59 protein-coding genes and 2 tRNA genes (2 of these 61 running past the window's edge) are annotated in these 57,671 nt (G+C 34.6%); 42 read left to right on the top strand and 19 right to left on the bottom strand.

All coding sequences use genetic code 11. The features are described 5' to 3' along the window. The 12 genes from ABWU48_RS05745 to rnc all read left to right on the top strand — a co-directional run. Nucleotides 1-425: the final stretch of a lipoprotein-releasing ABC transporter permease subunit gene (locus ABWU48_RS05745; RefSeq protein ID WP_070357005.1), read on the top strand. The gene continues 805 nt to the left of window position 1, outside the view; only the last 425 of its 1,230 coding nucleotides appear in the window; the start codon falls outside the window, past its left edge; the stop codon is at nt 423-425. Next, on the top strand, nt 418-1,149 hold the full coding sequence (locus ABWU48_RS05740) for a hypothetical protein (RefSeq protein WP_038250643.1): 732 nt from the start codon (nt 418-420) through the stop codon (nt 1,147-1,149). The genes ABWU48_RS05745 and ABWU48_RS05740 overlap by 8 nt, the downstream gene beginning before the upstream one ends. Continuing rightward, nucleotides 1,146-2,366, top strand: coding sequence for a hypothetical protein (locus tag ABWU48_RS05735; protein ID WP_007548692.1), 1,221 nt, complete (start codon nt 1,146-1,148; stop codon nt 2,364-2,366). The genes ABWU48_RS05740 and ABWU48_RS05735 overlap by 4 nt, the downstream gene beginning before the upstream one ends. A 198-nt stretch (nt 2,367-2,564) precedes the next feature. Further along, nucleotides 2,565-3,437 (top strand): ATP synthase F1 subunit gamma, encoded by an 873-nt coding sequence (atpG, locus tag ABWU48_RS05730; RefSeq protein WP_010081973.1) that lies wholly within the window; start codon nt 2,565-2,567, stop codon nt 3,435-3,437. A gap of 18 nt (nt 3,438-3,455) precedes the next feature. Further along, nucleotides 3,456-4,790: a TldD/PmbA family protein gene (locus tag ABWU48_RS05725; protein WP_010081974.1), complete on the top strand. Its 1,335-nt coding sequence runs from the start codon at nt 3,456-3,458 to the stop codon at nt 4,788-4,790. 174 nt (nt 4,791-4,964) lie between these two features. Further along, nucleotides 4,965-5,216, top strand: coding sequence for a cold-shock protein (locus tag ABWU48_RS05720; RefSeq protein WP_006279919.1), 252 nt, complete (start codon nt 4,965-4,967; stop codon nt 5,214-5,216). 53 nt (nt 5,217-5,269) lie between these two features. Further along, entirely contained in the window at nt 5,270-6,478 is a 1,209-nt protein-coding gene (locus ABWU48_RS05715) for a DEAD/DEAH box helicase (RefSeq protein WP_353288346.1), read from the top strand. Nucleotides 6,479-6,681: 203 nt separating this feature from the next. Further along, nucleotides 6,682-8,988: an AAA family ATPase gene (locus ABWU48_RS05710; RefSeq protein ID WP_353288345.1), complete on the top strand. Its 2,307-nt coding sequence runs from the start codon at nt 6,682-6,684 to the stop codon at nt 8,986-8,988. A gap of 64 nt (nt 8,989-9,052) precedes the next feature. Then, nucleotides 9,053-9,949: a class I fructose-bisphosphate aldolase gene (locus tag ABWU48_RS05705; RefSeq protein WP_353288521.1), complete on the top strand. Its 897-nt coding sequence runs from the start codon at nt 9,053-9,055 to the stop codon at nt 9,947-9,949. A gap of 5 nt (nt 9,950-9,954) precedes the next feature. After that, a tRNA-Cys gene (locus ABWU48_RS05700) sits at nt 9,955-10,026 on the top strand. A gap of 121 nt (nt 10,027-10,147) precedes the next feature. Further along, nucleotides 10,148-11,215 carry a quinone-dependent dihydroorotate dehydrogenase gene (locus ABWU48_RS05695; protein WP_007548704.1) on the top strand — a complete coding sequence of 356 codons (1,068 nt, stop codon included), beginning with the start codon at nt 10,148-10,150 and terminating at the stop codon, nt 11,213-11,215. A 90-nt stretch (nt 11,216-11,305) separates the two neighbouring features. Then, a complete protein-coding gene (gene rnc, locus ABWU48_RS05690) occupies nt 11,306-12,004 on the top strand; it encodes a ribonuclease III (protein ID WP_006279914.1) in 699 nt (232 codons plus the stop codon). Nucleotides 12,005-12,342: 338 nt separating this feature from the next. Here rnc and ABWU48_RS05680 read toward each other — a convergent pair whose 3' ends face one another. Together ABWU48_RS05680 and ABWU48_RS05675 are read right to left on the bottom strand one after the other, a co-directional pair. Further along, nucleotides 12,343-12,885, bottom strand: a complete 543-nt coding sequence (locus tag ABWU48_RS05680; RefSeq protein ID WP_209473313.1) for a hypothetical protein — start codon at nt 12,883-12,885, stop codon at nt 12,343-12,345. A 109-nt stretch (nt 12,886-12,994) separates the two neighbouring features. Next, a complete protein-coding gene (locus tag ABWU48_RS05675; RefSeq protein ID WP_010963125.1) occupies nt 12,995-13,525 on the bottom strand; it encodes a phospholipase D family protein in 531 nt (176 codons plus the stop codon). Nucleotides 13,526-14,189: 664 nt separating this feature from the next. On the opposite strand from ABWU48_RS05675, the gene ABWU48_RS05670 reads away from it, so the two are divergent. Further along, a complete protein-coding gene (locus tag ABWU48_RS05670; RefSeq protein ID WP_153296786.1) occupies nt 14,190-14,330 on the top strand; it encodes a hypothetical protein in 141 nt (46 codons plus the stop codon). A gap of 185 nt (nt 14,331-14,515) precedes the next feature. Here ABWU48_RS05670 and ABWU48_RS05665 read toward each other — a convergent pair whose 3' ends face one another. Further along, nucleotides 14,516-15,340, bottom strand: a complete 825-nt coding sequence (locus tag ABWU48_RS05665; protein ID WP_353288344.1) for a hypothetical protein — start codon at nt 15,338-15,340, stop codon at nt 14,516-14,518. Nucleotides 15,341-15,507: 167 nt separating this feature from the next. Here ABWU48_RS05665 and ABWU48_RS05660 point away from each other — a divergent pair, with 167 nt between their 5' ends. From ABWU48_RS05660 to ABWU48_RS05645, 4 genes are read left to right on the top strand one after another with little or no spacing between them, the layout of a single operon-like run. Then, nucleotides 15,508-16,146: an HAD family hydrolase gene (locus tag ABWU48_RS05660; protein ID WP_010081930.1), complete on the top strand. Its 639-nt coding sequence runs from the start codon at nt 15,508-15,510 to the stop codon at nt 16,144-16,146. Further along, nucleotides 16,146-16,643, top strand: coding sequence for an RDD family protein (locus ABWU48_RS05655; protein WP_010081931.1), 498 nt, complete (start codon nt 16,146-16,148; stop codon nt 16,641-16,643). Before ABWU48_RS05660 ends, ABWU48_RS05655 begins: the two co-directional genes overlap by 1 nt. A gap of 59 nt (nt 16,644-16,702) precedes the next feature. After that, the gene (gene bfr, locus ABWU48_RS05650; RefSeq protein WP_353288343.1) at nt 16,703-17,179 is read left to right on the top strand and encodes a bacterioferritin; all 477 of its coding nucleotides are present in this window, start codon (nt 16,703-16,705) and stop codon (nt 17,177-17,179) included. A 1-nt stretch (nt 17,180) separates the two neighbouring features. After that, nucleotides 17,181-17,798 carry an SURF1 family protein gene (locus ABWU48_RS05645; RefSeq protein ID WP_070357010.1) on the top strand — a complete coding sequence of 206 codons (618 nt, stop codon included), beginning with the start codon at nt 17,181-17,183 and terminating at the stop codon, nt 17,796-17,798. 30 nt (nt 17,799-17,828) lie between these two features. Here the strand turns inward: ABWU48_RS05645 and ABWU48_RS05640 are convergent, their stop codons facing one another. Continuing rightward, nucleotides 17,829-19,547: a monovalent cation:proton antiporter-2 (CPA2) family protein gene (locus ABWU48_RS05640; protein WP_010963130.1), complete on the bottom strand. Its 1,719-nt coding sequence runs from the start codon at nt 19,545-19,547 to the stop codon at nt 17,829-17,831. Between the two features lie 5 nt (nt 19,548-19,552). Further along, nucleotides 19,553-20,125, bottom strand: coding sequence for a thioredoxin family protein (locus ABWU48_RS05635; RefSeq protein WP_010081997.1), 573 nt, complete (start codon nt 20,123-20,125; stop codon nt 19,553-19,555). Nucleotides 20,126-20,233: 108 nt separating this feature from the next. On the opposite strand from ABWU48_RS05635, the gene tmk reads away from it, so the two are divergent. Next, nucleotides 20,234-20,824, top strand: coding sequence for a dTMP kinase (gene tmk / locus ABWU48_RS05630; RefSeq protein ID WP_010081998.1), 591 nt, complete (start codon nt 20,234-20,236; stop codon nt 20,822-20,824). Here the strand turns inward: tmk and ABWU48_RS05625 are convergent. From ABWU48_RS05625 to ABWU48_RS05610, 4 genes are all read right to left on the bottom strand, one after another. Further along, nucleotides 20,817-21,485 carry a hypothetical protein gene (locus ABWU48_RS05625; protein WP_010081999.1) on the bottom strand — a complete coding sequence of 223 codons (669 nt, stop codon included), beginning with the start codon at nt 21,483-21,485 and terminating at the stop codon, nt 20,817-20,819. The two genes, tmk and ABWU48_RS05625, sit on opposite strands and share 8 nt — an antisense overlap. 154 nt (nt 21,486-21,639) lie before the next feature. Then, complete coding sequence (gene ftsH, locus ABWU48_RS05620) at nt 21,640-23,481, bottom strand: ATP-dependent zinc metalloprotease FtsH (RefSeq protein WP_209473305.1); 1,842 nt, start codon at nt 23,479-23,481, stop codon at nt 21,640-21,642. Between the two features lie 12 nt (nt 23,482-23,493). Continuing rightward, complete coding sequence (gene tilS / locus ABWU48_RS05615) at nt 23,494-24,789, bottom strand: tRNA lysidine(34) synthetase TilS (RefSeq protein WP_208571594.1); 1,296 nt, start codon at nt 24,787-24,789, stop codon at nt 23,494-23,496. A gap of 184 nt (nt 24,790-24,973) precedes the next feature. Further along, nucleotides 24,974-25,453, bottom strand: coding sequence for an OmpA family protein (locus tag ABWU48_RS05610; protein ID WP_353279214.1), 480 nt, complete (start codon nt 25,451-25,453; stop codon nt 24,974-24,976). Nucleotides 25,454-25,728: 275 nt separating this feature from the next. On the opposite strand from ABWU48_RS05610, the gene ABWU48_RS05605 reads away from it, so the two are divergent. From ABWU48_RS05605 to ABWU48_RS05560, 10 genes are all read left to right on the top strand, one after another. After that, nucleotides 25,729-27,156: a carboxypeptidase gene (locus ABWU48_RS05605; protein ID WP_353288342.1), complete on the top strand. Its 1,428-nt coding sequence runs from the start codon at nt 25,729-25,731 to the stop codon at nt 27,154-27,156. Between the two features lie 23 nt (nt 27,157-27,179). Further along, nucleotides 27,180-28,256: a rod shape-determining protein gene (locus ABWU48_RS05600; protein ID WP_209473299.1), complete on the top strand. Its 1,077-nt coding sequence runs from the start codon at nt 27,180-27,182 to the stop codon at nt 28,254-28,256. Nucleotides 28,257-28,458: 202 nt separating this feature from the next. Next, nucleotides 28,459-29,571: a tRNA 2-thiouridine(34) synthase MnmA gene (gene mnmA, locus ABWU48_RS05595; protein WP_209473297.1), complete on the top strand. Its 1,113-nt coding sequence runs from the start codon at nt 28,459-28,461 to the stop codon at nt 29,569-29,571. Between the two features lie 1,210 nt (nt 29,572-30,781). Beyond that, a complete protein-coding gene (locus ABWU48_RS05590; protein WP_353288341.1) occupies nt 30,782-31,849 on the top strand; it encodes a hypothetical protein in 1,068 nt (355 codons plus the stop codon). A 69-nt stretch (nt 31,850-31,918) separates the two neighbouring features. Further along, nucleotides 31,919-32,434: an inorganic diphosphatase gene (ppa, locus tag ABWU48_RS05585; RefSeq protein WP_209473293.1), complete on the top strand. Its 516-nt coding sequence runs from the start codon at nt 31,919-31,921 to the stop codon at nt 32,432-32,434. A 35-nt stretch (nt 32,435-32,469) separates the two neighbouring features. Beyond that, nucleotides 32,470-32,631, top strand: coding sequence for a hypothetical protein (locus ABWU48_RS05580; protein WP_010963140.1), 162 nt, complete (start codon nt 32,470-32,472; stop codon nt 32,629-32,631). A 92-nt stretch (nt 32,632-32,723) separates the two neighbouring features. Next, nucleotides 32,724-32,814, top strand: a tRNA-Ser gene (locus ABWU48_RS05575). 159 nt (nt 32,815-32,973) lie between these two features. Beyond that, nucleotides 32,974-34,119 (top strand): SurA N-terminal domain-containing protein, encoded by a 1,146-nt coding sequence (locus ABWU48_RS05570; protein WP_155968436.1) that lies wholly within the window; start codon nt 32,974-32,976, stop codon nt 34,117-34,119. Nucleotides 34,120-34,222: 103 nt separating this feature from the next. Next, the gene (locus ABWU48_RS05565; RefSeq protein WP_209473291.1) at nt 34,223-34,843 is read left to right on the top strand and encodes an oxidoreductase; all 621 of its coding nucleotides are present in this window, start codon (nt 34,223-34,225) and stop codon (nt 34,841-34,843) included. Then, a complete protein-coding gene (locus ABWU48_RS05560) occupies nt 34,827-35,378 on the top strand; it encodes a 5-formyltetrahydrofolate cyclo-ligase (RefSeq protein ID WP_010963143.1) in 552 nt (183 codons plus the stop codon). Before ABWU48_RS05565 ends, ABWU48_RS05560 begins: the two co-directional genes overlap by 17 nt. Nucleotides 35,379-35,414: 36 nt before the next feature. Here the strand turns inward: ABWU48_RS05560 and ABWU48_RS05555 are convergent, their stop codons facing one another. After that, nucleotides 35,415-36,035 carry a hypothetical protein gene (locus ABWU48_RS05555; RefSeq protein WP_274999516.1) on the bottom strand — a complete coding sequence of 207 codons (621 nt, stop codon included), beginning with the start codon at nt 36,033-36,035 and terminating at the stop codon, nt 35,415-35,417. Between the two features lie 216 nt (nt 36,036-36,251). After that, a complete protein-coding gene (locus ABWU48_RS05550) occupies nt 36,252-36,449 on the bottom strand; it encodes a hypothetical protein (RefSeq protein WP_353288340.1) in 198 nt (65 codons plus the stop codon). A 136-nt stretch (nt 36,450-36,585) separates the two neighbouring features. On the opposite strand from ABWU48_RS05550, the gene elbB reads away from it, so the two are divergent. Both elbB and ABWU48_RS05540 read left to right on the top strand, forming a co-directional pair. After that, on the top strand, nt 36,586-37,293 hold the full coding sequence (gene elbB / locus ABWU48_RS05545; RefSeq protein ID WP_209473289.1) for an isoprenoid biosynthesis glyoxalase ElbB: 708 nt from the start codon (nt 36,586-36,588) through the stop codon (nt 37,291-37,293). A gap of 175 nt (nt 37,294-37,468) precedes the next feature. Beyond that, the gene (locus tag ABWU48_RS05540; protein ID WP_010081942.1) at nt 37,469-37,777 is read left to right on the top strand and encodes a hypothetical protein; all 309 of its coding nucleotides are present in this window, start codon (nt 37,469-37,471) and stop codon (nt 37,775-37,777) included. A gap of 2 nt (nt 37,778-37,779) precedes the next feature. On the opposite strand, the gene ABWU48_RS05535 is transcribed toward ABWU48_RS05540, so the two are convergent. Continuing rightward, nucleotides 37,780-39,327: a peptidoglycan D,D-transpeptidase FtsI family protein gene (locus ABWU48_RS05535; protein ID WP_353288339.1), complete on the bottom strand. Its 1,548-nt coding sequence runs from the start codon at nt 39,325-39,327 to the stop codon at nt 37,780-37,782. Nucleotides 39,328-39,347: 20 nt separating this feature from the next. Here ABWU48_RS05535 and ispH point away from each other — a divergent pair, with 20 nt between their 5' ends. The 7 genes from ispH (at nt 39,348) to hemA (ending at nt 47,785) form a co-directional block, all read left to right on the top strand. Beyond that, nucleotides 39,348-40,277, top strand: coding sequence for a 4-hydroxy-3-methylbut-2-enyl diphosphate reductase (ispH, locus tag ABWU48_RS05530; protein WP_209473359.1), 930 nt, complete (start codon nt 39,348-39,350; stop codon nt 40,275-40,277). Nucleotides 40,278-40,938: 661 nt separating this feature from the next. After that, nucleotides 40,939-41,208 carry a hypothetical protein gene (locus ABWU48_RS06310; protein ID WP_244663114.1) on the top strand — a complete coding sequence of 90 codons (270 nt, stop codon included), beginning with the start codon at nt 40,939-40,941 and terminating at the stop codon, nt 41,206-41,208. A 608-nt stretch (nt 41,209-41,816) separates the two neighbouring features. Beyond that, nucleotides 41,817-43,712, top strand: coding sequence for a molecular chaperone HtpG (gene htpG / locus ABWU48_RS05520; RefSeq protein ID WP_264706182.1), 1,896 nt, complete (start codon nt 41,817-41,819; stop codon nt 43,710-43,712). 38 nt (nt 43,713-43,750) lie between these two features. Further along, nucleotides 43,751-45,220, top strand: a complete 1,470-nt coding sequence (locus tag ABWU48_RS05515; RefSeq protein WP_353288338.1) for a hypothetical protein — start codon at nt 43,751-43,753, stop codon at nt 45,218-45,220. A gap of 173 nt (nt 45,221-45,393) precedes the next feature. Then, complete coding sequence (locus ABWU48_RS05510; protein WP_353288337.1) at nt 45,394-45,744, top strand: hypothetical protein; 351 nt, start codon at nt 45,394-45,396, stop codon at nt 45,742-45,744. 294 nt (nt 45,745-46,038) lie between these two features. Further along, a complete protein-coding gene (locus ABWU48_RS05505) occupies nt 46,039-46,512 on the top strand; it encodes a hypothetical protein (protein WP_353288336.1) in 474 nt (157 codons plus the stop codon). Between the two features lie 64 nt (nt 46,513-46,576). Next, nucleotides 46,577-47,785, top strand: a complete 1,209-nt coding sequence (gene hemA, locus ABWU48_RS05500) for a 5-aminolevulinate synthase (RefSeq protein ID WP_209473281.1) — start codon at nt 46,577-46,579, stop codon at nt 47,783-47,785. A gap of 118 nt (nt 47,786-47,903) precedes the next feature. Here hemA and ABWU48_RS05495 read toward each other — a convergent pair whose 3' ends face one another. From ABWU48_RS05495 to ABWU48_RS05480, 4 genes are all read right to left on the bottom strand, one after another. Further along, a complete protein-coding gene (locus ABWU48_RS05495; protein WP_353288335.1) occupies nt 47,904-48,599 on the bottom strand; it encodes an inositol monophosphatase family protein in 696 nt (231 codons plus the stop codon). An 8-nt stretch (nt 48,600-48,607) separates the two neighbouring features. Then, entirely contained in the window at nt 48,608-49,174 is a 567-nt protein-coding gene (efp, locus tag ABWU48_RS05490; RefSeq protein ID WP_006279719.1) for an elongation factor P, read from the bottom strand. 62 nt (nt 49,175-49,236) lie between these two features. Continuing rightward, nucleotides 49,237-49,743: a ribosome maturation factor RimM gene (rimM, locus tag ABWU48_RS05485; RefSeq protein ID WP_006279718.1), complete on the bottom strand. Its 507-nt coding sequence runs from the start codon at nt 49,741-49,743 to the stop codon at nt 49,237-49,239. Nucleotides 49,744-49,757: 14 nt separating this feature from the next. Beyond that, on the bottom strand, nt 49,758-50,933 hold the full coding sequence (locus tag ABWU48_RS05480) for an aspartate aminotransferase family protein (RefSeq protein WP_065094478.1): 1,176 nt from the start codon (nt 50,931-50,933) through the stop codon (nt 49,758-49,760). Between the two features lie 65 nt (nt 50,934-50,998). On the opposite strand from ABWU48_RS05480, the gene ABWU48_RS05475 reads away from it, so the two are divergent. The 3 genes from ABWU48_RS05475 to recF all read left to right on the top strand — a co-directional run bounded on the left by ABWU48_RS05475 (nt 50,999) and on the right by recF (nt 54,197). Continuing rightward, nucleotides 50,999-52,426, top strand: coding sequence for a sensor histidine kinase (locus ABWU48_RS05475; RefSeq protein WP_353288334.1), 1,428 nt, complete (start codon nt 50,999-51,001; stop codon nt 52,424-52,426). Between the two features lie 189 nt (nt 52,427-52,615). Next, a complete protein-coding gene (bcp, locus tag ABWU48_RS05470; RefSeq protein WP_209473278.1) occupies nt 52,616-53,083 on the top strand; it encodes a thioredoxin-dependent thiol peroxidase in 468 nt (155 codons plus the stop codon). A 16-nt stretch (nt 53,084-53,099) separates the two neighbouring features. Next, nucleotides 53,100-54,197, top strand: coding sequence for a DNA replication/repair protein RecF (gene recF / locus ABWU48_RS05465; protein WP_264329605.1), 1,098 nt, complete (start codon nt 53,100-53,102; stop codon nt 54,195-54,197). Between the two features lie 667 nt (nt 54,198-54,864). Here recF and ABWU48_RS05460 read toward each other — a convergent pair. The 3 genes from ABWU48_RS05460 to ABWU48_RS05450 form a co-directional block, all read right to left on the bottom strand. Next, nucleotides 54,865-55,164 (bottom strand): TrbC/VirB2 family protein, encoded by a 300-nt coding sequence (locus ABWU48_RS05460; protein WP_353288333.1) that lies wholly within the window; start codon nt 55,162-55,164, stop codon nt 54,865-54,867. Between the two features lie 114 nt (nt 55,165-55,278). Then, the gene (locus tag ABWU48_RS05455; protein ID WP_209473270.1) at nt 55,279-55,608 is read right to left on the bottom strand and encodes a TrbC/VirB2 family protein; all 330 of its coding nucleotides are present in this window, start codon (nt 55,606-55,608) and stop codon (nt 55,279-55,281) included. 188 nt (nt 55,609-55,796) lie between these two features. After that, nucleotides 55,797-56,048: a TrbC/VirB2 family protein gene (locus tag ABWU48_RS05450; RefSeq protein WP_353288332.1), complete on the bottom strand. Its 252-nt coding sequence runs from the start codon at nt 56,046-56,048 to the stop codon at nt 55,797-55,799. Between the two features lie 134 nt (nt 56,049-56,182). Here ABWU48_RS05450 and ABWU48_RS05445 point away from each other — a divergent pair, with 134 nt between their 5' ends. Both ABWU48_RS05445 and ABWU48_RS05440 read left to right on the top strand, forming a co-directional pair. Next, entirely contained in the window at nt 56,183-56,998 is an 816-nt protein-coding gene (locus ABWU48_RS05445; RefSeq protein WP_264705821.1) for a YihY/virulence factor BrkB family protein, read from the top strand. Continuing rightward, nucleotides 56,985-57,671 carry the 5' portion of an SDR family oxidoreductase gene (locus ABWU48_RS05440; RefSeq protein ID WP_012673418.1) on the top strand. Its footprint extends 69 nt past the window's final position, so the window shows 687 of its 756 coding nt (coding positions 1-687); it begins with the start codon at nt 56,985-56,987; the stop codon falls past the right edge of the window. Before ABWU48_RS05445 ends, ABWU48_RS05440 begins: the two co-directional genes overlap by 14 nt.

Genomic DNA, 57,671 nt, shown 5'->3' with positions numbered 1-57,671 from the left:
TAATTCTCACTTTGATTATAGTTGTAGCAGCGTTTAATATTATCTCAAATTTAATGATGATAGTGCAAGAAAAGAAATCCGCGATTGCAATTATGCGTACATTTGGTGCAACAAGTGGAAGCATTATGCGTATATTTTGCGCTTGTGGTCTATTAATCGGTTTTACGGGAACTTGTCTTGGCTGTATTATAGGTGTCGTTTTTTCTCTCAATATCGAAAGCATTAGAGTGTTTTTAGAAAACATTACTAACGTCAAGCTGTTTGATCCTATGATATACTTTTTTTCAAGTTTGCCAGTGATATTAGTACCCCAAGACGTAGTAAATATTTCTGCACTTGCGTTACTCTTATCATTTTTAGCGACAATTGCTCCTGCGTTGCAGGCAGCTGCACAAGATCCTGCGGAGATACTACGTTATGAATGATACTCAGCAAAAGTACATAGGTTGGTTCTTAATTGTATTGTTATTTACCGGTTACATCACAATAAATAACATAATCTTTTTAAAAATAAATCAGCAAGAGAGTGAAAACAATGTGAAAGCTTTAACGGAAAACATGGATGAATTTAGAATGTTGCTTGAAGTTAATCAATCTAGAATAGAAAAAAAGATATTTGACCTCAAGAGAAGTCAGCATACTCAATGTGAGCAAGGTGATAATAACTCAAGATGTAAGAACCTTGCAAAATTGCTATTACTTGTGGTTAAAATGAAGAATTCGTTATTGCGAGAAGCAAAATTTGATAACCATATAAATTCAATAAAGCCTTTGATATCAGAGCTTGACGATCCAGAGATAGAAAATGCAGTAGATGAATTAGAAAATTTGAAAGAGATAAATACCTTACACGAATTGAAGTTATCTTTTGAAAAAACTATTGATACTATCGATTACAACAAAAGTACATTGTCTAAAAAAATCATTTCAAACTGGATAAAGGTAGACGACCGAAATGATCCATTAAGAGTAAAATTCGCAGAAATTGAGGAGTCAATAAATGATAATGATTGGCAAAATATAACTGTTACAGTAAGCAATTTAACGCATTCAGAATTCAAGCCATGGCTGAATAAATTGAATGGTTTTATTGTAGCTTCTAAGAATATTTCAACAATATATCATCACTTATTACAATATATCTCATGATTTATTTTATAATTTTCGCTTTTTCGTTTTTATTTGGTATATGGGTCAAGGTAAGTGGTGAAGTAATAAAATTGGAATTAGGCAATTACACTATAAGTATTGATCTATATTTCATTATTTTTACTTGTGTAGTTTTATTATTTTTATTAATTACACTTGTACGCTTTTTTTCCTCCATTTCATCAACATTTGCCAACATAAGAAATAGAAGAAGGGATAGGGAAGAATTGCTTCTCTTTGAAGCTTTCTTTAGCATAGACTTAGACAATATAGAGAATGCCCAAAAGCTAGTTAAAAGTCTGAGTGAGGAGAGCGATAGGTTGTCTTTAATAAAGCTCTTTAACTCAGGTAAGACGGGAAATTACAGCTTTTTCAGTAACGGTTTAACAAATATTGCAAATAAAAATCGTAACTTAGCTCTACTTCTAGCCAATAAGCTGATTGTCCACCTCAAACAAGAAAAAGTAGTCTTTCAAAAATTTATAGAATATTGCTCTAGTTCAATTAACGATAAAATGCTATCTATTCCCTTTCAAATAGAGCATTGCATATTGAAAGAAGATTGGATTAATGCAATTTTGAGGTTGAAGGAAGCAGTTAAGTCCAATATTTTTCTCCCCTTTGATCATAAAGAAATGTTTGCAGTGTTTTATTGCGCTTTAGCAAAGCAATATGAAAGTAAAGGAAATTTTAAGGAGGCTATAAAGTCTTTATTTAGAGCACAACGTTATAGTGCAATTTTTCAGCCCATCAATTATTTAAAGGCAGAATTATATATTAAACTTGGAAAAATCAGAAAAGCTTCTGCAGTGCTAGAGGCAGAGTATACAGTAAATCCTACTCCTCAGTCAGCTAAAATGTACATCAATTTAAATAGTAAAGGTGCTGAAAGACTATACAACTTACGCCCTGATTATTATTTTAGTTACTGTTTACTTGCTTTGTCCTCAATGAGTTCAGGTAAATATGATCTTGCAAGTCAATATTTAGACACTGCTATGAAAAAAGCTAATTACATGTCAATCTACTTTATTGTAATACAACTCAAGGTTACATTGCAAGAACACGACAAGGTAATTTATTGGCTAAACAAGATGGGCTCAGAAGCTTTGCCTGATCCAGGCTGGAAATGTAAAAATTGTAACAGGGAACTAGAACAATGGGATCATAAGTGTTCAAGTTGTAATAGTTTTAATTGTGTTTATTATATATTATAAAATTCCACAAAGTGTAGAAATTACCATTAGGCTACTTTCACATTGATATTGCTGAAGTTAGAGCACTTTCTTAATATAATCCTTATCTCCAAACAATAAACCTGCAAGTTTCTTAGCTAGACTTGGTTTTAATGTCAAAAAAACTTGCTTTTAGACACTAACAGTTATATATTTTAATAAATCAGGGTTGTATACAAAATGAAGAGCTTAAAGGAATTATCCTTAAGAATTAAGAATATTAGGTCTGTACAGAAAACCACGAAAATAATGCAAATGGTTTCTGCAGCAAAGTTGTTACAAAGCCAAAAGAAGTTATTAAATTCAAAATTATATGTATCTAAGCTGCATAACATTATTTTTTCATTAATGCTATCAGTTGATCAAGAATTACTGGCAAAAATTCTAAATGTCAGTAACGACGGTTCTTACCTAGTATTCATTATTGCGTCTGATCGTGGCTTGTGCGGCAACTTTAACTCTTCTATTGTCAAATTTAGTCAAGAGCGTGTAAATAAGTCAATCGCAAATGGCAAAAAAGTAGATATTGTATTTCTTGGTAAAAAAGCTTTTGATGTAGGTAAAAATAGATTTGACTCTAAAAGTATCTTAAAAATTGAAAATAGTAAGGGAATCACGTTAAAGCACGTAGAAGCTTTGGTTGATGGTATAGATTTAAGTAAATACGATAAAGTTAAAGTTTTTTATAGTAAATTCTATAATACCTTCACGCAAAAACCAATGTTGGAAACAATAAAACCATGGAGTAAAGACTCATCCTTGATTGATAGCTCTCTGGCTGGTCCAACAACAGATTACGGCTATGAGTATGAACCACAAAATATTGAATTTATTTTAAAATCTTTGGTTCAAGATTACGTTGTAATTGCTCTTTACTCTGCTTTACTTGAAAGTGCAACGAGTGAGAATAGTGCTAGAATGGTTGCTATGGAATCAGCAAACAGAAACACTAAAGAGATACTGAACAAATTAGCATTGCTTTATAATCGTTCTCGTCAAGCAGCGATTACGACTGATTTAATTGAAGTTATAGGTGGTGCAGAATCTTTATAGAAATCTAAGGAATAGAAAATGAATATATTAAATATTGCAGCAGATATTACTAAACTAATAAAAAAGCAAAATCAAGATGCGGAAGTTACAATATATGAAACTAATAAGACTTCAGTTTCTCAGCGTCTATCAAAAATTGAGCAAATATCACAATCTAAAAATTGCACTGTAGGAATCAGAGCTATAGCAGGTAAAAACAAAGCTGCGTATATTTCTACAAACGATTTGAATAATCTGAGTGATACAGTAAGCCAAGTGGTAGAAATGGCAAAGAATGCGCCAGAAGATCCTTGCATTAATTTTGCTGTAAATGGTAGTAATTATATCTCTTCTGCAGATTTAAGTATCTCAGATAATAATGTTGTAACCGTTGATAACCTAAAAGAAATTGCTGAAGCTGCAGAAAATTCAGCCCTTGCACATAAGAGTATCACTAATTCTGAAGGAGCCTCTTCTTCATACGCTTTAGTGAATACAGTATTATCGACTGTTTCTGGTTTTATTGGCTCGTTTAGTAAATCAACCTTTGCTAATCAGGTCTCTGTTGTTGCTGGAAGAGAAAGTGAAATGAAGGTTGGTTACGATTATGATATAGCATGTAATTTTAGTGATTTAAAGTTGCCAGAGTTAATGGGAAAAGAAGCAGCAAAAAGAGCAGTTGATCAATTGAATTCACGTACAATGAAAACTGGTAAATTTCCAGTTATTTTTGAAAAAAGAGCAGCAAAAGGGCTAGTAAAAAGTTTTGCTTCTGCTATAAATGGGAGCAGTATTATAAGCAACAGTTCTTTCTTGAGGGGTAGTTTAAACGCTCAGATTTTCAACGATAGAATTAATATTATCGATGATCCATTGTTGCCAAGAGGCATAGCATCGAGACCATTTGATGGAGAAGGGATAACTAGCAAGAAAAATATATTTGTAAAAAACGGAATATTACAAAATTGGATTTTAGACTTATACTCGGCTAGAAAATTAGACTCAGAAACAACCGGAAGTGCAACTCGTGCAAGTAATGCTGCAGTTATTCCTGCAGCTAGTAACCTCTACATTGAGAATGGTGATGTATCGTTTGAAGAATTAATTCAGGAAGTGAAAGAGGGAATATATGTAACTGATTTATTTGGTTTTGGTGTCAATTTAATCAATGGCGATTACAGCCAAGGCGCTTCCGGATTTTTTATAGAAAATGGAAAAATAACGTATCCAATACATGAGATTACCATTGCTAGCAATTTGAAGGATATGTTTAGCAATTTAGTCGTTGCAGATGATCTAACTTTTTGTGGGCAATTTAATTCACCAACGATTAAAGTTAGCGAAATGACGGTTGCAGGTTCGCTTAACGATTAAAAAATTTATTTGCATCAAGTACAACAATTGTGTATTATTGTCATGTAATGTTAAGAATAGACTATGGAGTATAAAGGTTTAGTTTCAATAGCTAAGCTTAAAGCATTCTCAATCGTAATTTCAAAGTTTTTCATCACATTAGTAATGTTAGTTAATAATTTAGGAGTTGTTTAAATGGAATTTGGTAATGTAAAATGGTTTAATGCCGAAAAAGGCTATGGTTTCATCAAGCCAGAAGGTAAAGGGGGTGACGTTTTTGTACATATTAGCACATTGGAACGTTCGGGAATAAGACCTGAGGCACTTAAAGGAGAGAATAAAGAGAAGGGAATAAAAGGAGAAAGGGTGAGTTATGAGGTTAAAGAGGAGCGCGGTAGAAACGGAGAAGATAAAAAATCTGCAATAAATTTAAGATTGGAAGATTAATCTATTATGAAGTCTTTTAACAGGATTAACGTATTGTGAATAATTTTCATGAGATGGGTCTCCCAGCTTCGCTTAGACAAGCTCTAGATAAAAATAATCTTTTCGTCCCAACTCCGATTCAAATACAAGCGATTCCCTTAGCGCTACAAGGTAAAGATATTCTCGGATCTGCTCAAACGGGGACTGGAAAAACTTTAGCATTTGCTATTCCGTTGGTTGCTAAGTTGCTGAATGAGCCTAACACTGGTTCAGCTTTAGTCATCGTGCCAACCAGAGAGCTTGCGCATCAGGTAACAAATGAGATAAGAAAACTCTTATCTCAAAATTCTGCACTAAGGGTCGCTTTGTTGATTGGTGGTGAGCCTATTTTTAGGCAGCTAAATCAGCTTCAGAAAAAACCACAAATTGTAATAGGTACTCCTGGTCGTATTATAGACCATATTGAGCGTAAAACTTTGATTACTCGCAATGTTAGCGTTCTTGTGCTTGATGAAACGGATCGTATGTTTGATATGGGCTTTGGAGTTCAGATTGAAGAAATTATGAAGCATTTGCCTAAAATAAGGCAAACTCTTATGTTTTCTGCAACTCTTCCTGGAGATATAGTAAAACTTGCTGAGAAGTACCTTAATCGACCAGAACGTATTTCTGTTGATTGTGAGGTTACAACTTCTGTAAAAATTAAGCAAGAAATTGTTTATGCATCAGAATTAGAAAAATATGAAAAGCTTGTTACACAACTATGTCAGCGCGAAGGATCAATCATTATCTTTGTCAAAACAAAGCGAGGAGCGGATCAGCTAGCTAACAGATTGCACAAAGATGACTATAGCGCTTTAGCAATTCATGGTGATTTAAGGCAGCACAAGCGCGAAAGGGTCATTAATTCTTTTCGTCGTGGCCGTAATCAAATCATGGTTGCAACAGATGTTGCTTCTCGCGGCCTTGATATTCCCCACATTCAACATGTTATCAATTATGATGCACCACAATCGCAAGCTGACTATATTCATCGTATAGGTAGAACTGCACGCGCTGGAGCTGAAGGGTATGCGCTATCTTTTGTTACACCTCAAGATAAGAGAAGACTGCCTGCACTGGCAGACAAAGAAGGAGAGCTAAATTTTGATTGTAGTGTGCAATTTAAAAAACGTAACAGCAAAAAGGTCTTTAAAAGGCCAAGTACGTTAAAGACTAAATACGGTAGAAAAAAGATCAATGCATTTAAGAAGAAAAGCAGAGTACTAGAAAAAGCGTATTAAATAGGATTTACCTACAATTTGATAAGCGTAAAACTCGTCATTCCGCTACTCATTAGCGGAATCTATGCTGAGATATTGCGGTGCTATGACGTAGATCCAGAGTGGGATTCAAATTGGCTACAGCGAACTGCTGGATTTCAATTTTTTTAATAATTGTGTGCTATTCATTATATATGAGTTCCCACTTTTAAAGAGAATAGGAGATGATTTCCAAAAACTTAGAGGCAAGTTTGAATAGAGCACTATTCATTGCTTCTAATTTTAATCTTAAATATGCGAAAGTAGAACATTTATTGCTGGCGTTAACTAAAGACGTGGATGTAAATTACGTTTTATCAAGATGTAATATCAGAGCCGATGAAATCATCAGTATGGATAACATTCTATCAAGATGCAATATTAAGGCTAATGATTATAATAATAATATAAAAGGGTTTTTACAAAGCAGTTCTGAATTGATTATCAGTGGAGTTAAACCTAGCTCAATGTTTCAATGCATAATACACAGAGCAATAATACGGGCTCATAGCTTGGGGAAAAAAGAAATAAATGGAGCAAGTGTTCTAGTAGAAATTTTGTCTGGGCAAGATTTATACGTTGAAGATCTATTGCAGAAACAAAGTGCGAAAGATTCCAATTTGATTTACCACATATCTAACATGAAATACTCTAACGATATAGATGAATACACCACTAATCATAAAGTAAAACTTGATAAAAATAATGATGCTCCTACTACAGTAAATAAAGGTGAGCTACTAAAAGATGAGGAAATTCTACAAAGTTATTGTAAAAATTTAAATGACTATGCAAGAAGCAAAAAAATAGATTATGTTATTGGTCGTGATTATGAATTAAATCGCACTATAGAAATATTATTGAGGCGTAGAAAAAACAACCCTTTATATGTTGGAGATCCAGGTGTTGGCAAAACCACAATAGTTGAGGGTTTGGTACTCAAAATCATTGAAAACAGTGTTCCAAGTGCGCTCAGGTCCAGTATAATTTATGCTTTGGATTTAGGGTCACTCCTTGCAGGGACACGCTATAGAGGTGATTTTGAAGAGAGAATAAAATCTATAATAAAAGCGATTGAGGCAAAACCAGGTGCTATCCTTTTTATTGACGAAATACACACTATCATTGGAGCAGGTTCTACAAGTGGTAGCTTTCTTGATGCAGGTAACCTACTCAAACCTGCGCTTGCAAGAGGTACACTGCGTTGTATAGGTGCAACTACATATAGAGAATACAGCAATAGTTTTGAAAAAGATAAAGCATTAGCGAGGAGGTTTCAAAAAATTAATGTTAAGGAATCTTCTGTTAACGAAACGATAAAGATACTAGATGGTATAAAGCACTACTATGAAGGGTATCATGGAGTATATTATACAAAGAATGCCATTAGGTCTGCGGCTGAACTTTCGCATAAGTATATTACTGGGCGAATATTACCTGATAAAGCGGTTGATGTTATTGATGAGGCAGGGGCATATTGTAAATTGCTAAGAAACAGGGGTAAAATTGTAAATAGTAGAGATATTAAGAATACCATTACTAGAATTACAAATGTGCCTTGCGGATCTGAATCTGATGATTTGCAGAAAGTAAAGTCTTTAAAAGCTAATCTAGAGAAGGTGATTGTTGGCCAAGAGCAGGCAATAGAATCTCTTGTTAATTCTATTAAAATTGCTAAATCTGGGTTGAGAAATTACAATAAGCCTTTAGCAAATTATCTTTTTGCAGGGCCAACCGGTGTTGGTAAAACCGAGCTAGCAAAACAATTAGCAGAAAGCATGGGCATGAATCTTATACGCTTTGATATGTCCGAATATATTGAGTCTCATACGATATCAAGGATGATTGGTTCTCCTCCTGGATATGTAGGTTATGATCAGGGTGGATTACTCACAGAGTCTGTATCTAATAATCAATATAGTGTTGTGCTGCTTGATGAAATTGAAAAGGCTCATAGCGATATCTATAATATATTGCTACAAATTATGGATTATGGTTGCGTTACAGACACTTACGGACGTAAAGTTAACTTTTCCAATATAATCTTAATTATGACAACTAATGCAGGAGCAGCTGAACGCAGCAAAAGTTTTGTTGGCTTTGGGCATAAAAAATTTAACACTGGTGATAGTGAAAAAGCGATAGAACAGGTTTTTAGCCCTGAATTTCGTAATCGTCTTGATGCGATTATTTCTTTTTCTGACTTAAATGCGGATATAATTCTGCATATTGTAGATAAATTTATTCAGGAACTGAAAAAGCAGCTGACGCAAAAAGGCATAAACTGCTTGGTAGAAGATGAAGTGAAATCTTATCTTGCACAAACAGGTTATAGTAAGGAAATGGGAGCACGTCCGATAGAGAGACTTATTGAAAAAGAGATAAAAAGTTACTTAGCGGAAGAAATACTGAATCGTAAATTAATAAAAGGAAAGAAATTAATAATCTATATGAATAAAGTAGAAAATAAAATTGCTTTTGATATAGTTTAAAATCCTTGTATTGAACTTCATCTTTGTTACAATCTATAACTTAAATTCAATTTGAATTATAGTGATAAGTGATAAAGTAAAACAAGTCCTAAGCTACTACGAAAGTGAAAACCCTGGGGTAAAAGCAAATCTTACTCGTATTCTCATGCATGGAAAGCTTGGCGGCACTGGCAAGTTAGTGATTCTGCCAGTAGATCAAGGATTTGAGCATGGTCCAATTAAAAGTTTTGAAGTTAACCCTGATGCTTATGACCCACATTATCATTTTCAGCTTGCGGTTGATTCGGGAGTAAGTGCATATGCTGCTCCACTTGGTATGATTGAAGCTGGTGCTGCAACTTATGCTGGAATGCTCCCACTTATTTTGAAACTTAATAGTTCCAACTCTTTACATTTAAAGGATCTAACCTCTGATCAGGCAATAACCTCTTCTGTGAAAGATGCGCTGCGTTTGGGCTGCTTAGCTGTCGGATTTACTATATATCCTGGTTCTGCTAAGTGTTTCGATATGATGGAGGAAGCCCGTGGAATCATAGCTGAAGCCAAATCTTACGGGCTTGCAGTAGTGCTATGGTCTTATCCACGCGGTGAAGGGATTTCCAAAGAAGGTGAAACAGCAGTTGATGTTATTGCCTATGCTGCACACATAGCAGCTTTGCTTGGCGCTAATATAATAAAAGTAAAACTTCCAACTAAATATTTGGAAAGGGAGAAAATAGAAACAGAAAATATTGAATCATTATCTAAAAGAATTGAATATGTTAAAAGGTCTTGTTTTGCAGGGAAAAGAATAGTAGTTTTTTCTGGTGGTGAATCGAAGGAAGTAGATAACATATACAATGAAGCGAAAGAAATTAAGCAGGGTGGCGGTAATGGTTCAATCATTGGACGTAACACTTTTCAACGCAAAAGGGAGGAGGCTTTATCTATGCTAAAAGATATAATGGATATCTACACATAAAAAACGGCTGGGTGGCAGAATGGCTTATGCGGAGGACTGCAAATCCTTTTATACCGGTTCAATTCCGGTCCCGGCCTCTTTCATTCTCTATATCTTGTAAAAGTTAACAGTAGCTTTAAGTGTGTAACCTATAGAGAAAGCTTGTCCATAGTAAAATCAATTTCTTTTCAAGTTATGGTTATACTCTTATAGCGTTTCATGGTAAAAAATAAACTAAAAATAAGCAAAGTGTTTTACAAACGTAATTTACTATTTTTACTACCGCCCGAAGTTGCTCACTCTTTGGCAATTATGGCATTAAAGAAAATGCCTTATAAGAATCCTATAGAGCTACCAGAATCTTTGAGTGTGAATTTTTTTGGTAATAAGCTCAGAAGCCCCATAGGTCTGGCTGCAGGTTTTGACAAGAATGCAGAAGTTATAAGGCCTATGCTCTCATTTGGTTTTGGGTTTATTGAAACTGGTACTGTAACTCGTAATCCACAATATGGAAACAAAAAGCCAAGAATTTTTCGGTTAATTAAAGATCAAGGGGTAATTAACAGATTGGGATTTAACAATAAAGGAATAGACTATTTTCTTAAACAAATAGGTGAAACCAAGCTTGATGACTGCATTTTTGGCATCAACATAGGAAAAAACAGTACATCAAAGGACCAAATCAGCGATTATGTTGACTTAATAAAGATAGTATATGGAAAGAGCAATTATATAGTGCTGAACATCTCATCCCCAAACACGCCTAATTTACGCAATCTGCACAATAAGCAAGAATTATCGGAATTGTTGAAATCCGTAACTCTAACCCGAAAATCAATTGATAATTCTAAATCCATACCAATAATATTAAAAATCTCACCAGATGTAGATCAGCAAACGAAAGAAAATATCGCTGAGCTTGCGTTGGAATATAAGATTGACGGATTAACAGTAAGCAACACTACGGTAAGTAGAGATAATCTGCATTCTCACCATAATGAGAGTGGTGGGTTGAGTGGCAAACCGCTGTTTAAACTTTCAACCGAGTTATTGGGCGATATGTACAAATTTACTAAGGGCAAAATATTATTGATAGGGTGCGGAGGAATCTCAAGTGGTGCTGATGCATATAAAAAAATAAAGGCAGGAGCTTCTTTGGTGCAGTTGTACACTGCTCTCATATACCACGGACCTCAAGTTGTAAACAAAATTAATCTAGAACTTGCAGAACTAATAAGGAGAGATGGATTTAGTAACATTAGTGAGGTGGTGGGTTGTATACATTAATTTTGGAAGTTGGTGGTATTATTTTAATAAAATAAAACTAATTCTCTGGTATAAAGGTGGTAGAAAGTGCTTTTCTTTTAAATAATTGGTATGAAGAGTTTGAATGATGCAATATCTAAGATCATTGATTATAAATTTACAAATTATGCAATATTAGAAGAGGCACTAACTCACCCAAGCGTAAATAAAAGGAATAGCAAAAACCAGATTGTAAGCTACGAAAGACTAGAGTTTTTGGGCGATAGTGTTTTGAATATGGTTGTATCTGCCACACTGTTTAAACTATTTCCTGAAGAAAAAGAAGGAGCATTGGCAAAAAGAAAGACGGATTTAGTTTGTGGCAACACCATTGCTAATGTTGCTAAAGAAATAAAATTAGGCAGCTTTATCATCATGAATAATAGTGAACGCTGCAATGGAGGGAGATGTAACTTAAAAAATTTAGAAAACTCGCTTGAAGCACTAATAGGTGCAATTTATATTGATGGCGGGCTTGAAAATGTTGAAAAATTTATTATCCAATATTGGGAAAAGCTAGCTAAAGGCATGCTTGACCCCCCTCAAGATCCTAAAACCTCACTGCAAGAGTGGACTCAGAAAAACAAATTGCCTTTACCAGAGTATGAGCTTGTAAAACAAACTGGACCAGCGCACAATCCTGAATTTACTATATCAGTTTGCATAGAAGATTATGGTAAAGTTTCTGCATGCGCTTCTAGTAAAAAGATTGCTGAACAAAAAGCTGCTGAGTTGATGCTAGAAAAAATTGGAAAAGACGCTTCAGTTTAGGCAAAATAGGCATTAATGTAAATTTTAAGGAAGCTAATAGCGTTTAGGGTAAATGGTCAATTTAAGGAGAAGCATAGTATTATTCATAAAAAAGTTGATTTACCAAAAATCAAGCCTTATGTAGTGGAATATCAATGGCTGTTGTCGGAGATGCGGAAAAAAAGAAGTAGCAAGTTACCAAAAGGTGTTATGCCAGATACATTTGGTCCAAGAGTTGTTTTGTGAAGTTGACAGAGTCAAGGAGAATGAAAGTTTTAAAAAATAGCATATTTTTTAATTATAAAAATTTGATATTAACTGTTGTTGGTTGATTGAGTAAAAACCAGTGAATGGTCACGTTAAAACATATTTTTAAATTTCTGCCAAAATCCTGGTTTATTATCATTAACCTTTGTAAATGTTATATTTAAACTGTATTTCGGATCATTTGGCACGTCGTATTTTATGCTAAATGTTGAAACTTTATCGTTATTGTAAATATGTACATCATCATATGATAGCTTTGTTGTGTAACACTTTACATACTTTTGCTTATCATGCACTAAATCACCTGACTCCCTTTCTAGTTCCACAAATTTCGTTTTTTTCTGACATTCCTTCATTTTTATTAAATCCTTATCTAGTGATATTGAAACTGGCAACGTATTTCCAGCATATTCTTTAGCTAAAAGTTCACTTTGAGGATACATTTTTATTTCCCTGCCAAAATGTGAGTCTATGAAATTATTACTCCAAAATTTATCGCCAGAATGCACGTACTCATCAGTAGCATACGGCACCCCACCATAATTGCATTGAACTTTGTAATCTCCAACACTGTTGTTTTGAAAAAAATCATGAATAGCAGTGTAGCTACCGGCAGCATCATTTATATAATCCATTACTTTATTCCTTAAATTTTTAGTTCATTATATCATAATCATTATGCCAATCAATCAAAAAAGCTCTCCCTTGCTGTTTTTAAAACTGATTTTGAGCAAGCGCTCTCGATTAGTTGGGAGCGTATTTGTAAGATTGTGACATTCGTGCCTCCCAGTTTTTCACATACTGCTGAATCAATTCAGGATAATCTGTAATAATTAATAAATTTTCAGCATTTCCTTTTTTAGCTGTCTTACTAAGGTTAAATGACCCTGTGATGACTTTTTGATTGTCAGCAATCATTATCTTATTATGAGCAATCTTTGGCTTATCATCGATCCAAATTGGTACTCCACCTGAAAATAATTCATTTATAACACTATATTTTGAGTAGAGTTGCGATTTATCTAAGATGACTTTAACATCAACACCGCGTTCTTTAGCATTAATCAAAGATTTTGCAACTGTTCCAAGAGTAAATGTATATTCTTGAACTAAGATAGATTTTTTAGACTGATCTATTACGTTGATTATCGGTACAGCACAATCTTCTCCAGGTGAAAAGCAAACCGTAGCTTTTGGGCAGGGCGAAAATATAAAACCCGCATAGTAATACAGAGAAAAACACATTAACAAGAATAAAAAGTGAAAAAGCCTCACAACAACCCACCCCCGGATATACGGCGATAGGCTACATTATAATTTAATCACCTGTCAATAGACTTCTTGCATAGTTTTTGGTAACAACCGTTAGAAACGAAAAAACTTCCTTGACAAACTCCGCCAGCCCCCTTATCATGAAACTGAAGCTATTCAGTTATCTTCATCTGTGCAGATTAAACAGCAAGAAAACAACGTAGTTGGCGTCTTATTTTTAATTTTTTGCACTATGTGTACCTTATGTCTTCACAATATTTCTAGGTTTTTACCTACACAAGCTGAAACGCGCTTATAAGTCGTTTAAGACAGTATAGTACGCCAATTTGCAGGATTAGGGAGTGACAACTAGCTAACACGGGGTTTCTTTTGCCTTTTTTTCTGCTTAGTAAATTTCTTAAACATTTAAACTAAGGTGAGTTGCATTTAAAAGCAGCTAAATTGCAGTGTTTAAGACTTAAAAAACGCCAATGTTCTAAAATAGATATTAGCTGGGGCTTCTTTTGCCTTTTTTTCTGCTTAGTAAATTTCTTAAACATTTAAACTAAGGTGAGTTGCATTTAAAAGCAGCTAAATTGCAGTGTTTAAGACTTAAAAAACGCCAATGTTCTAAAATAGATATTAGCTGGGGCTTCTTTTGCCTTTTTTTCGTTTGGTAAATTTCTTAATGTTTATAGCTAACATGAAGCTAAGTACGAACTTTGTTAAATACAACAAATGGTGTCATCCCAGTGCTCCTTTTTTTGTCATCCGAGTAGCTGACACTGGGATCTATTTTGCATGTAACTCCAATTGTGTTTTGGCATAAAACGCGACGCGTATTAGACTTATTTGCAAGCAAAGCTTGCTAGATCCAAGTAGTCAGGGCACTGGGATAACATCATAGGGACACTGGGATGACACCCTGACAATCGTCATCCCGCTACTTGTTAGCGGATGAGATACCGCGGCGGTATGACGGTTCGTGGCGGTATAATGAAGCTTGAAAGCGGATCACCTTTCACGACCCGTGTTTACTTCATTCACTTTAGGAGTATTAACAGGCGTTATTGCCGGGTTTTCAAGCTTTGTTGCCTGCTTCAAACCCTCGCTTACACTTTTGTCCTTTAAAATTTCATCAAGCTGCTTACTCTTTTGTTGCTCTTCGTTATTTGACGTATCTCTTTGAGCATCTTCTTTCATGCCACGAGCATTCTCTACATCCTTTTCACCTTCACCTAAAAATTTTTCTAATATTTTCTTAACAAAGCGCTTCAGAAGACTCAAAAACCCTTCTTCTTTTTGATTTTCTTGTGGTTGAGGCGTGTTATCTTTTTTGTCCGGCTCAGTGTTGAGCTTCTCTTTTACAGAACTCTTGCTTACTGAGGGATTAACGGTTTGTGAATCGTGCTCTGATGCTGTTTGCACAGAAGCTTCAGTAGTCTTTTTTTGTGTATTATGTTCAAGGTCTTTAACTGCTGTTGTAGTTTTTCTCGGAGTGTCTTGGAGTTTTTTGTCACTTTTTGGCTCTGCAACTTTTTCACTTGTGAAGATGCCCTTCCCTTTATATTGTTGGTCAAGCTCAGCAATTCTTTCAAAATCTTGACGTACTTTTTCATCTGCACGTCCTTTTTGACTTTCAAATTTCTGACTCAATTCTGCAACGTTTTTCATTTTGTTCTCAAGCTCCTTACTTTTCACAGCTTTTAGAGCCTCTGTTCCTTTTGTGATATAATTAACCTTCTTTTCTAATGAGGTACCTTCTGGAAAAGCACCTGGAGAACGTTCAAAAACATCTTTAAACTTTTTTTCAACACTTTCTTTAGATGTCTGGGCCATACCTGTTACCTATTAAAACATATCATATAATCAGTATATTAGCTAATTATATAAAAAACAGTTAACATAACTTGTGGTAAAAAGTGTTTATCAAGGGCGTCCTATTTATATCTTTTTCATTAAAATGCTATTTACTTATTAAGTTAAAATGTATAATGATATAAGAGATGAAAGATAGCTCATTAGCAGTAGTATTCGATTGGGATAATACCTTAGTTGACACTCAAGATAATATTTTTAATGCTATTAAGCATACCATAAACTCAATGGGGTATAGTAATAAAGCTGCTGATAGAAATTCCCATGAGTCGAGAAAGAGCTATATGGTCAATTTATTTGGCGATCAGTGGAAAAAAGCGAATCAGATATATCAACAATATTTAGATGATGCACTATTGCAAAACATTGCTTTGAATCAAGGAGTAGAGAAAATGTTGCAGACACTGAAAAGCCACAATATTTATCTAGCAATAGTAAGTAATAAGAAAAATACTAATTTACGTAAAGAAGTTGCCTATTTTAAACTAGATTCCTACTTTGAAAGAGTGGTTGGGTCATGCGATACTGCAGAAGATAAACCATCTGCAACCCCACTGCTATTTGCACTAGAAGAGAGTACGTTGCCTATAAATAGAGAAAATGTGTTTTTCGTTGGTGATAGCATCACAGATGTTCTGTGTGCACAAAATGCCAATTGTTTACCTATTATATACGGTCAATCAATAAGCGGTTATGAAGATTTGTTATGTTTTCAACATTTTGATAAACTTACAGATTTTATAATAAAGTATTTAGAAGATAGGTAATGACCACTGTTACAGAGATTGCCAGTATAATAAGACGCTTTTGCGCATATTTGATAGATAGAGCAATTTTATTAATTCCAAACTTATTAATCAGACTATTGTTAAAGAATTTTCCGTTAATTTCATCTATGTGTATAGATTGCAGTTACTTCACATATTTTATATCTTCAAAAGCCCAAGCAACTCCTGGTCAGCAATTAATGAACATACATACCATAAGCTTGGACGGTTCTAAAATAGATTTGAGTTTAGCATTTGATAGAAGCATTTCTCAGTTTTTTCTTTCTCTATTATATAACATAATAGTTATCCTCATCGAGCTTTTCCAAGAACAGGACGTGTTAATAAACGCTTTCGATATATTAATAGTGCTACTCACTATATTAACGGTGCTGCTCACTCTTTGCTGGTATCTAGTTGCTTGCTTCTCTAAGAAAAAACAGACATACCACGACATGCTATTTAATACGGTTGTTATCAAAGGAAATATTAAATGAGTTGCTATAACTATCGTTATCATATAAATTATGCTGATGAATTGAACTAAGGGAAGATTATGAATGAAAAGATAGTAAAACATTTGAACAAATTATTGACCAATGAGCTAACTTCTGTACGCCAGTATCTTTTGCATTTTGCGATTCTCAAAAACAATGGAATTAATAGATTTGCAGAAAAGGTAAAAAATGAGCTTAACGAAGAACTTGAACATGCAAACAAGTTGGCAGAAAGAATTTTGTTATTCAAAGGAGTTCCAAATTTTCAGGATACAAACGAAATATCAAAGCATGATGGAAAGTTTACAAAAGACACAATACGGAAAATCTTAGAAGCTAATTTGAAATTAGAGGGAAAAGGTATTAAGGATATCAAAGAAACGATTTCTATCGCTGAGAAAGAAAAAGATTTTGTTAGTGTAATGTTATTAGAAGAGATGTTAAAAAATGAAGAAGAGCACTTCCATTGGATTGAAAAACAGATTGACCTTATTGAACTAATGGGTGTTGAAAACTATTTAAGAACACAAATATAGAGTGTTAAAAAAAATAGTATTTATTTTAATTGTACCTTGCTTGCTCCTTTTTTTATTAGGATTATGGCAAGTATTCAGATTGAACTGGAAGAATAATATTATCAAAAATATGAGTCTTCCTGTTGTTCATCTGTTGCCCAATAACGACCTTGAAAAATTTAACTATAGGCATGTCAAGATTGATGGGATTCTAAGTGACATAGAACTATATGTTTTTGCAGGGCAACACGGCTATCACGTGCTGTCTCCTATGTTGCTCACCACTGGACGTTACATGTTGGTGAATAAAGGAATAGTCGGAGAAAAAAAGGAGAAAAAAGTAAAAATTGAAAAAGTAGTTGCAGATGGAATTTTATATTGCGATAGCAATAAAAGTAAAAATTGGTTTATCAAGAACGATACTGCTTCGAATACATGGTTTACCCTGAGTACAGAAGAAATTTCCAATGAGTTAGGTATTAAGCTAGAGAAGTGTGTATTGTGGCCGAACAATTTTGGCAGCAAAGTAGCTATACAGCCAATGAAGCATTTGGAATATGCAATCACTTGGTTTGCACTTTCCTTAATTTGGTTGATTATGTGCGTAATTTACTATAGGCAAAACCTCAATAAAGCTTGAAGCTTTCTGTACATAAAATTAGAGAAGTAGTTATTCATCTTTATCACTACCAAGGTCTTTTAACATACTGTAATTGCCTTTTCTGAATCTACTTTTTAAAGACGTAACTCCACTTTCGCTAATACCACTAAGGCTCAGTGCAGCTCCACCTAGCTGCAATCCTATCTCAGATGTTTCAGGAATAATTTTACTAGCTCCTAGATCTCTATAAACCTCCACATTACTCAGATCTGGTAAGCGTATTACAATATTTACATGCGGAAAATTTGCTGCAACTAAAGAAACAACTTTTTTTATAGTAACTTCATTCTTTATTGAAATAACGAGAGCTTGAGCTCTTTCTATTCCTACCGATTTTAAAATTTCACATCTTGTAACATCTCCAAGATATATAGGAAAACTATCACTTTTTCCTTCTTTGACTATTTTCGATTGAATATCTACAACAACGTAACTTAAATGCTCTGCCGTAAGCATTTTTGTTACCATATATCCCACTCTACCAAATCCAGCAACTATCACATGGTTATAAAGATCTTGTGTATCTGTTTCAACAGCTTCATCATCTAATATTGTTTTCTCAGTGCTAAATGAGTTTGCTATCCAATCTCCAAGCCCCGATAAAAGAGGAGTGAAAGCCATGGTTACTGTAGTTACCATCATAAGTACTTGAGCGATTTCACTTGGTAGCACATTTAGCTCATCTGCTAAGCGAAACAAAATAAACGCAAATTCACCGCCTTGTGAAAGCAGTAACCCAGCTTGTATAGCAGGTGCACTCTTAAACCCAAAAAATCTACACAATATATATATAATAGATGTTTTTAAAACGATAAGGATAATCGATAATAAAGTAATTAGTGGTAACTTATTGAGTAAAAGTTCGGTATTGATGGACATACCAACAGTCATGAAAAATAAGCCAAGAAACAAATCTTTAAATGGCAATACTGCGTGTTCTACTGAGTGTCTATATTCTGTTTCTGCAACTAACAATCCAGCAACAAATGCACCTAATGCTAACGATAAATGGAATTGCTCAGTAATAAATGCTGCTCCTAATACTATTAAAAGCGTTGTTGATATAAAGATCTCATTACTTTCCATTTTAGCAATAACCGAAAATAAAGGTCTAAGCAATAATCTACCAGTTATAAATATCAGCACTAATGCAATAGCTGCTTGCACCAATGAACCTGCCAATGAGCTTATCAGGCTGTGCTCAGAATTGCCAGTAAGTAAAGGTACCAATACTATTAATGGTACCACTGCAAAATCTTGCATTAATAGCACTGCTATCGACAACCTACCAACCTGACTTGCTTGAGAACCTTTTTCTTGCAGAACCTGCAACACTATTGCTGTTGAGGATAGCGCAAGCCCACCACCAATAACTGTTGCTATATTCGTATTCACTCCGAAAGCAAGAGCGATGCACCATATTGCTACCATGGTAACTATAACTTGAAGAGAACCGAACCCAAATACATGAATACGCATAGCGATCAGGCGTTCAAATGTCAATTCAAGGCCTATAATGAATAATAGAAAAACTACACCAAATTCTGCAAGATTATCCATTGCTTCAGCTGAGTGTATCAGATTAAATCCGTGAGAACCAATAACTGCACCTGCAACGAAGTAACCAAGCACTGGACTAATATTCATTTTCCAAAATGCTATGACTATAAACACAGCAGCAGAAAGCAAAATTATAATATCAAACAAATGCTGAGAGCCACTGTGCATGATATTTAACCTGTAGAATTAGACCATTTAATTGAGCAGCCAATACTTGATTTTTGGTCAATTGGAGAATTACCAGTTTCTGCAATAAATTTCATAGCTTGAAATAAGTCACTACTTCCTACTTCATAGCTTTGAACCTTTTCTTTTTTTGTGTCGTTAAAACGTCCACGATAGCAAAGGTTTAAATTGGAATTAAAGCCGAAAAAGTCAGGAGTGCAAACAGCCCCGTATTCTTTAGCTATTTTCTGTGTACTATCAATTAAATATGGAAATATAAACTTATTTTCCTTGGCAAAATTAATCATATTTTCAAAGGAATCTTCTGGATATTCATTTACATCATTTGGCATTATTGCAATGGTGTTTACCTGATAATCTTTTTTCAATTGATCAACATCGCTTACCAGATTGCTAATAATTGACTGAACGTAAGGACAGTGATTGCATATAAACATTATAATAAGACCATTTTTTCCACAACAGTCACTTAATGCATAATATTTATTGTCTACTCCCAAAAGATTAAAATCTTTTGCAGTAAAACTAAAATCGACTTTAGGAGTATTCAGAGCAACCATAGACTATTATTATACCACATGTAATTTACGGTCTTATTATTTAAATGTCAAACGGTTTCTATGTATACTGTTTGCATATTCTTTTTTAGTATTATAATTATAAAACTTATGTTCATAACTTTCGAAGGAATAGACGGCTCTGGTAAAACAACACAATCTAAGCTACTTGCAAATCATTTTAAGCAAATTCGCGGCGAAAATAATGTGGTATTGACTCGAGAACCAGGTGGCACTAACTTTGCAGAGAAGGTAAGAGGAGTATTGTTAACGAATAATATTGATTCTATTTCTGAACTCTTGCTACTTATCTCGATGAGGCGCGAACATATGAAAAAATTAATATTACCAGCTCTTGCAGAAGGAAAAATAGTGATTTGTGATCGGTTTATTGATTCAACTATTGCATATCAAGGATATGGGTTTGGAGTTGACTTAGGGCTAATAAGGGACTTACATAAGCTAGTGGAAATTAAATATCCAGATATTACATTCATTCTAGATATTGATGTTAAAGTTGGGTTAAATAGAGCAAAAGACAAGAATAAATATGAAGAAATGGATGTTAATTTTTACAATAAGGTCAGAAAAGGATTTCAGGAAATAGCCATAAAAGAGCCCGTTAGGTGCAGTGTTATCACTGGAATTGAAACAAAAAATGATAATCACGTACACAATGAAATTATTGATAAAATCACCTAGCTTGTGATAGAAAATTATCAATTTCAGGTAACATTATTTCATATGAATAACTTTTTGTTTGAGTAGCTAAAAAATCCTGTATTTTGTCTGGATCTTCTTCACTTATCATCTTATATGCCCTTGCGAGGTTCATTAATTCACTTCTATTTTTTTTATTGCTTACTTCAGTAATAGTAAAAAATTGATCAAAATGGTCTAAGAGGTCTTTATTTTTTATTGAAGACACAATATCGTCAATTTCTTTCACATATAATGCAAGTTTGTGTGCTTTACTACGATCTTCAAAACAAAGATTAACAAGCACGTTACGAAACCTATCTTTCGTAGTACTTCTCACTTCTGCTAATAAGGACTTAATATTTTCTTGGCAATGCACTCTCTTTACCGATTCAGCCGGTTCAACCATACCAAGAACATTCTTTACCAAAGATTTTTCTTCACAACTAAATATGAACATGTAATAACCCATCGATAAAGTGAAGAGCAAGAACATAGCCGGAAGTAAAAACGGAGCTAATACATTTTGTGACGCAGGGAAAATAAACCAGGTAACAGTTGCTATTGACACAGTTACAAATAATCCTGATAAACATAATTGTGCTTTTCTTCTATAATTCTGATCAATAACTGTACTTACACCAATAGAAGCTATATCAATCATTACTCACACCTCATTAAACATTAATACTAACTGAATGATAGAATTATTGTGATGAAAATGCAATATTATGAATATTTTAATACAATTTATATTGACAGTTACAATTCTGAATGTTTTATTGCAGCGTTAGCTGATTAGCATTTTTAAGATGAGGTCAACTCTCATAGAGAGAGGATTTTTTTACTTTCTCATTCTTCTCATTTTCTTCTCTAACAATTTTTTTTCCGTTTAGTATATCCTTTATTTCATCTCCTGTTAAAGTTTCAAACTCCAGTAGATTTTCAGCAATAAGCTCTAAGCCTTTCTTATGCTTGGTCAAAATGTCTTTTGCTTTTTCATAGCAAGAAGATATGATTTTTTTCACTTCTTCATCTATGAGCTTTAGCGTATCTTCAGATGTCATATGAGGATGTTGTGGATCTTGCTGCTCACGATTGTGATACACTAGCCCTATCTCATCATTCATTCCACATTTTTTTACCATAGCACGTGCTATGTTAGATGCTTGTCGTATATCAGAAGACGCGCCACTTGTAACTTTATCGTAGCCAAAAATTAACTCTTCTGCTGCCCTGCCACCCATGGCAACAGTTATATCTGCTATCAGCTTTTCTCTTGTGTGGGACACTCTATCTGTTTCCGGTAGTCTCATAACTAAACCTAAGGCCATACCTCTTGGAATGATTGTTGCCTTGTGTATAGGATCAGAAGCAGGCATATTAACCGCAATTATCGCATGACCAGCTTCATGGTATGCAGTCAGTCTCTTTTCCTCTTCTGTCATAATTAGGGATCGTCTTTCTACGCCCATCATTACTTTATCACGTGCATATTCAAAATCATCCATGGTAACAATTTTCTTGTTTCTTCTTGCAGCGATAAGTGCAGATTCATTCACCAAATTTGCTAGATCAGCCCCTGAAAAACCTGGTGTTCCTCTTGCAACTGTTTTCACGTTTACATCTGGTGCTATTGATATTTTCTTTATATGAGTATTTAATATCTTTTCACGCCCATTTATATCGGGTAAAGAAATAGTAATCTGTCGGTCAAAACGACCAGGTCTAAGCAGTGCTGGATCTAAGACATCCGGACGGTTAGTCGCAGCAATTATTATTACACCTTCATTAGACTCAAAGCCATCCATCTCAACTAATAACTGATTTAATGTTTGTTCTCTTTCATCATTGCCGCCACCAAGACCAATGCCACGATGTCTACCCACCGCATCTATCTCATCTATAAAAATTATACAAGGAGCATTTTTCTTGCCTTGATCAAACATATCACGAACACGGCTCGCACCAACACCAACAAACATTTCAACAAAATCAGATCCAGAAATGCTAAAGAATGGCACATTAGCTTCTCCTGCAATTGCACGAGCAAGTAAAGTTTTACCAGTTCCAGGAGAGCCAATTAAAAGGCACCCTTTTGGTATTTTTCCACCTAATATTTGAAATTTTTGCCTTTGTTTAAGGAAATCAACGATCTCTACTAGCTCTTCTTTTGCTTCATCAATTCCAGCAACATCATCAAATGTTACTTTTTTTCCACTAGTCATGAGTCTAGCCCTTGACTTGCCAAAGCTTATAGTTCTGTTGCCTCCCGCTTGTGTTTGTTTAAGAAAGAATAGCAAAAAGCCAATAAAGATAAATGTTGGGACCCATGAGATAAGTAATCCACCAATTACGTTCATGGCAGAATCTCCAGTTGAAAAGGAGAATCTCACTTTTCTATCATGTAAATTTTTTATTAGGTCGCTATATATGACACCGCTTGAATTGAAACTTGAACCGTCCCTGAACTTGCCTTCAATGCTCTGGTTTTTTATGACAATATTTTCTACATCATTGTCTTCTAGTCTAGTTAAAAATTCCGAAAAAGGTATAATTGTTTTACTTTTACCTACATTTCCGCTGAATTGAATATAAGCAACTGAAATAAGAACAATAATTACTAACCAGATCAATAAGCCTTCTAAAAATTTTTTCATTTCTATTTCTAACTAAATACTAATCAAGCTTACCAAATTTTGTTTTATCGTGCTATTAATAATGCATTGAACCTTATCGTCATTGGTATTTTTTCCGTTATAATTTACATCAGGATAAGCAAGCACCTTGCTATCTTTTTGTACTGTAGGCAAAGAGTAGAAAACTTCAGGGCAGCAGTTGTAATCCTTCAGAAATTCAGGAACTTTTTGTGTTTTTTTTAATGGAGCGATGATAACTGAACACCCTTGATTTCCGAGTATTGTGCAGCTAAATCTGTTATCCCATTGGGTAGGTTCATTTAAAGGTAGGTTTACGGTAATTTCTTGTATCCTTGACGATTCTCTAATTATTAAGATATTTTCTCCATACTTTCTTATTTTACACCCAGAAAGTGTACAGTTAACATTACTATCCTTTTGCAATATTCTATTAAATATTGCAATGAGGCTGCTGTACCTTGGTTTATAATGTTTACTGGCAATTGCCATTATAGAGTAAAGAAGAAGCCTCAAGGCTATTTCCTCTGGCAATTGATAAAATTCACTTAGTTTAATTTCAATATAACCAAGATCATGCACATTAACGCAGTCATTAAACGCAAGGCGTGTGTAGTGCATCAACGCTTTTGCAGCTCTTTTCATATGAAGGGCTGTGAGGCATATTCGCTCTGTTAAAATCTCTTGATTATCACTTGCTTTAAGTAAGTTACGGTATAAAGTTCGTCTGTATTTTAAGTCATGATTGCTTCTATCTTCGATCCATTTTAACCGATGAAGCTTAGCGTACTTTTCTATTTCACTACGACTAAAATTTAACAATGGCCTAAATATATAAATACCATTTAGGAAAGACTTGTAGTCCATTGATGATAATCCATCTACGCCACTACCTCGCTCTAATCTTAACAAGAACGTTTCTGCTTGATCATCTTTGTGATGAGCAACAAGTAAATATTTAACATTATTATTTTTACACCACTCTGCTAGTAACTTATACCGTGCTTTTCGTGCCTGTAACTGAATATTGCCTTTAATATTTTGCTTCTCCCAATTTAATATGAACGATTCCTTTGCTCCAAGTTCCTTTGCATAACTTACAACAAAATCAGCTTCTTTTTGAGACTCTGGACGTAATCCATGATTTACTGTTAATGCTATAGGAAGTGAAAGCTTGTTTTTTTTTGCCCAGTTAGTCATTAAGTGCAGTAAGACTATACTATCTACACCACCTGATACTGCAACTGCAACTTGATTGTTATAGAAAGCAAAACTATTAACCACATTTTGAAATAATAACTCTAATTCCATTATGTCTCTTGATGGCCAGACAGGTCAGATCTCTTACGTCATAACGCGACTTATTTGTGGTATATATAGATCCCGCTAACAAGCAACGAAATATGACAAGTTTGTCCTTTTTTGTCTACCCCAGTGCCCTTTCTTTATGTCATCCCAGTGTTTGACACTGGGATCCAGGTTTTAATGCAAGAAACTATTTCTTTATTCCAGAAAATGAAAATTCCACTCTACGATTTTTAGCATGCTCTTTTTCATATTTAGAATTTCTAGAATCATCTTTTACATTAACCAAAGGCTCAGTTTCACCTTTAGAAGCAGTTTTTATTCTGTTTTCTATGTAGGGTGTACAACTAACCATAAATTTTTTAGCTGCATCAGCCCTTCTAGCGCCTAGTGCAAGATTATATTCATGAGAACCACGGTTGTCAGTGTGACCAGTTAAAGTAACCTTCGCGTCAGGGTTATCTTGTAACACCTCCATTACGTCAAGTAATGCATCTGCACTTACTTCATCAATACTAGATTCATCATAACCAAAGAAAACTCTTTTATCACCTATCTGCTTAACAACAGAATTTATTTTATTTGTTGTATTTGCTCCTTTTTTTGGGCAAGAACTTACACCAGTAAGTAATAAACAAAAACAGCACATTATAACCAGTCTACTCCACATTACTAAACCTCCATAAATTTTAAATAGTGCGTAACTTTAATTTCAGTAGCTAATATCTCTCCATATTGTAATATAGTCAAGAGAAATAAAATACTAAATACTTTTTCTACAACCTTACAATTAATTTTCCTATAATATGCTGGACTCTGAATAGAAAAATCCAATAAAAGAATAAAAAGTACAATTTTTTATTGTACTTTAAGCAAATATACTTTTAACTTTATTATTAATCTATTACGGTATTAAACAGATGTTTTCTAAAATAATGAACAAATATGCAATCTTATAAGTTTTTAGAGGAAGTATTATATAGGGTAAAGAATATCGAAAATACGCTAAAAGTACTAAACCAAAGCCAATTGAATATAGAGGACAAAGTTGAACAAATGAGTCTTCTAGAAGAAATCAGACATGAAATTATCTCTCATGACGCAATAAAGGAATCATTAGCAGATGCTCTTGGTAACAAAAAAAGTGCAAATACTCAGCAGCTAAAGTTAATAGAGAGAATACATAAAAGCAACAGTGCTGTTCCTATTGATTTAGTAAAGTCTTTATCCAAAGCTAAGGTTGAATGCCAAAATTTATGGAAGCTATCTCATTCTGAAACCAGTAACTTAGAAAAACTAAAAGAACGTTTTACTGATTTAATCACACTCATTCGCGAAGTAGCTTCTATAAAATCGCAGCAATTAAAATGCTCAAAATACGACTCACTGCTTGCTGACTATGACTCTGATATCGCAGAAAAGAATATAAGGGAAGTATTCCCCAAGGTAGGCAAATTTTTTAGCGAAAATGTAGATAAAATAATTGAAAAGCAGAAAAAGGATAAGGATAAGGTTACTAATATACAAAAAGTTGCTACTCAGAAACAGATTGAACTTGGCTCATTATGTTTACAGCAAATGGGTATTGCACTAAATGAGATTCGTACTTCTTATTACTACCCTATAGATTATGATGAATCTGATTTTTGTTATGGTTTATTTTCACTTTTACGGCATAGTGGTTATGCAATTTATCAAAAATGTTTAGCGCAAAATTCTATAAGTAGTCCAATTACGAGACATGTCATGTATGAAACTCAAGGGTTATTCATGGAAAGGATGATTGGAACATCCAGAGAATTTATTGAGTTTATTCAACCACACATAAAAGAGAAATTTGCTATAAAAGGCAAAACTAACGAGAAAGTTAGCAGTGTTGAAAATTTGTACTTGATTTTCAATGAAATAAACCTTTCTTCTTTTTTAAAAAATGCAGATGAATTTAGTCTGTTAGCTCATATTATGTTGAGAACTAGGTTAGAACAAGATATAATAAATGGTACATTGGAAGTCAAAGACCTGCATGATGCGTGGCTGGAAGGTATGAAGCACTATAAAATTCCAGTAAAAGCTGAAAATGAGCTAAACACTTATTTTCAAGATGAATATTGGGCAAGCGGTGTTATGGGCTACTTTCCTATAAAAATTATTGCTTTAATTGCTGCTGTGCAGATTTTCTCTTGCGTTAAAAAGAATCATTACGAATCATTAAGTGCTATAATAAAAGGAGATTTTAGTTTACTTATCAGTTGGTTATCTCAAAATATATACAGTGCAAAGTGTGGCCCGGAACTGCTAAAAAAAGTAACAGGTAAGGGTTTAGACGTTGAGTGTGTTACTTACTACTTATCTGAAAAGTATAATTTGTCTTAATAAATGGTTTTCTTGAGTTATGTATGAATTTTGTTCGAAAATTAACCGGAAAGTTTTATAGCCTTTTTACTTTCAAAGGTTTGTTTGCTAGCGATATTGCTATAGACCTTGGTACTGCAAACACTTTAGTTTATCAGAAAAATCAGGGAATAGTGCTTGATGAGCCTTCAGTTGTAGCAAGAATAAAAGAAAAAGGAAGTTACGTTCCTTATGCTTTTGGTAAAAAAGCTAAAATGATGCTTGGGAAAACGCCTGGAGAAATAGAGGCGATAAGGCCCTTAAAGGATGGAGTTATTGCTGATTTTAAAAGTGCGGAAGAAATGCTAAAATATTTCATACGCAGTGCAAACACAAAATTCACTGTTAATAAACCTAATATTATCATATGCGTTCCATCTGGATCCACGCCAGTTGAAAGGCGTGCTATACAAGATGCAGCAGAAAGTGCTGGTGCAAATGAAGTATTTTTAATTGAAGAACCAATGGCTGCAGCAATCGGAGCTGGGCTCCCGGTTACTGAACCTGAGGGTTCTATGATTGTTGATATAGGAGGCGGTACAACTGAAGTTGCAATTATTTCTTTAGGCGGAATTGTTTATTCACGTTCTGCCAGAGTAGGTGGCGATATTATGGATGAAGCAATAAAATCATATATTCGTGAAAATCATAAGTTATTAATCGGTGAAACAACCGCTGAGAAAATTAAGAAAAGCATAGGTTCAGCCAGTCTGCCAGGTGAAAATAACAAAGAGGGAATGATAATTAAAGGCAGGGATTTAGTGAGTGGCATGCCAAAAGAAATGCTTTTATCAGAATACCAAGTTGCAGAGAGTTTAATAGAGCCTGTACATCAGATAATTTCTGCTATTAGGACTGCACTGGAGAGCACTCCACCTGAACTTTCTTCTGATATAGTCGATAAAGGAATAATTTTATCCGGTGGCGGCGGATTATTGCGTAACTTGGGCAAAGTTATCAGTGAAACAACAAAACTACCAGTTCGTGTTGCAGATGACCCACTTTGTTGTGTTGCTCTGGGTAGCGGAAAAGTGCTTGAAAACATGGATTATTTTGGCCATGTTTTATTTAAGCAGGATTAAATTATTTTTAAAGGTAGTTCATCGAATTTTATAGCAAATTTTACCTCAAGCATAAAGATGTCATCCAAGTAGCCAACACTGGGATCCAGAAAAATTGACTATAAACAAGTATGCTGTTTCGATGAAATTGTGTAATAGAAACTAGATTCCAGTGTCAGCTACTTGCATGACACCAAGTTTGTGTTTATAAATTAAGGCGATTATGCTAAAAGAATTTGAAATAGAACCTCTGCTAAAAGATAAAGCTCCGCACCAGACCAAGGCTGTTGTTGCAATGTCCGGGGGAGTTGATAGCTCCGTTGCTGCAGCACTGCTACATAACCTTGGGTACAAAGTGGTAGGTGTGACTCTTCAACTCTATGGCACCGACGGTAATGCTAACGCAAGAAAGGGCGCATGCTGCGCTGGACAGGATATTTATGACGCTAAGCGTGTAGCTGAAAGTGTTGGCTTTCCTCACTATATTTTAAACTATGAGGAAATATTCAAAAAGGAAGTAATAGAGGATTTTGCGAGTACCTATATGCGTGGGGAAACTCCCATACCATGCGTGAGATGTAACCAAACGGTAAAATTTCGTGATCTATTGCAAGTTACAAAAAATCTTGGTGCGGATGTGCTCGTAACAGGACATTACGTGAGAAGGTTAGAAAAAAATGGTGAGGTAAAGTTGTGCAGAAGCATTGATAAAAGTAAAGATCAAAGTTATTTTTTGTTTGCTACAACTCAAGAGCAATTGAAGCTTTTGCGATTTCCACTAGGTGGGTTCTATAAAAGTGATATAAGAAAATTAGCAAAGTATTTCAGCTTACAAATTTCTGAAAAGCCGGACAGTCAAGATATATGCTTTGTTTCCGAAAGCTATAGTAAAACAATAGCTAAATTAGCTCCACAATCTGTACAGAAAGGTAAAATTGTGGATGTAAATGGAAAAGTGCTAGGCGAGCACAGTGGCATAGTAAATTTTACAGTGGGGCAAAGAAAGGGCTTGGGTATCGCACACAATGAACCTCTTTATGTGATAAAAATTAATACAGAAAATAATGAGGTTATAGTAGGTCCGATCAACGTATTAATGCAAAAAAAAATATTGATCAAGGAGTTAAATTGGTTAGAACAACCAAAGGAAGGTATGGAAGTAACTGTGAAGCTGAGATCATCACATGCGGGAAGTTTAGCAACAATACATTCAACTGACGAAAAAAATAAAGCCTGTGTCATTTTAAACGACGATTACTTTGGCATCAGTCCAGGTCAAGCCTGTGTAGCGTATAAAGATGAGCAAGTTATCGGCGGTGGATGGATATGCTCTTAACTAAAAGCTTTAATGCAGAGTGTAAACATACAATAGACTTCTTGCATAACCATATAACAGAAACGAAAAAACTTCCTTGACAAACCTCGCCAGCCCCCTTATCATGAAACTGAAGCTATTTATTTATCTTCTCTGTACAGATTAAATGACAAAAAAACTCACGTATCTGGCGTCTCATGTTTAATTTTTTGCACTATGTGCACTCTATGTCTTTATCAAATTCTGGGTTTTTACCTACACAAGCTGAAATACGCTTATAAAGCATTTAAAACATTAAAAAACGCCAACTTAAAAAATGGATAGTGAATAACTAGCTACCCTAGGGTTTCTTTTGCCTTTTTTTCTGTTTAGTAAATTTCTTAACGTTTATAATTTAGATTAGTTGCGGCTTAAAAGCAGCTAAATCGCGGTTATTAAGTGTTTAGAATAAAAAAACGCCATACTTGAAAGTATAATGTAAGTAATTAGCCAACCACGGGGCTTCTTTTGCCTTTTTTTTCGTTTGGTAAATTTCTTAAATATTTATGGCTAAACGACAACCGTCATCCCGCTAGCGGGATCTCTTGTTAGTGGCTGAGAGATACCGCGAATGAATCGCGGTATGACGGTTCGCGGCGGCATAAAGATAAGTCTCGTCATCCCACTGCTTGTTAGCGGGATCTGGAGATACCGCGGCGGTATGACGGTTCGCGGCGGCATAAAGATAAGTCTCGTCATCCCACTGCTTGTTAGCGGGATCTGGAGATACCGCGGCGGTATGACAGTTCGTGGCAGCATGAAGATAAGCTCGTCATCCCGCTAGCGGGATCTCTTGTTAGCGCCGCGGCGGTATGACGTAGGATTGTTGTCATTTCGCTACTTGTTAGCGGCTAAGAGATACCGCGGCGGTATGACGGTTCGTGGCAGCATAAAGATAAGTCTCGTCATCCCGCTGCGTGTTAGCGGGATCTCTTGTTAGTGCCGCGGCGGTATAGCTATACCTTTTTCTACTTAGTTTGGGTTATGCAAGAAGTCTAATAACATTTATTGCTATTTTGCCATGTATCCCTTATACTATAAAGTAGAACATTATAGGTTTCAGCAATGATAAAAGAAATTGAAGAACTAATAAAAATTGTTGGTAAGGGTAATTTATTAGAGACGTTATTTATTTTTTTAGGTAGCTTTCAACATGCTGACTTAGGTCGTTTTATGGATCACAGAAATCATTTTGGTTTGTCTGAATTCATTAGAAAAATATTTTAACTTAAAATTTAGTCTACAAGGGCTGTTTTTAATTTATGCTCAAGCTTATCAAATTCTAAGTGAAAACAATAACCTGAATACTAAAGATGTCATAGATAAAATATATGAAGTTATTAAAGGATCTGAGTTAAATGAATATATAAATGAAGTAGTAGATGGAAGAAAATTAGATTTACTTAACATCTTAGCAAATCCAAAGAGAGAACCAATATTTAAAACAGAAGAAGATTTTGAAAATAAAGTACTCATTGGTCTTAGAAAGTTACTAAGTGAAGGAAATACATTAAACAAATATGACAGAGAATTTGCATTAAATAAGTGCGTTATCAGCAGCTATTATTCCATTCATGACATAAAAGCAGATAAAGATATAGCATTGTTCTTTTCTTTGGGTGGTCACTATAAAGAACTTTCGTCATCTAACAAAACAGTAAAAAGAGAAGTATTAGAGATATGTGAGAATCAGTTAATAGAGAGCTATATAATGTTCTTAGCTGGCAAATTACACATGATCGGATTATCAAGTAGAGATAAATATACAATCGACCATGAGAATGTGGATCGGCAAGAGAAAGCATTGAAAATGGATGGATTAATATATCCTATAAATACAAAAAACACCCTAGAGCAACTGTTAAAAAACCAAAATAGTGATGAATTTGAACAATTAATAACGAGCCCTGATAATATATACTACTCAGTGCTGCAAGAAGAAAATGAATGTAGGCCAAATCCTATCACCAGCAAGAAAAAAGAAAAAGACCATAAAAACACAGTCTGTAAACTTATTTTAGGTATGTTTGTATTATCTGTTGGGTTATATGTTGCTGATTATTTCTTTATGGAGCAAAAATTATTTAATCCAATAAAAGGTGTCCTACCACAGGATAATTTTGCTAATCTAGTAATTGCTGCAGTGCTTACTATCGTAATAGTATATGCTTTATTTCAATTATCACAGGAATCACCACTTTCAACAGTCAATAAGATGACGAATGAAAATTTAGGACCGCTCCATGCAAAACAAGCTTAGAACTACATAAATGTGGCAACTTAAAAGCACATATTGTATAATGCTTATTCTTAAGTTAAGAGGTGATTTATGGATTTAAGTAAAATAACAGCGGGACCAAATGCGGTGAATGTGGTAATTGAAATAAGTGCAAATGCTGAGCCTGTAAAGTATGAATTTAATAAAGAGCTTGGGTTGTTACAAGTTGACAGATTTTTGTCTACCTCAATGACTTATCCTTGCAATTATGGGTTTATACCAAATACCTGTGCAGGTGATGGTGACCCTGTGGATGTTTTGGTGCTAACTCAATTTCCCTTAGCATCTAGTGTTTTAATATCGGTACGTCCAATAGGCGCATTACTCACTAAAGATGAAAAAGGAGAAGATGAGAAAATATTAGCAGTGCCTGTTTCCAGTGTTGATAGCTATTATGACAATATAAAGGACTATTCTGACTTATCTAAAAGCCTACTAGATAAAATTACTCATTTCTTTTCTCATTATAAAGATCTAGAAAAGGGAAAAACGGTAGCAGTTGGAGAATGGGTTGGTGTAGAAGAAGCAAAACAAATTGTTGCAAGCTCTATTAAAAGCGGAAATTAGTTTTTGTTGATTTATAGCTAAAGTGGCTCTACGATTTGAAAAATAACAAATTCGTCATTCCGCTACTCGTTAGCGGAATCTATACCGCGCACAACTGCACGAACATTGCAATATGGCACATAGTAAACGATGTCATCCCAGTGCGTGACACTGGGATGACAAGAAAGGGAGCACTGGAATTTTTGTTTCAGCATTAGCCATACATCTGAACAGATACAAATATTGCAATTAAAAGCATTAGACAGGTGGTAGAGGTCTTGGTATTATATAATCTTTAGGTTCTAAATTTGGAAGGGTGGCCGAGCGGCTGAAGGCGGCGGTTTGCTAAACCGTTATACGACCCAAAAGTCGTATCGAGGGTTCGAATCCCTCTCCTTCCGTATACTGTTTTTAGCACGGTTTAAATTCGCTATATTAGCCTGTTTACCTGATCTTATTGTAATGTTTTTTTTATTTCCATCTTTAACTATTAAAAAGTTGGCTAGCATTGACTCAGTATTTATTATAGAATTGGTCATTAACTAAACAACTTTGCTTGTATGTATAGAATACTAATTTTACTGTTAATAGTGTTGCCACTTAGGTTGCTTGCAACCGAGATTGAAATTGTTGCAGATGTAAATGGTGAACCAATTTCAAATTTAGATATCGAAAAACGCATCAACTTTATAAATTCATTGTTTGGCACTCAAAGTGTTAATCAAAAAGAAGCAAAGCCTCAAATTCTTAGGGAGCTAATAGACGAAATTATCATTATCAATGAAGCACAGAGGCTGAATATAAAATTGAGCAACGAGGAGTTAGATAATGCTATTATGTTATTTTTAACCCAAAGTTTTAAACTTAAGGCTAATGAAGTTGATCAATACATAGAGAAGCATAATATAGATCTTGGTATTTTAAGAAAACAAATAAAATGTCAGTTACTGTGGAGCAAAATTATTGAAGTAAGAATTGTGCCATTTATTAATATAAGCGATAAAGAAGTAGATGATGTAAAAAGGCAAACAGAAAAGCCGGATTATCTTATCACGTTCCAAGAGTTTATAATTCCTGATCAAAAAGACAAGGACGTTTATGGTATAGCTGAAGATTTAGTAAAAAAATTACGCAACAGTAATAACCCAGAATCTCCAATAAAGATGCGTAAAGCAACAGTTAATTTAAGTCAGCTAAAAGGAAAACTCAAGAGCGTTTTAGAAGGATTAGAAACCAGCGACATAGCAGGTCCATTCAGTTTCAGTGAAGGTTACTCCGTTATAAAAGTAATAGATAAAGTACAACTTAATCATGCACTGCTGGAAAGCACTTTAAAATTAAAACAGATTGTGGTTGAAGGTTCAGAAAGTTTATTAGATAATCTCAAGGAGCAAAAAGTTAATTGTTTAAATTTTGATAAATTAGCAGATAATTTTAAGCTGCCAAACGCAAAAGAATTTGAAATAAAAATGCGAGATTTAAATCCTGATTTACAGATTTTATTTAGTAAAACAAGTGTGAATGAAATAGTAGAATTGAGAGAAAATGGCACTGCAAAGTTGATGATGTTGTGTGATATCAAGAGTAATGTAGCGGGTATAGAAGCAATCAAACAGAAAATGTACCAACAAAAGATTATGATACAAAGCAACTTGTTATTAGATGATATGCGTAAAAATGCAGCTATCAGTTATCGGTATAGTTGAAATCAGAGAGTGTCCTTGTCTCTGTCTTTGTGTATAGAACTATATAAATTACTTTGTTCTATAAAATTTCAAAAAATTTGAACAAATGCAGTTAAAATAGCACATGAAGAATATAATGCTAATTGGTGGTGGAGTTGGAAATGCAGTGTTATTTTCGATAGGGAAGGCATGTCTTGAAAATAATAACAAGGTTTTGTACTTCGCTGGCTATAAGAAGTTAAGTGATGTATTTAAACGAGCACTGATAGAGCGTGCATCAAATGCAGTAGTTTGGGCATGTGAAGAAGGATTGATAGAAACAAGCAGAGATCAAGATAAATCCTTTCATGGTAATATAGTTGATGCAATAGTCTCTTATCAACAAGGAAGATTAGGTATTAATTTAAACACTATAGATAAAATTATCACTATCGGTTCTGATAAAATGATGAAAGCTGTGAATGAAGCTAGAAAAACAATTTTAAAGCCATATCTAAAATCAGGCCACATAGCAATATCATCAGTTAATTCTCCTATGCAGTGTATGATGAAAGAAATCTGCGCTCAGTGTGTGCAGCAACATATAAATGCGAAAACAGGAGAAAGAAGTTTTGTTTATAGTTGCAGTAATCAAGACCAGGATATGGGGTGTGTTGACTTTGACTTTTTAAGTGAGCGCTTGAAGCAAAATAGTTTACAAGAAAAACTTACTGCAAAATGGATAGATCATGTTCAAAGATATTAAACAGCACAAAAAGGAAATAAGAGAGCAATATAGAGCTATAAGAAAAGATATTGATGAAAGTTATTCCAGTTATGCGGCAAATTCCCTTATTAATCTCTTTAATCAGAACTTAAGCTACGTTAAAGGCAAAACAATAGCAGCTTACATTCCAATGGATGAGGAAATAGATGTTGTGCCTTTGATGCATAGTTTACTCGATTTAGATTATAAAGTAGCAATTCCTAATAAAAATAAGTTACTAAAATTTGAGGAATGGAACAAAACAAATGAAGACGTAATTCCCGACACAATCATTACTCCTGTTATTGCTTTTGATGATCATTTTAATAGATTGGGTTTTGGCGGTGGTTGGTATGATACAATGATAGAAAAACTGCGGCCACTTGGAAAAATATTTATAGGTGTAGCCTATGAGAAACAATATTGTAAAGATTTACCTGTAGAAAAACATGATCAAAAATTGGATATTATAATCACTGAGATGTGTGTTAGATGTGGAAGTGGATTGCTCAAAAAAGTGGATAAAAAAGAATAGATCTCTACCTTTTCCATTCCCTCCCTCTCCAAGCCATCAGAGGGTTTTGGTTTCTCCTGTACTCGCTTGTTCAGAACTTGGACTATCTAATTGAGGAACTGGTGACTTCATTTGGTTAACTTTATCATTAACCATTTTTTCTACCTCCTCTATTTTACCCTCACCAATGGCCATAATTTTAGATTGAAATTTCTCCATAAGTTCCTCAAGTGCTTCCTTATCACTTTCATAAGTACTAGTACCTTTTTCTCTAAGCTTTTTCATGTCATCTTCTGAAAAATTTTGAATAGTTCCATTCTTTACTAACTCTTGTATAGCAGATCGCTGCCCTTCATTTTGAAGCATGCCTATGACCTTTGCTTTACTCTGGGCGTTTTTTATTTTTTCACCTTCTTCGGACATATTATAGCCTATAATCTCTTGAGCCAAACTGTTGTATAATTTACTAAAGTTATCTTTTTTTGGCCCAACCTCAGGCAATTTATCCCCTAAATTTTTAGATAAACTTTTCACTGCTTTTCCTGCATCAATCGCACCTTCTTTTATTTTTTCCCCTGCCTTTACTATACCTATTCCTGCATAACGTGCTCCAATACCTACAAGTGCTATTAATGTAGCAAGCACAATAAGTGGAGAAAATGCTGCTCCTAATACCATTACGGCAGAAGCTATTCCAATTTTTTTATTTGCAGATGCTGATTTAAAATAATTGACTAGATTGTCCAGTGGACCTTTATTATTATTTATAACATTACTTATTGCTTGCTGATTAACAGATTTTAACGCCTCTTCTATTATTTTTGAGTCAACATTTTCAGAAGTTAAACCTTCAAGCGCTTCTTCAATGAATTTTATAAATAATTCTTTGTTGACCTACTTTTGCAAGCCTTGGTCATTAATCGCTAAACCTAAATCTTTGAGGTTCATCCCTTTAACTTGTTCTGATAGGGTTGTAAATAACTCTTTTTTCCCCTCTTGTGAGGATTGTGCAATACTTTCTATTATATCTGAAATAGCTTTTCTTAGTTCTGGATAGTCAGTGTCAAAAAACATACTATTGCTAGATTCCATATTCAGCTTCGTTGATTATAAATATGCCTAATTATACATACTAATCATTAATTATATTATAATTGATATAACATACCCCTTTCCAAATATAGAATTTGTATTAAAATATCTAGATTATATGAAATCAAGGTACTTTATGGGTGAAAAAAAATTAAAAGCTGCTGTGGTCTTATCAGGGTGTGGTCACCTTGACGGTGCAGAGGTAAGAGAAGCGGTTTTAAGTTTGCTTGTGCTTGATCAGCAGGAAGTGGATGTTAAATGCTTTGCACCTGATATCAATATCACACAAGTTATGAATCATAGAACAAAAGAGGCAACAAAAGAAAAAAGGAATGTACTTGTGGAAGCAGCAAGAATCGCAAGAGGCGAAATATATGACTTAAAAGAAGCCAAAGCTGAAAATTTTGACATGCTAGTTGTACCTGGTGGATACGGGGTTGCGAAAAATTTATCTGACTTAGCTGAAAGTAAAGACATGGTGACAGTAATGCCTGAATTTGAAAGATTAGTTTCAGAATTTTTTGTTACAAAAAAGCCAATAGGAGCGATATGCATATCTCCAGCCATCATTGTTTCAATTTTAAGTAGCAAGATAGGTAAAGAAGAAAGTAAGGTTAAGGTAACTATAGGAGATGACAAAGAACAGTTGATAGAAAAGCTTGGCGGCGAACACATAAAGTGCGATACAGAGTTATCAATAGAAGACGAAGAACATAATGTATTTTCCTGTTCTGCTTATATGCGTAGCGACGAAAGTACATACTCTGTATATCAAGGGATAAAGCATATGATTGACAGCATGGTAAAAAAGATTAACAAAAAAACTAAACAGCCATTCCTATAAGGTGTACTAAATAAGACTTCTCTATTAATCACACAATTAACTGTTGAATTTTACATTTCTAGCTGTATTATGGCTACGTAGCTAAAGTAACTTAGGTTTATCGACGCTTTACTACTTGTTAGCGGTGTGGTGTAGTGGCCATATATGTTTAGTTCTTTTTTTTAAGGTATTTTGTATGTCAGATCTTTTCTATATTGAAACTACGTGTTGTGTGGACGGTCAGTGTGATGTCTATACAGGGGAAGTGAGTTTTAATGATGTCATGTTAGGCAAGTTCAGTCTAAATTCGTGCAGCGGGAAAGAAGCTATGATAAATCTAGACATTATTACATTCGATATTAATATCGCTATTGATGGTCAAAATGGAAAGACAATAAAAAAAGACCTTAAAGGTCTTGAATTTGTAACTAAAGATGATGGTTCTTGGTATATTAATAAGGATTTTGGTGATGATAAATTTGAAGTTGTAGTAAAGCAATCATAATTTTACATCTCAGGTGTAACATTTAGTATAGGCGCTATTCTATTTATAATGTTCTTTACTATAGGCGCAGCAATTATTCCCCCGGTATGGTGCATCCCTTGAGGCTCATCAATAGCAATTAGCACTATGTACCTTGGGTCAAGCATAGTTAGCACTCCTATAAATGATGCTATGTTTGCATCTTTGCTATATTTACCATCTACAACTTTTTCCGCCGATCCAGTTTTTCCTCCTATTGAATATGCCTTTATTTTTGCTTTTCTGCCAGTGCCATCTGTTACTGCTGCACGTAATAATTTTCTCATTTCCCTGGAAGTTCTTCTTGAGATAATTTGCTCTCCTATACTTCTTTTATTCAACATCAAGGTTGCGTTATGAAATATCCCATTGTTGATTAATGCTGCTGCAGTTTGTGCAAGATGTATAGGAGTTACAGCTATGCCATAACCATAAGATGCTGTTATTAAAGTGTTTTCACTCCATTTATCCGGGATTATCGGTGTGGATTTTTCTGGTATTTCTATTTTCAAAGGAGAAAATAGCTTCATAGTTTTAAAGTATTCTACCTGTTTTTCAATACCTAGTTTGACTGCAATTTTTGCTGCACCAATGTTGGATGATTTTACAAATATATCTTGCACAGTAATTTTTGGAATTTTAGATTTATGAAAATCCTGAATTTTATACTTTCCGATGGTGATTGGTGTTGATACGTCATATAAATCGCTAGTTTTTGTAGCGTTCGCATCAAGCGCTGCGGCTATTGTAAAGTATTTTAATACCGACCCCATCTCATATACCCCAAGACTGGCGCGATTAAACTTTTGTACGTCTTCTGCCTTATTCTGTAAGTTGGGATTAAAATCAGGTAGGCTGACCATCGAGATAACTTCACTATTTCTCACATTTAAAACAATTCCTACTCCGCCAAGTGCCTGATATCTGCTTACAGCTTTAGTTAGCTCTTCATGCACTATGCTTTGCACTCGTGTATCTAAGGATAGTATTATGGGCTTTTCTTGCTCATTATTTTTACTTATATATGCCTCAACTCCTGCAATACCGTTGCCATCTATGTCAGTGTAACCAAGCACGTGTGAAAATAAATTACTGTGAGGATATATACGCTTTATGTCGTCATAAAAATTTACTCCTGGTACACCAGCGTTTTTGATCGCTAGTAATTCTTTTGGAGTCAAGTGCCGCTTTATCCAAGCAAATTTCTTTTCTGAAGTAAGTACTCTATATAAGTTCTTGTATTCGAGGTCATGCAAAGTAGAACACAGTTGTGCTGCTATACTTTCCGGATTCTTTACTTTGGTTGCATCTATATATAGTGATGTTGTGGGCACATTTGTTGCTATTACCACTCCATTTCTATCTAAAATATCAGGTTGTTTATGTACTATATTATCTTTTCTAAAATTTTCTGAAGTAGTAAGTTGATCAAATGTTAAAGAGAATATGCGAAAAATAATTATTATATAAAATATAAATAATGGTACTATAAAACACAGTGAGCGGAGCTTATTTTTAAGTAATGCTTGCATATTTACTTGATTTGACAAAAATGGAAATCATCTTAGCTGAACCACGAGGTTTTTGTGCCGGGGTAAAAAGAGCTGTGGACATATTAGCTATTACTTTAGAAAAATACAAAAACGAGCGCCAAGTTTATGTGCTACACGAAATTGTTCACAATAAATATATAGTAGAGGACTTTAAGAAACAAGGAGTGGTTTTTGTAAGCAGTATCGAGGAAATTGAAGATAATGAAGGAATACTGATCTTCAGCGCGCACGGAGTATCAAAAAATATAGAAGATGAGGCAAAAAGAAAGGGTATTCAAGTGATTGATGCAACATGTCCTTTAGTCAGCAAAGTGCATAAAGAAGCAAAAAGGTATGAAAACAGTGGTAAAGAATTAATTCTCATTGGGCATGAAAACCATCCAGAAGTTAAGGGAATTAGAGGAAGAGTAAACAATCCTATCATTTTAGTGCAAACTTTGCAGGATGTATATGATTTAAAGGTTAAAGATCCAGATAATTTGTCTTATGTTACACAAACTACGTTAAGCATCGACGATACTCGCGACATTATTGCTGCCCTGAAATTAAGGTTTCCAGGCATAACAGGTCCAGATTTAAAGGACATATGCTATGCAACGCAAAACAGACAAAATGCTGTTAAAAAGCTAGCTGAAATTGTAGACATGGTATTAGTTGTAGGAAGTAAAAATAGCTCAAATTCAAACCGCTTATTAGATCTGTGCACTGCTAGAGGAAAAAGAGCCTACTTGATTGATAATTACAGCTGTGTGAATAAAAGCTGGTTTCAGGGCGTAGAAAAGATAGGAATCACCGCAGGTGCTTCCGCTCCTGACATATTAGTTGATGAATTAATAGACTACCTAAAAGTAAACCTGAGTGTAAAAATTTCAGTTATGCCAGGTGGTATTACTGAAAATGTTCAGTTTAAAATACCGAATCTGGTTTAAAACACAACTTATCTACTAAACTTCTCTTGAAATCACACAAACCAGCATCTATAGCTAAGACGTCATGCCGCGATTCATTAGACTTCTTGCATAACCATATAACAAACTTTTATTGGGAATAGAAACGAAAAAACTTGCTTGACAAACTCCGCCAGCCCTCTTATCATGATAGTGAAGCTATTGTATTTGCTTTCGCCAATCTGCAGATTAAAAGGTAAGGATTACTTAATGTATCGGCGTCTTATGTTCAATTTTTTGCAGTATATAGATACTGTATGTCTTTACAAAACTTCATCTACATCTAGATTTTTATCTAAATAAGCTGAACGCGCTTATAAAGCGTTACAAGACATCAAAAAATGCCAATACTCGACAGAGATAGTAAAAGACTAGCTAACTCGGGGGTTCTTTGTCTTTTTTTCTGCTTAGTAAATTTCTTAAACATTTGCAGCGTAAGTTAGTTGCAATTAAAAGCAGCTGAATTTCGCTTGTCAAGCGTTTAAAACATAAAAAACGCCAATATTTTAAAGCGGATAATAACCCCAGGGCTTCTTTTGCCTTTTTTTTCGTTTGGTAAATTTCTTAATGTTTGTGGCTGAACGACAACCGTCATCCCGCTACTTGTTAGCGGGATCTCTTGTTAGCGGCTGAGATACCGCGAATGAATCGCGGTATGACGGTTCGCGGCGGCATGACGATAAGGTTTATACCTTGTCATCCCAGTGCCCAAACACTGGGATCCAGTTTTCTTTACAAATTCACCAAAAGTGTTTCATTCTATAACATAAAACCCATACTCACCAAATCCAATGCATTACTTGCAATTAAGTTTCCTGGATCCCAGTGTCTGGGCACTGGGATAACAAAGGAGGACGTTATTCCAGTGCCAAGCACTGACCATTTCTGGTCTCTTAAATTGCAACTAATCTAAGTATTAAAAAATTTACCAAGCGAAAAAAAAGGCAAAAAAAGCCCGATGGTTGGCTAGTTACTTACATTATACTTTCAAGTATGGCGTTTTTTTATTCTAAACGCTTAATAACCGTGACTCAGCCGCTTTTAAGCCGCAACTAATCTAAATTATAAACGTTAAGAAATTTACTAAACAGAAAAAAAGGCAAAGAAACCCTAGGGTAGCTAATTATTCACTATCCATTTTTTAAGTTGGCGTTTTTTGATGTTTTAAATAGCGTATTTCAGCTTGTGTAGCTAGAAATTTGATAAAGACATGAGGTGCACATAGCGCAAAAAATTAAGCATGATTTACGCCAAATACATTAAGTTTTTTTGTCATTAATCCACTGCAGAGATTGCGAAGATAAATAAATAGCTTCAGTTTCATGATAAGGGGGCTGGCGAAGGGTGTCAAGGAAGTTTTTCGTTTCATCCAATGCGCTGCCAAAAGTTTGTTATGCAAGAGATCCCATAAATTGGGTGTCATAATAACTACACCCACATTAATTTTGGTGTACGTGACCTTGAAAGATCGTGATTCAATACTTAAATTATTAGGGTAGTAGGCAAATAATGGAGCTCAAAATGCATAATGTACAAGAAACTGAAAATTTAAAATTTGACGCTGAGGTAGGGAAAGTACTGAATATAGTGATTCATTCACTTTACACCAATAAAGACATTTTTCTGCGTGAATTAATATCAAATGCATCAGATGCATGTGATAAGTTGCGCTATGAATCTCAACTAAACCCTAATTTGCTAGATTTGAGTGACGAATTAAAAATCACTATCAGCTCCAATAAAGATAAGAACGAGCTATATATCACTGATAATGGCATTGGAATGAATAGACAGGATTTAATAGACAATCTTGGTACAATTGCAAGCTCTGGTACGCAAAAGTTCTTGGATGCGATTAAGAATAGCAAGGATTCAAGCCAAACTGTGGAGCTGATTGGGAAGTTTGGTGTTGGTTTTTACTCAAGCTTTATGGTTGCATTAGAAGTAATAGTAGAATCGAGAAAAGCTGGAGAAGAGGAGTCTTGGATCTGGCAATCCAAAGGAGATGGGGAATATTCAATCAGCAAGTCAGATAATCAAGTCCCTCGCGGAACCAAAATTACGCTCATTATGCATCCTGAAGAAAACGAGTTTTTAGATAAATTTCGTGTTGAAAATATTGTCACTACTTACTCTGATCACATAAATTTTCCTGTTGAATTTATAGACGAAGAAGGAAAAAGTGAAAAGTTAAACAGTAAGGCTGCAATTTGGACTAAGCCAAAAAATGACGTTACTCAAGAGGAGCACAACGATTTTTTCCGCAGTGTTGCTCACGTTGGCGGGGAGCCCTGGATGATATTGCATAATAAAAATGAAGGTGCAATAGAATATACAAATTTGCTTTATGTTCCTTCTATAAAACCTTTTGATTTATTCCATCCAGATAGACGTTGCTCTGTGAAGTTATATGTAAATAAAGTATTTATCACTGAAGATAATGTACAGATCATACCGCAGTATTTACGTTTCTTGAAAGGTATTGTTGATTCACCGGACTTACCTCTTAATATCAGCAGAGAAACGCTGCAGAATAATCGTGTTGTTGAGCAAATCAGGAAATCCCTCACTAAACGCGCGATATCAGAGCTCGGTAAAAAGGCAAAGGAGAATTTAGAAGAGTACACAAAATTCTGGACCAATTTTGGTGCAGTTTTAAAGGAAGGTCTTTGCGAAGCTATGCCAACTGATGAGAGAGAAGCACTACTCTCAATTTGCAGATTTCATAGTACTGGTGATGAGAAATTAGTCAGCATTGATGACTATATAAGCAGAATGAAGCCTGAGCAGGAACATATCTATTATCTCACCGGAAATAGCCTCGATTCAGTGAAAAACAGTCCGCAACTTGAGGGGTTCGTCAGTAAAGGGCTGGAGGTTCTTCTGTTCGTTGATCCAGTGGATGATTTCTGGACTAGTGTAATTCATGAATATAAAGATCAAAAGTTTAAGTCTGTGACTCGCGCTGATGTTGATTTGGAAAAATTCTCTTCAGAAGAAGATAAGAAAAATGAAGAAAACAAATCGAATGAAGAAAAAACTGAGGAAACTATATTGCAATATTTTACCACAGTGCTTGGAGATTCAGTAAAAAGCGTAAAAATTTCCAAAAAATTGACTGATAGTCCCGTATGCCTAGCGGTTGCTGAAGGTGCTATGGATCTTCGCATGGAGCGTTTTTTGCGTGAACAAAAGCAGCTAAATTACCGCACGCCAAAGGTGCTTGAAATTAACACTAAGCATCCTGTAATAAAGAGTATAATGAAATCTTATGCTGAAAGTGGTGAAAACCCAACATTGGAGGACATGGTTCACTTATTGTTTTACCAAGCTTGCATCGTGGAAGGCGAAGAGATGGATGACGCGAGCAGCTTTGCTAAGAGACTGAATAATTTGCTTGGCAAGATTTCTGTTTAATGCTATACTTAGCTTAGCTGCTAGTTAGGAGGTAAAACATGTTTGGTTCCAATTTTAGAGACTTTGTATCACAAGATACAACTTCACAGGGCCAATCAAATTCTGAAAGATTAATCAAAAGTTGGCATGGTTTTGAAAAACCAGATTCTGAAGATTCAGGTATTGAAGAAGAGTTTGAAGTTTTAGATAGCGAAAGTCAAGAGATACCAGCTACTCCATGTAGCACACCCCCTGAAGATCTAAGTTTAGAGAATGCAATACTTGCAAACTTTCCTGATGGTTGTGATAGGTCGTTTACTGTAGAGTTAAAAGATGAAGATTCATATGGTATCATTCCTAAAAACTTAACTTTTGCTGAGATTATAAATATCTTAAATCAAGCTATACAAGAAGATAATTGTGAAGAATTAGACAAGGTTGTACAAAATATTGAAGATTATGAAGGCAGGTCTATTACGCTGGATAATGAAAATCTCAAAGATTTCTGTTCAAATCAACTTAATTTGGAGTTACAAAACGGAAGCAACCATCAACATATATATTCAAATGTACTATCACAATATAAATTTGATCAAGAGGGTTTCAAGTATGATTATTCAGTAAAAGAATTGGTACTATTGGCAATTGCAGCTAATGACAAGCTAGTAGAGCAATATCAGGATTTTCTTTTTGCTGAAGGAAATTTAAGTCTTTTACCTCTCCTTGTTGGTGGTCAAAAATATATTGAAGCTTTTATAGAAAAATTCCATGGTACCGATGGAGTTTATGGAAGATTAAAAGATCAAACTATACAACTTGTCGAACCTAATAAGATTGGTTTTTTCTCAGTTATAGCATTAAGAAAAGAGCAAGAATTATTAAATGCAGTTTTTGTCGAATACGTTTTAAGAGATTTTGGACAGGTGTTAAAAACAAGTAATCCTGATTCTTTGTATGGTGTGCTTGAAACAGCGTCTCTGATCAAAAATGAAGAATTCATCACGATAGTGCTGGGTGCATTTGAAAGATATATTAATAAGCTAACTAAAAAAGCCTCAACAGAAGAGTTATTAAAAAAGAGTTTTGTTACTTTATTAGAAACTGCGATAAGCCAGGAACACACATCTGTCATTGAATACCTGTGCAAACGATACACTAATAGTGCAGATCATGCCATTTACGATGTATATGAACAAGCATTTGCGGATGATAAAGTTATTACAATACTAGGGCAACAAATCCTGAAAAACATAGGAGCTCGTGGCAGAAAAGAAATTTATGATTTAATTCTGAAAACTGCATTGGATGCTGGTAATATTGCATTTATCGAGCACTTGTGTGAAAAATGTGCTAAATGCAGCAATGATGTTATTAATTATCTTGATCATAAATCTAAAAACAACGAGTTTGATGAAATATATGAATCAATTCTGATTGCATTGTCTAATACTGAAAGTCAAGACATTATAGTCAGTGTTCTAGCTCATGTTCAAATTTATCAAAGCATACCAATAATAAACAGCAAGTAGTCAGGCAAACCATACAAAATATACTGAGAAATGCAATAAAAGAAGCTAGTTATGGAGTTGTTGTACCCTTATGTCAGCATGTTGACCTAAAATTCGCAGCTCTTCAGGCAATATGCAAGGAAGAATTTGAGAAAGCTTTACCAGTAGTTGCAGAACAGCTTGAAAAAATAAGTATGGAACTTTCTCCAAGTATGACTCGTAATGAGTATCAAAAAAATAGAGATACTTTGAGTCATCTATATCTAATTGGAAATTTGTTAGAAAGTAGTAAATTAATCAATACTTCCAGTAAAGCAAATATACAGACACAAGCGAATACACAAGTTAATAAAAGAAGCAGTGATAATGCAGTATCACCTGTTATAAAAGGTGATACGGCTGTAGTAAATGAAGAGAATAACAATCAACCAAGCAGTCAAAGAAACCCAAAATCCAAAAGTGCTGGCAGTCAACAGACAGAAAAAAATGTTCTTGCAGGGGAGGAAGAAAATGCTATCTTAAATAACACAGGGGTTTCAACGTAGGAGCCTTTAATTAATAATTTTGAGGAGGGTGAAATCAAAAAAGGCAGCGGAAAAAAAGGTGTTAAGCAACTTGCCAGTCCTGTTAAGAAAAAGATTGATGGACTTATAAGCAAAACCAGTACTAACTCAAGAGAAGAACTCGAAAATATTCTAAAAAGTAACTCTCCTACTCTTGTACTACAATATGTAAAAAATAAAGAAGGTCCCTTTAAGGGTAAAGTAGAAGAAATTAAAAAAGAAATTAAAAACCATAATACAAAACAAGGTAATGTTAATATTTCACTGAACAACGATTTGCCAAATTCAGGAGACCAATCTACAAGTTCTAATAATACCGGAAGCAATAGTACACTTACCACAACTCCAGAAATTACGGGTTGTGAAAAGAAGTTGGGGGTAAGTGAAGTTTCTTCGAATGCTGACAATGTGTCTACAATTGGAGGTGTTATTAACAGTAAGGAAAAGCCTGCAGCAGTAGAAAAAACTAGTGCTATAAACAATCAATCAACCTCTATTACTGCAACACAAAATACGCAAAAGAGTAAGTGGCCTACCATAGCTACATGGACGTTAGCAGTAGCTGGAGTTGTTTCAGGAGTAGCTATTGCAGTTTATTTGGAAATGCTAGCTGCAGGAATAGCAGTTGGAGCTTGTTGTCTGGTTGCTGCTGCAGTTATATACTGCTGTACACCTAAAAGCCAAGTTGAAAACAACAAGGTTGACAAACCTTTCAACACGGGGAAAGTACCTACTGCCGTACATGTATAATAAATATAGTAGTTTACCATTTAATAATTTATTATAATTATGTTAATTATCGGTAAATAAGGACTTGGTAAACTACGAAGAAATATTCTTGAATAAAATAAAAGATATAAAAGATGAGGGGCGCTACCGTGAATTTACGCACTTTGCGTCATTACCAGGTAGGCTCCCCCACATTATGGACTATGAAAGAAATAGGGAAGTAATAGTCTGGTGCAGTAATAACTATTTGGGAATGTCACAAAATGAGAGTGTAATTGCCGCTATCCAAAATTCATCTGTTGGTGCTGGAGGAACAAGAAATATATCTGGTACAACAAAAGAGGTTGTTGAACTTGAAAAATCCTTAGCTTGTTTGCATAAAAAAGAGGCTGCTTTAACTTTTGCTTGTGGCTACCTCGCTAACCAGACAACACTTAGCACTTTATCGTCTGTTATTCCGGGCGTAGTAATTTTTTCAGACGAGAAGAACCATTCTTCGATGATAGAAGGCATAAAATCAGGAAAAAGGCCAAAACATATATTTAAACACAATGATGTTAATCATCTAGAGCAGCTACTCAAGTCTATAGACAAAAAGACACCAAAAATAATAGCACTTGAATCCGTATATTCAATGGATGGCGATATAGCGCCGCTTGAAGCGATATGTGATCTTGCAGATCAACATAATGCAATTACCTATTTGGATGAGGTGCACGCAGTTGGCATGTATGGTTCACATGGTGGCGGAATTGCAGAAAGAGAAGGTCTGATGGATAGAATAACCGTTATTCAAGGTACACTATCAAAGGCTTTTGGAGTGATGGGTGGGTATATAGCGTCTTCAAAGAGCTTGGTAGATGTAATAAGAAGTTCCGCTCCAGGATTTATTTTTACCACTGCTATGTCGCCTGTTTTAGCAGCGGCAGCAAAGGCAAGCGTTGAGCACCTAAAATCGAGCAACATTGAAAGGGAAAAGCAAAAGCAAGTCGTTGAAAAAGTAAAAAACTCACTGAGAAATGCAGGAATTAACTTCATTCCAACAGAAACTCATATAATTCCAATAATAATTGGCAACTCAGAGTTATCCAAAAAAGCATCAAAATTATTATTTGATGAGTATGGAATATATGTTCAACATATAAATTACCCGACAGTTCCAAGAGGAACTGAGCGTTTCCGTATTACCCCTACACCTTATCATACCGATGAAATGATAGAGCATTTAACAGAATCTCTTGTAAAAGTTTTCGAAAAGTTGTCTATCTCTGTAGCCTGTTTATGCTATAGCTAGTACAGCCCTACGTCATACCGCGATTTATTCGCGGTATCTCAGCATGGATTCCGCTAACAAGTAGCGGAATGACGAGTTTTACGCTTATCAAATTGTAGGTAAACATAAATTACTTTAGCTATAGTTTTATATCTCCAGCAATGATTAGCCCGTTGTCTTCCGTTAGCCTTCCACCGCTTTCTTGCAGAAAAAGTCTACCGAGCAAGGCTTTATATTTGTTAACTCCAGAGTAAATTATTCCACTGTGCCTTCCTGCCGCAAGGTATGCAAAGCCTAAAATTGTTGAACCTATGGAGCGTACATTACTATTGCCAGGCAGCAATTTATTTAACAAATTACCACTTACATCTATTAGACCCCCTTCACGGTTTTTCACTCGCATTTTTACATGACGAGATCTAAAATCCTCAAGAAAAGCACCTTTCTTTTCTTCTGCCCAAAAAGTTTCTCTAAGAGCCGGAGCATCAATTACAGCTGCCACAACTTTATTTTTATGAATGAGACAGACTGATACTGCAAAATAAACCATGCAACTAGAAAAGTTCTCCCTGCCCTCTATAGGCATAATAAACCAGGTATAAGTGTTATCTTTTACTTCTTGATCAGTATCATCTTCAAAAATAAAACCATAGTCTCGTTTGTAGTCGTGCAAGCAATCGTATATGGTTTGCTTGGATTTTGAATAAGTTTTATTAATAAAGTCTGCTGATTTAACATTAGAAATTTGCAATTCATTAAAATCGCGCATAAGCTGCTTGGAAGCATTACGCACAGAATCAAGCATCACATTAATTCGTGGTGATGAGAGGGACATTCTTCCTTTTACTCTTTCACTCTTTCATAATAGCTGTCACCTGGAGTATATACTACAATTTTATCCTCTTCTTTTATAAATTGAGGCACGTTAACGCGCATTCCGTTTTCCAAAATTGCAGGCTTATAAGAAGCAGTAGCAGTTTGTCCTTTAATAACAGACTCTGTTTCTTTCACAGCAAGTGTAACATAATCAGGCACATGCGCAGAAATTATTTTGTCTTGATAAGCTACAACTTTAATTTTCATGTTATCCTGTAAATAAATTTTTTTTTCTCCCAATAAGTCCAAATTTATAGTGATTTGCTCGTAATTACTTGGATGCATAAGATTTACAATGTTTCCTTCAGTGAAAAGGTAAACATATTCCTCTTCATCTAAAATTGCCCTTCTGATTGTTGCATCAGAACGAAATCTTTCATAGTGTTTTGCTCCGGTTTTGATGTTTTTCATTTCGGCTTGTATGTATGCACCACCTTTACCAGGTTGAGTATGCATAATACCTACAACCAAAAATAATCCGCCGTTATGTTCCAACACCTGACCTGGTCTGATATCGTTAGCTCTTTCTGCCATAATTACATTTTCAATTTGATCTTATAATTATAAATAGCTTTATATAAATATCAAAGTCTTTATTAGTCAATAAATTCTGGTATATTTAATACTATATACCTCCCCTTTATATTTATATGTGGAAATATCTCTTTAGTGAAAGACAGCATAATACGTTTTTTTGTGCTGATAACTAAAATTTCTAATATATCCCCTGAGCCGAAATTATACACAGATTTTACATAGCCATATAATTCATTACTTTTCAGCCTTACTTCCATATCTACAAGGTCACTTTGGTAAAATTCATCCTCATCATTTAGCTCTGGTAACTTGCTTCTTTCTATATATAGCTTCTTATTCCTTAAAAGCTCTGCTTCATTACGGGAATTTACTCCGCTTATTGTAGCTATTACTAAATTATCACCTATGACGGATACTGAGTCTATTTTATAATTCTCATCACCACTTATTAGCTTACCATATAAGGAGATATTTTCAGGCTTTTCAGTAAAGGTTTTTACTTTAACAGCTCCTTTAATTCCGTGAGGAGAGGTAATAATTCCTAAGCATACCAGATTGTCGTTCATATTAATGCAAGTATCTAATCAGAAGATTTCTCAGATAAATATTGAGTCAAAATCTCGATGCCTTCATCAATCTCTTTTTCAGTGATAATGAGTGGAGGTAAAATTCTCACAACGTTGTCTGATGTTACCCCAACAGTAAGCAAGCCGCGATGACTTAACTCTTCTGCAAACTTTTGATTGTCTGCTTTCACTTTTATTCCAAGCATTAACCCTTTCCCTCTTACTTCCTCTATTATTGGAAATTTACTTGCTAAGTCTTCTAGTTTATTTTTTAAGTATTTACCTCTAATTTCAACATTTTTCAAAAAGCCGGGGCTGAGCAATTCTTCGAGCACAGCATTACCTACTGAGGTTGCAAGCGGATTGCCACCAAAAGTGGAACCGTGCATACCAACTGCCATATATTTAGCAGCCTTTTCAGTTGCAAGACAAGCCCCCAGCGGAAACCCCCCGCCTATTCCCTTTGCAAGAGCACATATATCAGGTTCCACTCCTATATGTTCGTATGCGAATAATTTTCCTGTCCTACCAGCACCGCATTGTACGCAATCAAAAAATAACAATATGTCATTTTCATCACACAGCCTTCTTAGTTCTTTCATAAAGACTTCATTCATTACTTTGATACCACCTTGCCCTTGTATTGGTTCTATTAATATAACGCCTATACCACTTGAAATTGCTTTCTTTACGCTCTCAATATTGGGCTCGATGTTATCACACCAATCAATGTAGGGATTTAGTAATTCAGAAAATTTCTGTTTATCGTTTGTAGCACAAGTTAAAAAGGTTCTTCCATGAAATGCACCATGAAATGTTAAAATTCTGTGACGATTTTTATTGCCTTTTCCATTTTGATAGATCCTAGCAATCTTAAGTCCACATTCTACTGCCTCTGATCCAGAATTTGAGAAAAATACAGTGTCAGCGAAACTATTGTTTATTAATTTTTCTGCAAAATTATTGGCAGCAGGTATATTATAGGTATTTGATATATGCCATAATTTTTCTCCTTGCAATTTAAGAGCACTAATTAATCGCGAATTAGTGTGACCTAAGCTACTAACGGCTATTCCGGAGTGAAAATCTACGTAGCGCTCACCATCAACATCATATAGGTAGATACCTTTGCCATGAGAAAAATTTATATTAACAGGAGAATAAACTGGCAAAATAGGAGAAATTGTCATAAAATATTATATGCTAAATTTTATTATTAATAACATAAAAACCGTTGTTTCACAATAAGAAGGATATGTATAAGCTAGGTAAATTGATGTTTTCTGCGTTGAAGAAAAACAAATACACAAAAGTTATTGTATTACTCTCATCGATCTTTATGATTTTATTCAGTGTGATATATTGTAATCATTTACTAAGGAGTAATTTCCTTTCTTCTTACCGTGATTCAAGTGTAAACTTAAAAAGCGTACTGGAAAATGGCATAATAAAAAAATACCATTATTTACTAATAGAAAAGCATCACATTAAATACAAAAATTTTGACTACATAAACCAACTAGTAAAACTACGTGCTGAATTATTACAATCAGTGAGCAAAGTAAAGGATTTCATCTTAATACTGTATGATCAAAACGGCAGAATAATATTCAGTAATTTTAACACTCAAGATTATGATTATGAACAGTTACTTACAAACGATGAAATTGATAAACTATTAAGTAACCAAGAAATATTTTATACTACAGGAAATACATTAACTTCTATTTTCCCTATATTCCATGAAAATAGCGTTAAACCGTCGTTTTTTTTGAAGATTCTTCGAAACTACAATAATTCTTATGTTATAGCATATGGCCTGTTTTTAACATTTTTGGGCCTATTATTAATAATCTTAATATTAATAATGTTCTATTTGTACTTTTCTAATACCCAAATGCTAGCCAAGCAACATAAAACTAACATTGAATTACAGCAGATAAAAGAGACATTAGAGCAAGAAAATGCAAACAAGCTAAAGTTTTTTACAAGCGTTACACATGAATTACGCACACCTCTTAATGCTATTATTGGATTTGCGGAGTTGATCAAAAATAAAACTTTAGGTTCAATGGATAATTCTCAATACAAGAAGTATGCAGACGATATATATAATGCAGGAACACACTTACTTACCTTAATTAATGATGTGCTCGATTTTTCTAAAGCTGAATCAAGTAGTTTAACAGTAGAAAAAGTGAAGTTTAACCTGAACAAAATAATGGATTCATGCGTAAATATGCTATTACCTAAATTAAAAGAAGCCGGGATTAATTTAAAAAAAGAGATGACTAATAAACAATTATTAGTCATTGCAGATCCCAAGAGAATGAAACAAGTTATAATAAATTTATTATCAAACTCAATCAAGTTTACTCCCAAAGATGGTTTAATAAGAATGGTGATAAAAGAAAATATAGAAAAAAACTTATTAACTATTGAGTTTCATGACAATGGAATAGGAATAATGCAGCAGGATATATATAAAGTTATGTCTGTTTTTGGCCAAGCAGATTCGGGGTATAGAAACGAAGGTACGGGCATCGGATTGCCGCTAAGCAAGAAATTAGTAGAGTTAATGGGTGGAACTTTTGACATTAAAAGTGAAGCAAAACTTGGTACTACGATAACATTGAACTTCTTTTATGAAGAACAAACATGTGAAGATTCGATTGATTTTTAATAGGATCTATTTGATATGGCCTTACATCAGACGAAAACCACACTTTATCAAAAGCGGCAAGCCGAGAAGGTAGGCAGAAATTCATCAATAAGCCCCCATCAAGAATCTTATCTGTTAGCTATATATAAAATTTGATACTCTGACTACAATATACTACTATAGATAGAAGTGTTATTAATGGAGCAAGGTATGGAATTAGCAGTAGGAAATAATGCACCCGATTTTAGCTTACTAACAGATTCTGGTGAAAATTTATCACTGAGTGAATTTTTTGATAAAAAAAATGTAGTTCTTTATTTTTATCCTAAAGACGATACTCCGGGTTGTACAATGGAGGCAAAAGGCTTTAGAGATAAAATAGATGATTTTTCTTTCCTTGACACAGTGATAATTGGTGTATCAAAAGATAGTGTTAAGTGCCACACTAACTTCAAAGCAAAATATTCTCTGCCGTTTTCTTTAGTTTCTGATGAGAATGCTGAAATGTTGGGAAAATATGGTGTTTGGGTAGAGAAAAGTATGTTTGGCAAAAAGTATATGGGAATAGAACGCACTACTTTTTTAATAGATAAAAAAGGTAAAATAGTGAAGATCTGGAAAAATGTAAAAGTTAGTGGACATGTTGATGAGGTTCTGGAAGAAGTAAAGAGAATATAAACTAAAGAATAGGTTAATGGCTACCCATTGCTACATAAAAAAGCTGAAATTACATAATTTTCGTAGCCACTCAAACTTTGAACTGGATTCAGATGATAGCTCAGTTGTAATAACTGGCAAAAACGGTATTGGTAAAACTAATATACTTGAAGCAATCTCGTTGCTTGCTAAAAGCAATGGAATGAAAAAAGCAAAAGCCAGTGAGATACAAAATAGATTCAGTAATGAAGATTGGGTAGTGCACTATGATTTTTTTAATGGAATGGATTTTAATTCAATTGGTATCACAAAGAGTTTTGATAAGAAACTAATACAAATTGATGGAAAAACGCAATCGAGTTATTCATCTTTGTATAAGATATCCAATGTAATATGGCTGATTCCACAAATGGACTATGTTCTTCTCAATTCTCCAAGTGACAGATTAAAATTTTTAGACCGTATAGTCTCACTGTTTGAGGAAAATTACACTTGCTGCTACATGAAACACAGAAAAGCTAAACGTGAGCGAAGTAAACTGTTGAGAGAGAACACCTTGGACGAAAATTGGCTCTCTAGTCTTGAAAACATAATGGCCGTTAATGCAGTTAGTATTTTACGTATGCGATCGTCTGTTTTAAAGACACTACAAGACACAATTGATAACCATTCCAGTGAGTTTTTTCCGAAGGCAAGTTTGAAATTCAGCAGCCAGCTAACTTTGGACGATACTGCAGAATATTTTCAGAATCGTCTAAAGGAAAACAGAGAAAAAGATTCATTGACTGGTAGAGTAACCTTTGGTGTGCATAACGATAATTTTCGGGTTTTTTGTCAAAAAAGAAACGTACCAATAAATCTGTGCTCCACTGGAGAACAAAAGTTATTACTGCTTTCTATTATTTTATCCAGTGTAAAAGCAAGGTGTATTCATTACAATAAGGCACCACTTCTTCTACTTGATGATATAATGTCTCATCTGGATAAACATTACAGAAAGGCGTTAATGGAGGAAGTGTTAAGTATTCAATGTCAAACTTGGATAACTGATGTAAATCAAGATAATTTCAATAGCTATCTTTATTCTTTCAAGTTTTTTGAATTATCAAATGAATTAAATGCAAAACTTCCTTGACAAACCTCGCCAGCCCCCTTATCATGATACTGAAGGTATTCAGTTATCTTCATCTGTGCAGATTAAACAGCAAGAAAACAACGTAGTTGGCGTCTTATTTTTAATTTTTTACACTATGTGCACCTTATGTCTTCACAACATTTCTGGGTTTTTACCTATATAAGCTGAAATGCGCTTATAAGTCGTTTAAGACAGTATAGTACGCCGATTTTGCAGGATTAGAGAGTGACAACTAGCTAACCCGGGGTTTCTTTTGCCTTTTTTTCTGCTTAGTAAATTTCTTAAACATTCAAACTAAGGTGAGTTGCATTCAAAAGCAGCTAAATTGCAGTGTTTAAGACTTAAAAAACGCCAATACTGAAAATAGACAATGACCAGGGCTTCTTTTGCCTTTTTTTTCGTTTGGTAAATTTCTTAAATATTTATGGCTAAACGACAACCGTCATCCCGCTACTTGTTAGCGGCTGAGATACCGCGAATGAATCGCGGTATGACGGTTCGCGGTGACATGACGATAAGCCTTGTCATTCTAGCGCGTGGCGCTGGAATCCAGACTTTAACTGATATGATTACAGAAAGAGAATTTATTAGGTAGTTATAGACACTGAAAGTGGTAAAACTTACCACTTTCAAGTAAAGAAAACTACGTTTACGCCTTCTATAATTTCTATGGATTATTCACTACTGCACCGTTTTGACAAATCACACCTCCTGGTGTTATTTTTGAAACGACTACAGGAGCACCAAAAAACACAGCAGTAAATGCACCGAGTGCAAAAAGCGCTGGCCACGGCATTCTGCCAAATATTGCAAGCAAAGCTGCACCTATTATCACTATCGTGATCATCGGCCCACCTATACCTTGGGTATATTGTACTATTTTGCATATCACTGTTGACGTTTCATCAGCATTTGCATCAAACGCAAAGGAGAGAATTAAAGCTACAAGTAGAAGAAAATTTTTCATTACGCCTCCGATAATTTCTATTTAACGCTGTATTGTCTATCGCATTGATTAAATTTAAGTAAATGATACAAGAAGTATCATTTACTTAAAATTTCTTTGAGGCTGTGATACCTATTATGTACATTTACCATTAGTCAACGTTTTACCAGTAGGGCAAGCAATCGCACCATTCTGACAAAACGTACCATCTGGTGTTATTTTTGAAACAACTGCAGGAGCACCAAAGAACACGGCAGTAAATGCACCGAGTGCAAAAAGCGCTGGCCACGGCATTCTCCCAAATATCGCAAGCAATGCTGCACCTATTATCACTATCGTGATCATCGGCCCGCCTATACCTTGGGTATATTGTACTATTTTGCATATCACTGTTGACGTTTCATCAGCACGCGCATCAAATGCGAAGGAGAGAATTATAGCCACAAGTAGAAGAAATTTTTTCATTATGCCTCCGATAATTTCTATTTAACGCTGGATTATCTATCATTTTGATTAAATTTGAGTAAATGATGCAGTAAGTACCATTTACTCAATGCTTTTTACTGACAAGTATATTTTCCATCTGCATCAGGTTTCAATGTTTTCCCAGCATCACACGTCTCGCACTTACTTGCTGTAGTTGGTGCTATTTTTTAAACAACGGCAGGAGCACCAAAAAACACAGCAGTAAATGCACCGAGTGCAAAAAGTGCTGGCCACGGCATTCTACCGAATATCGCAAGCAAAGCTGCACCTATTATCACTATCGTAATCATCGGTCCACCTATACCGTGAGTATAGCTCATTATTTTGCATATCACTGCTGACGTTGCATCTAGCTCATTAGTATTTGCATCAAACGCAAAGGAGAGAATTAAAGCCACAAGTAGAAGAAATTTTTTCATTACGCCTCCTATAATTCCTGTTCTATGTTAAATTATCTATCCCTTTGATTGAATTTAAGTAAATGGTGAGGATTTTTTGCTTAAAAGTATCCTTTATTTCATTTAGAATACTTTTCTTGGTTCGTTTATATTACATGCTACAGAAATTTTACGGTATTGTTTATTGTCTTTATCGTGCTTTGATTGACACAATTTATAATGATGGAGTGGAGCATGCAGGGTATCTATCATTTTTAATTCTGTTATCAATATTTCCTTTTCTCATCGTTTTAATGGCTGTGGCATCAACATTCGCAAATTTCTTAGACCAGTATAACATTGGCTGGGTATTTATCATTGATAACATGCCACAGGATATTTTGGCATCTTTGATGCCGCGTATCAGAGAGATAATATCAGGCCCGCCGCAAAGCTTACTAACTTTAGCAATTGTAGGTGCTGTTTGGACCGCTTCATCGACAATTGAAGGGCTTAGAACAATACTCAATAAGGCCTATAAAGTTCCGGTTTCGCCGCCTTATATATTAAGAAGAGTACTAAGTATATTACAATTTTTAGTAATCACGCTTATTATAACTCTAACTATAGTGTTTTCTACACTAGTACCAATGCTAATTGATTTTTCCTATCAGGGACTAAGTTATACTAGGTATTTACTTATTGAATTTATACTTTTCACAGTAGTCTCTTGGCTATATTTTATGTTACCAAACATAAAACAAAATTTATCAGACGTATTTCCTGGATCTTGTGTAGCTGTTATTCTTTGGACGATTTCTGCTTCAGCTTTTAAGCAATACTTAAAAGCTTCCTTTGACCAACTGGATTTGATATATGGAAGTTTAGGTGGTGTGGTAGTGTCATTACTATTTTTTTATATGCTAAGTTTGATTTTTATATATGGAGCAAAATTCAATTTTCAGCTAAAATATTTCAATGGATCTCGCTAAGGAGAAAGAAATGGGTAAGTTAGAAGGTAAAGTAGCTTTAATCACCGGAGCTTCAGGTGGAGTAGGCTCTGCTGTTGCAAAAAGGTTTATAAGAGAAGGTGCATGTGTGATTCTGATTTCAAGATCTCTTGATAATCTCAAGCCACTATATAATGAAATTGAAGAGCTTGAAGAATTTAAAGAAGGCTCTGTGAAACTAATTCAGCTTGATCTTTTAGACTTTGAGAATGTAAAGATACTGACAAACATGATAGAAAGCCTGAAATTATCAGAATCTGGAGCACTTGATATATTAGTTGCGTGTGCTGGAATTTTAGGCAAACTGAACCCCATTCATGACTGTGAGATTGAAGAGCTACAGAACGTAATGAATACAAATTTTACTGCCAATTGGTACTTACTAAAAAACTTAGATCCAATGCTAAAAAAGTCTAATGCTGGAAGAGCGATATTCATGACCTCAGAAGTGACACTTTCTCCTTCCTCTTATCCATATTGGATGCCGTATGCTGCAAGTAAAGTTGCACTAGAAATAATGGTGCAGATATATGCATCTGAGACAAAACATACAAAATTATGTGTAAATGCTGTATACACGGAAGGACCTGTGGGTAGTGAGCAGGCATTTCCTGGATCTGAATTGGTGTCACCTGATAAACTAACAGATAAATTT

It is taken from the genome of Wolbachia endosymbiont (group A) of Tromatobia lineatoria, from assembly GCF_964028565.1.
Classification (GTDB): domain Bacteria; phylum Pseudomonadota; class Alphaproteobacteria; order Rickettsiales; family Anaplasmataceae; genus Wolbachia; species Wolbachia pipientis.
Note: the sequence above shows the minus strand (reverse complement) of the source record. Positions and strands in the feature narration are given on the sequence as shown.

Bases quoted from the DNA above. Each gene is read 5' to 3' on its own strand.
- ABWU48_RS05740 (WP_038250643.1), top strand. From the start codon at position 418: ATGAATGATACTCAGCAAAAGTACATAGGTTGGTTCTTAATTGTATTG.
- ABWU48_RS05735 (WP_007548692.1), top strand. From the start codon at position 1,146: ATGATTTATTTTATAATTTTCGCTTTTTCGTTTTTATTTGGTATATGG.
- atpG (WP_010081973.1), top strand. From the start codon at position 2,565: ATGAAGAGCTTAAAGGAATTATCCTTAAGAATTAAGAATATTAGGTCT.
- ABWU48_RS05725 (WP_010081974.1), top strand. From the start codon at position 3,456: ATGAATATATTAAATATTGCAGCAGATATTACTAAACTAATAAAAAAG.
- ABWU48_RS05720 (WP_006279919.1), top strand. From the start codon at position 4,965: ATGGAATTTGGTAATGTAAAATGGTTTAATGCCGAAAAAGGCTATGGT.
- ABWU48_RS05715 (WP_353288346.1), top strand. From the start codon at position 5,270: ATGGGTCTCCCAGCTTCGCTTAGACAAGCTCTAGATAAAAATAATCTT.
- ABWU48_RS05710 (WP_353288345.1), top strand. From the start codon at position 6,682: ATGATTTCCAAAAACTTAGAGGCAAGTTTGAATAGAGCACTATTCATT.
- ABWU48_RS05695 (WP_007548704.1), top strand. From the start codon at position 10,148: ATGGTAAAAAATAAACTAAAAATAAGCAAAGTGTTTTACAAACGTAAT.
- rnc (WP_006279914.1), top strand. From the start codon at position 11,306: ATGAAGAGTTTGAATGATGCAATATCTAAGATCATTGATTATAAATTT.
- ABWU48_RS05680 (WP_209473313.1), bottom strand. From the start codon at position 12,885: ATGGATTATATAAATGATGCTGCCGGTAGCTACACTGCTATTCATGAT.
- ABWU48_RS05670 (WP_153296786.1), top strand. From the start codon at position 14,190: ATGTTTATAGCTAACATGAAGCTAAGTACGAACTTTGTTAAATACAAC.
- ABWU48_RS05665 (WP_353288344.1), bottom strand. From the start codon at position 15,340: ATGGCCCAGACATCTAAAGAAAGTGTTGAAAAAAAGTTTAAAGATGTT.
- ABWU48_RS05660 (WP_010081930.1), top strand. From the start codon at position 15,508: ATGAAAGATAGCTCATTAGCAGTAGTATTCGATTGGGATAATACCTTA.
- ABWU48_RS05655 (WP_010081931.1), top strand. From the start codon at position 16,146: ATGACCACTGTTACAGAGATTGCCAGTATAATAAGACGCTTTTGCGCA.
- bfr (WP_353288343.1), top strand. From the start codon at position 16,703: ATGAATGAAAAGATAGTAAAACATTTGAACAAATTATTGACCAATGAG.
- ABWU48_RS05640 (WP_010963130.1), bottom strand. From the start codon at position 19,547: ATGCACAGTGGCTCTCAGCATTTGTTTGATATTATAATTTTGCTTTCT.
- ABWU48_RS05635 (WP_010081997.1), bottom strand. From the start codon at position 20,125: ATGGTTGCTCTGAATACTCCTAAAGTCGATTTTAGTTTTACTGCAAAA.
- tmk (WP_010081998.1), top strand. From the start codon at position 20,234: ATGTTCATAACTTTCGAAGGAATAGACGGCTCTGGTAAAACAACACAA.
- ABWU48_RS05625 (WP_010081999.1), bottom strand. From the start codon at position 21,485: ATGATTGATATAGCTTCTATTGGTGTAAGTACAGTTATTGATCAGAAT.
- ftsH (WP_209473305.1), bottom strand. From the start codon at position 23,481: ATGAAAAAATTTTTAGAAGGCTTATTGATCTGGTTAGTAATTATTGTT.
- tilS (WP_208571594.1), bottom strand. From the start codon at position 24,789: ATGGAATTAGAGTTATTATTTCAAAATGTGGTTAATAGTTTTGCTTTC.
- ABWU48_RS05610 (WP_353279214.1), bottom strand. From the start codon at position 25,453: ATGTGGAGTAGACTGGTTATAATGTGCTGTTTTTGTTTATTACTTACT.
- ABWU48_RS05605 (WP_353288342.1), top strand. From the start codon at position 25,729: ATGCAATCTTATAAGTTTTTAGAGGAAGTATTATATAGGGTAAAGAAT.
- ABWU48_RS05600 (WP_209473299.1), top strand. From the start codon at position 27,180: ATGAATTTTGTTCGAAAATTAACCGGAAAGTTTTATAGCCTTTTTACT.
- mnmA (WP_209473297.1), top strand. From the start codon at position 28,459: ATGCTAAAAGAATTTGAAATAGAACCTCTGCTAAAAGATAAAGCTCCG.
- ppa (WP_209473293.1), top strand. From the start codon at position 31,919: ATGGATTTAAGTAAAATAACAGCGGGACCAAATGCGGTGAATGTGGTA.
- ABWU48_RS05570 (WP_155968436.1), top strand. From the start codon at position 32,974: ATGTATAGAATACTAATTTTACTGTTAATAGTGTTGCCACTTAGGTTG.
- ABWU48_RS05565 (WP_209473291.1), top strand. From the start codon at position 34,223: ATGAAGAATATAATGCTAATTGGTGGTGGAGTTGGAAATGCAGTGTTA.
- ABWU48_RS05560 (WP_010963143.1), top strand. From the start codon at position 34,827: ATGTTCAAAGATATTAAACAGCACAAAAAGGAAATAAGAGAGCAATAT.
- ABWU48_RS05555 (WP_274999516.1), bottom strand. From the start codon at position 36,035: ATGGTATTAGGAGCAGCATTTTCTCCACTTATTGTGCTTGCTACATTA.
- ABWU48_RS05550 (WP_353288340.1), bottom strand. From the start codon at position 36,449: ATGGAATCTAGCAATAGTATGTTTTTTGACACTGACTATCCAGAACTA.
- elbB (WP_209473289.1), top strand. From the start codon at position 36,586: ATGGGTGAAAAAAAATTAAAAGCTGCTGTGGTCTTATCAGGGTGTGGT.
- ABWU48_RS05540 (WP_010081942.1), top strand. From the start codon at position 37,469: ATGTCAGATCTTTTCTATATTGAAACTACGTGTTGTGTGGACGGTCAG.
- ABWU48_RS05535 (WP_353288339.1), bottom strand. From the start codon at position 39,327: ATGCAAGCATTACTTAAAAATAAGCTCCGCTCACTGTGTTTTATAGTA.
- ispH (WP_209473359.1), top strand. From the start codon at position 39,348: ATGGAAATCATCTTAGCTGAACCACGAGGTTTTTGTGCCGGGGTAAAA.
- ABWU48_RS06310 (WP_244663114.1), top strand. From the start codon at position 40,939: ATGAATCGCGGTATGACGGTTCGCGGCGGCATGACGATAAGGTTTATA.
- htpG (WP_264706182.1), top strand. From the start codon at position 41,817: ATGCATAATGTACAAGAAACTGAAAATTTAAAATTTGACGCTGAGGTA.
- ABWU48_RS05515 (WP_353288338.1), top strand. From the start codon at position 43,751: ATGTTTGGTTCCAATTTTAGAGACTTTGTATCACAAGATACAACTTCA.
- ABWU48_RS05510 (WP_353288337.1), top strand. From the start codon at position 45,394: ATGGAACTTTCTCCAAGTATGACTCGTAATGAGTATCAAAAAAATAGA.
- ABWU48_RS05495 (WP_353288335.1), bottom strand. From the start codon at position 48,599: ATGTCCCTCTCATCACCACGAATTAATGTGATGCTTGATTCTGTGCGT.
- efp (WP_006279719.1), bottom strand. From the start codon at position 49,174: ATGGCAGAAAGAGCTAACGATATCAGACCAGGTCAGGTGTTGGAACAT.
- rimM (WP_006279718.1), bottom strand. From the start codon at position 49,743: ATGAACGACAATCTGGTATGCTTAGGAATTATTACCTCTCCTCACGGA.
- ABWU48_RS05480 (WP_065094478.1), bottom strand. From the start codon at position 50,933: ATGACAATTTCTCCTATTTTGCCAGTTTATTCTCCTGTTAATATAAAT.
- ABWU48_RS05475 (WP_353288334.1), top strand. From the start codon at position 50,999: ATGTATAAGCTAGGTAAATTGATGTTTTCTGCGTTGAAGAAAAACAAA.
- bcp (WP_209473278.1), top strand. From the start codon at position 52,616: ATGGAATTAGCAGTAGGAAATAATGCACCCGATTTTAGCTTACTAACA.
- recF (WP_264329605.1), top strand. From the start codon at position 53,100: ATGGCTACCCATTGCTACATAAAAAAGCTGAAATTACATAATTTTCGT.
- ABWU48_RS05460 (WP_353288333.1), bottom strand. From the start codon at position 55,164: ATGAAAAATTTTCTTCTACTTGTAGCTTTAATTCTCTCCTTTGCGTTT.
- ABWU48_RS05455 (WP_209473270.1), bottom strand. From the start codon at position 55,608: ATGAAAAAATTTCTTCTACTTGTGGCTATAATTCTCTCCTTCGCATTT.
- ABWU48_RS05450 (WP_353288332.1), bottom strand. From the start codon at position 56,048: ATGAAAAAATTTCTTCTACTTGTGGCTTTAATTCTCTCCTTTGCGTTT.
- ABWU48_RS05445 (WP_264705821.1), top strand. From the start codon at position 56,183: ATGCTACAGAAATTTTACGGTATTGTTTATTGTCTTTATCGTGCTTTG.